The following is a 55,690-nucleotide window of genomic DNA, read 5'->3' on the forward strand; positions in this document are numbered from 1 at the left end:
GGGCCACCGTGCAGCCCGCTCCCCTGGTCGAGTACGCCCGCACCGCCTACCGCAGATAAGAAAAACGAAATCAGAGCGGCAGCGGACGTATCTTCGCGGAGGCTCCGGCATCCCGACGTGCGCAGCCTGCCGTCTGCCTGGTTGCCTCTCTTCCCTGACGCTCCTACCATTCTGGTGGCAGATCGTCCGGCGGAACGGAAGGAGAACCGGTTGGCTGACGAGCTCGAGGCGTCAATCGAGACGGCGAGGGCGGCGGGAGAGGTGCTGCGCGCCGGCTTCGGTAGGGGAGGGAAAGTCCGGTACAAGGGTGAGGTGGATCTGGTCACGGAGACCGACGAGGAGTCGGAGCGTCTGATCAAGGAGGCCCTTCTCGGCGCTTTCCCTGCCTACGGCATGCTGGCCGAGGAGAGCGGCCAGACGGCCGGGGAGGATGAGGCGCGCTGGATCGTCGATCCTCTCGACGGGACGATAAACTTCGCCCACGCCCTGCCCATCTTCGCCGTCTCCATCGCTCTGCAGAGGGAAGACGACCTCGTCCTCGGCGTCGTCTACGATCCGATGAGGGACGAGCTGTTCACCGCCCGGCGTGGCGAAGGAGCCTTCCTCAACGGCGAACCCATCACGCCCACGAAGACCGGCGAGCTCATCCACGCCCTCCTGGCCACCGGTTTTCCCTACGACAGGAGCGAGCTGCCGGAGGCTCTGGAGCTCTTCGGGCGCTTCGCCTCGCGCACGCGCAGCATCAGGAGGCTGGGCTCCGCCGCCATAGACCTCTGCTACGTGGCCTGCGGCCGGCTCGACGGCTACTACGAGCGCGGCGTCTGGCCGTGGGACGTGGCGGCCGGGGCCCTGATCCTGGAAGAGGCCGGCGGGCGGGTGACGGATTACCGCGGTGACCCACCGGACATGGAGGACCGGGAGATACTCGCGAGCAACGGACCACTGCACCAGGGGATGCTCGAGGTCATAGGCAACACCTCCGGATAACCCCGGCCGGCCCCCGGGCCAAAGCTGAAGCGGCCTCTCCTCCGGCGTCCCGTCTCTGGCATACCCGAAAGATATATCTGTAACATCGAACCGGTATTGGACCTTGGGTGCGTCGGTACCGCAGAATACGAACGTCGGGTGATGTGGGAGGCTCCGGTGCATGCTCGGCATCCCGCGGAGGTGATGTGCATACGCCGGGTGAGGAAGGAGGATCTCGTGGAGACCAGAGGACGAACCGCACCCTACCCCGGGTACCGGGGGCTCTGGGTCTGGCTCATGCTCGGGTGGGTGGCGAGTGGGCTCGACCGCACGATCACCGGCCCGGTCGTGAGCTACATGATCGACAACAAGGTTCCGCTCTTCCAGGGGGTGCAAAATCCCTACGCGCTCGGCGGGCTGGTCGGAAGCCTGCTCTTCGCCGGGTACGCCCTGATGCAGTTTCCCGGCGGGTATATCGGCGACAGGTTCGGGCACCGTACGGTGGTCGTCATAAGCATCGTGTGGACCGGCGTGGCGACCGTTCTGAGCGGGCTTGCGACCGCGATACTCGGGCTCGTCGCCCTGCGTGCGATCACCGGGCTCGGTACGGGGATGTTCTACTCCAACGACCGCAGCATCATAACCACCCAGACCCCGTTCGAGAAACGCAGCCTCGGCATGGGCGTGGTGATAACAGGGCTCTCCATAGGCATAACCCTTGCATTCCTCACCGTCTCTCCGCTGCTCGGCTTCGGGTCTTCGGTGTTCGGGACGGGCGGGGCGTGGAGGATGCCGTTCATCGTGCTCGGCGTGATCGCGCTCCTCATCGGGCTCGGGATGCACCGCTTCTTCAGCGGGCAGGGAGAACCTCACCGCTTCTCCCCGGCATACCCCTCTGCTTTCGGGGCTCTGATCGGTTACGCCGTAGCCTTCTTCGTCATCATAATAGCCACCTACTTCTTCGCCATCCGCGCCGGGCTGCCGGACTGGGGGGTGGCCGTGATCATAACGGTCGTGGCCCTGGCCCTCGTGGCTCTGGTCTTCGTCCGGCTGGGCGGGCGGATAGGCCCCGTGCTCTACGACCGCTCGCTGTTCCTGATCTACCTCGCCTTCATACCTATCCTGTGGAACCTCTGGTTCTTCAGCTTCTGGTCGGTATCGATCGTCTCGCAGGCGGCCTCCGGCTCCACTTTCCTGCAGGCCGCGCTGACCGCGCTCTTCTTCGGTCTCGCCGGGATAATCGGCTACCCGGCCGGAGGCTGGCTCGCCGACTACACCAAGCGGCGGGGGTGGGGGCGCAAGGGGATGCTCGTCGCCTTCACCTTCATCCAGGGGGTGCTCACCCTCGCCTTCTCCGTCTACGTGGCGAAGGGCGGCGGCGCACTCGCTGCGCTCGGCGCCCTGATCTTCTTCGCCAGCCTCTTCTTCAACGCCCTCCAGCCGATGGCCCAGGCGCTCGCCGCCGACCTGACGAACCCGGCCTACCTCGGCGCGATGTTCGGGATGATGAACCTGATCGGCGAGATGGGCGCCATACTCTCCCCGTCCATCAGCGGCGCACTCCGCGACGCCACGGGCAACTGGCACGCCGCCCTCTTCCTGGACACCGCGCTCATCTTCTGCGGGTTCATCCTGCTGCTGTTCGTTCGCGAGACCCGCAGGACCCGCAGGGACGACGCTGCAGAAGAGGCCGCCGAGGTCCCGGAATACGACCCCCGGACCTGAGTTCGTTGGTATATCCGAAAAGTATATGCTGCCCATCCAATGGGTATTTGCGCTATGGCCTGACCGGAGGGATACTGATGCCGAAAGGGGCAGAGTAGATCCGCGCGCCCTGTCGGGCTACGGAAGGAGGAGAGAATGTCTCCCAGAATCTGGCTCTCGGTAAGGTTGGTTCGCCCACGGTTTTGAAGTTGTGCGATGGGTGCTGCGGTCGAGGCTGGGTGTGGACCTGCGGATGCCGGGGGCACGCGGATACGGTGAGAAAGAGAGAAAGGTGGGAGAAAGATACGCACTCAGGTAGGCATAGTAGGTGGAGGACCGGCGGGGCTTCTGCTCTCGCACCTCCTGCACCTGCAGGGGATCGAATCGGTGGTTCTCGAGCGCCGCAGCCGCAGGACGCTCGAGACCGAGATCCGGGCCGGCGTGCTCGAGCAGGGGACGGCGGACCTTCTGGAGAGGACCGGCCTCGGAGAACGCATGCGCCGTGAGGGTTCCGTCCACCGCGGGATAAACCTCCAGTTCGGAGGCCGCAGGGAGAGGGTGGACTTCGAGGATCTCGTCGGGAGATCCATCACCATCTACGGCCAGCACGAGGTGGTAAAAGACCTGATAAAAGCCCGGCTCGAGGCGGGTGGGGAGGTTTACTTCGAGGCCCCTGCCGTCTCGATCTCTGACCTCGAGAGCGAGAATCCGAAGGTCCGCTTCGAGAAGGATGGGGAGCAGGAAGAGCTCGTCTGCGACTTCGTGGTCGGGGCGGACGGCTTCCACGGGGTGAGCCGACGTTCGGTTCCGGAGGGGGCTCTGCGCGAATACGAGAGGTTCTATCCCTTCGGGTGGTTCGGGATACTCGTCGAGGCTCCGCCCTCGACGGAGGAGCTCATCTACACCAACCACGAGCGCGGCTTCGCGCTCATAAGCACCCGCTCGCCGCGGATACAGCGGATGTACTTCCAGTGCGACCCTCACGAGGACCCGGATGCGTGGAGCGAGGAGAGGATCTGGGAGGAGATGCAGGCGCGGGTCGCGCTCGACGGCTGGCGGCTGGTGGAGGGCCCGATCATCGAGAAGGGAGTCGTGGCGATGCGCAGCTACGTCGCCGAGCCGATGCGCCACGGCAGGCTCTTTCTCGCCGGAGACGCCGCGCACATCGTACCGCCCACCGGGGCCAAGGGGATGAACCTGGCCGCCTCCGACGTACGCGTGCTCGCGCGGGCCTTGGGCGAGTACTACGCCCGCGGCAGCGAGGAGCTCATCGAGCGCTACTCGGAGGTCTGCCTGCGGCGGGTATGGAAGGCGAGCCGCTTCTCGTGGTGGATGACCTCGATGCTGCACCGCTTCCCCGGGGACGATCCCTTCCAGATCAGACTGCAGCTCGCCGAGCTCGACTACGTCACGGGCTCCCGGGCCGCCTCCGAGAGCCTCGCCGAGAACTACACCGGGTTGCCCTTCGACCCGGAGTTCGAGGAGGTGCTCGGTGGGGAGGAGTACCTTTCGGAGCCGCATGGAAGCGGCAGGTAGTCCCATTCGCCTTCAGGAAAGGAGAGGAGAACGGTGACGGAGGAGCACCGTCAGAGAAGAACGTTCTTCCGCTACGAGAACGCGGTAGTTTTGATGATGTTCTTCGTCTTCGGTTTCGTTTTTATGGAGCGTCTGAGCGTGGTCTACCTTTTCCCGTTCATCGCTCCGGATCTCAAGCTCAACAACGCCGAGATAGGCCTCATCGTCTCAGTCCTCTCGATCTGCTGGGCCATCTCGGGGTTCGTTTTTGGGTCTTTCTCGGATCTCATCGGCTCGAGGAAGAAGGTGCTTTTGCCGATCACGCTGGCGTTTTCGCTGTTCTCGTTCCTCTCGGGTCTCGCCAGGAGCTTCATCATGCTGATCGTGGTGAGAGGGCTCATGGGCGTCTCCGAGGGGCCGGTGCTGCCGATAGCGCAGGCCAGCGTGATGGCGGATTCTTCCGAGGAGAGGCGCGGTTTCAATTTGGGCTTCGTGCAGAGCTCCACGGGGCTCATCGGCGCCACCCTCACGCCGATAATCGTCACGGCCATCGCCGTGCACTACTCCTGGCACTACGCGTTCTACCTGGTCGGGGTGCCGGGGCTGGTTATGTTCTTCGTCCTCTTGAAGTACATGCGCGAGCCCGCGAGGACGGCCGGAGTGGAGGAGCACGGCCGCATCCGAAGGAGCGACTTCGGGATGGTCTTCAGAAACCGCAACGTGTGGTTCTGCGTTCTCATCTCGGCGTTCTTCATGACCTGGCTTTTCGCCTTCACCAGCTTCGCGCCGACGTTTCTCACCGAAGGGGCGCACTACTCCCCGACGGACATGGGGCTCATCATGGGGGCCGTGGGCTTCGGGACTTTCGTCTGGGGTTTCGTGGGACCTGCTATCTCCGACCGGGTGGGCCGGAAGCCCACGCTCATAGCCTTCGCCTTCATAACCACGCTCTCGCCCATATGCCTGGCGCTGATACACGCCTCGGTGGAGAAGATGATGGTGATAGGCTTCCTGACGGCCCTCGGGCAGGGGGCGTTCCCCATCTTCATGGCGATAATCCCCGGTGAGTCGCTGCCCGCGGCCTACGTGGCGACGGCGGTGGGGCTCACCCAGCTGATAGGCGAGCTCGTGGGCGGGACGGTGGCGCCGACGGTGGCCGGTGTGGCGGCGGACCACTTCGGGATAGCCGCTCCTTTGTGGATAGCTGCGGGTGGTTCTTTCGTGTGTGCGCTTCTGGCCTTTGGGATAAAGGAGACCGCGCCGGTGCGGGTCGGGCGCCGGGAGGTCTCCGCCGGGAAGGTTGTGCATTGAGCCGTGGCGTGAAGAGCTCTATCGGGAGCGGGGGGCTAGACTGGACCGTGCGTCCGGGAAGCTCCGCCTTGCTCGTGATCGGGAAGTGCCTGCCGAACATCTGCTGGCTCTTAGAGGCTGCGCGCGGCTCGGGTATCCCGGTCGTCTTCGCGAGCGACGCCAACGGCGGGCTGGACGAGCCCTCGCACGCCGCGACGCTCGAGAGCATCTCGCGCGTGTTCGGCCGGGTGGCCTCGACCCGGGAGATACTGCAGGAGATCGAAGCAGCGGTGGGCTGATAATGGGAGGCTGCCGGCATACGCGTCCCCGCTCGTCGGTGTTTGTACTCTCCTGTGGGCATGACAGAATAGGCTCGAGAGGTTGGATTCCGATTCCCGGAGGTGGAGATTTGACCGGTGCAGAAGTCTGCGGGGAAGGGATGTAGATGGCTGGTGCATCGGAGAAGATCATGGACCTCAAAGAAGCGGTCTCGTCCCTGATCTCGGACGGGGACTCGGTCGCGCTGGAGGGGTTCACGCACCTGATCCCCTTCGCCGCCGCCCACGAGATCATCCGCCAGGGGAAGATAGACCTCACCCTGATCAGGATGACCCCGGACCTCGTTTACGACCAGATGATCGGGATGGGATGTGCGAGGAAGCTCGTCTTCAGCTGGGGCGGCAACCCCGGGGTGGGCTCGCTGCACCGCTTCCGGGACGCGGTGGAGAACGGCTGGCCCCGCCCCCTGGAGATAGAGGAGCACTCCCACGCGGGGATGGCGAACCGCTACGTGGCCGGCGCCTCCCGCCTTCCCTTCGCCGTTCTGCGGGGCTACAAGGGTACGGACCTCTCCCGGGTCACCGAGACGATAGCCCCCATAAAGTGTCCGTTCACCGGGGAAGAGCTCGTGGCGGTGCCGGCCATAAACCCGGACGTCGCGGTGATCCACGCCCAGCAGTCGGATAGAAAGGGCAACGTGGCCCTCTGGGGGATAGTCGGCATCCAGAAGGAGGCCGCGCTCTCGGCGGAGAGTGTGATCGTCACGGTGGAGGAGGTCGTCGATGAGATAGAGCCGCATCACTTCCAGACGGTGATCCCGCACGTTGCCGTAGACGCGGTGTGCGTGGTCCCGAGGGGGGCCTACCCATCCTACGCCCACGGCTACTACGACCGCGACAACACCTTCTACGAGGCGTGGGACGGGATAAGCCGTGACAGGGAGACCTTCATGGAGTGGATGGAACGCCACGTGATGGGGGTCGAAGACTACGCCTCCCACCTGAAGAGCATAGAAAAGGAGGGGATCGTCTCCCGATGAGAAGCCATCAGGAAGAAAAGTCCTCCCGGATGGACTACGCGGCGGACGAGATGATGTCCATCGCCGCCGCGAGGGAGCTCAGAGATGGGGTGCTGTGCTTCGTCGGGATAGGGCTGCCCTCCGAGGCCGCGAACCTGGCCAGGAAGACCCACGCCCCCAACTGCATGCTCATCTACGAGTCCGGGACCATAGGGGCAAAACCCGAGGTGTTGCCGCTCAGCATAGGAGACGGGGAACTCGCCGAGCACGCGGACTCGGTGGTCACGGTGCCGGAGATCTTCAACTACTGGCTGCAGGGCGGTCGCATAGACGTGGGGTTCCTGGGCGCGGCCCAGATAGACCGCTACGCCAACATAAACACCACCGTCATAGGCGACTACCAGAAGCCCAAAGTGAGGCTGCCCGGGGCCGGGGGCGCACCCGAGATAGCCGCCTCGGCGAAAGAGGTGATCATAATCCTGAGGCACAAGAGGCGCGCCTTCGTCGAGAACCTGGACTTCCTCACCTCCGTCGGGCACTACAAGGGCGGGAAGTCCAGAGAAGGGCTCGGCTACACCGGGGCGGGCCCCACCATGGTCATAACCGACCTCGGCATCCTGAGGCCCCGGGAGGAGAGCAGAGAGCTCGAGCTCGTCGCCGTCCACCCCGGGGTGGAGGTCGATCAGGTGAGAGAGCAGACCGGCTGGGATCTCGCCGTCTCCGACGACCTGAAGACCACCTCTCCCCCCACCGAAGAGGAGCTTGGGGTCCTGCGCGAGCTCAGGAGGAAGACCGAGGCGGCGAGGAAAGAAGGAGCGGGATGAGAGAGAGGAGCCTGTAGCGGATGGCATACGGAGGAGCAAACGAAGCCTGGATCGTCGGGGCGGTGAGGACGCCCGTCGGCAGGCACGGCGGGGCCCTCTCCCCGGTACGCCCCGACGACCTCGGGGCCATAGCCCTCTCCGAGCTCATGCGGCGCACCGGCGTCCCACCCTCCGAGGTCGAGGACGTCTACTTCGGGTGCGCCAACCAGGCCGGGGAGGACAACCGCAACGTCGCGAGGATGAGCCTGATCCTGGCGGGCTTTCCCCTGGAGGTGGCGGGGGCCACGGTGAACAGACTGTGCGGCTCCGGGCTCGAGGCCGTGGCGCAGGCCGCCCGCGCCGTCATGCTCGGCGAGGCCGACGTCTACGTCGGCGGCGGGGTCGAGTCGATGAGCCGCGCGCCGTGGGTGATGCCGAAGCCCGAGAGGGCGTACCCCACCGGGCACACCACGCTGTACGACACGACTCTGGGCTGGCGGCTCACCAACCCGAAGATGGAGGAGTGGGGCCACACCGACTCTCTGGGGATGACCGCCGAGAACCTCGTCGAGGACCTCGCCGGGAAGTACGAGATCTCGCGCGAGAGGCAGGACCGCTTCGCCCTCGGCAGCCACAGGAAGGCCATCGCCGCCCAGGACGAAAAGCGGCTGCGCGAGGAGATAGTCCCCGTCACGGTGAAGACCAGAAAAGAGGAGCGTCTCGTCGAGGCCGACGAGGGCCCGAGGCGCGACACCTCCCTGGAGAAGCTCGCCAGACTGAAGCCCGTCTTCAAGCCGGGAGGGACGGTCACCGCCGGGAACTCCTCGCCCCTCAACGACGGGGCGGCGGCGGTGCTCGTCGTCTCGAAGGAGTACGCGAAGGCCCACGGCCTCGAGCCCCTGGCGAGGATAAGGAGCATAGGCGTCGCCGGGGTGCCGCCGCGGGTGATGGGCATAGGGCCCGTTCCCGCGACGCGGAAGGCGCTCGAGCGGGCGGGCATAACGCTGGCCGACATCGACCTCGTCGAGCTGAACGAAGCGTTCGCGGCGCAGGTCCTCGCCGTGCTCTACGAGTGGGGGATGGACCCCGAGGACGAGAGGCTCAACCCCAACGGCGGCGCGATCGCGCTCGGACACCCTTTGGGATGCTCCGGGGCGCGCCTCCTCACCACGCTCGTGCACGAGATGCGGCGCAGGGAGGACGCGACGCTGGGGCTCGCGACGATGTGCATCGGGGTGGGCCAGGGTATCGCCATGGTCCTCGAGAAGGTGGACTAGAGAGGAGGCCGGAAGGAAGGTGCAACACAAACCAGCGGAGAACCGGAGCAAGATCCTCGTCCCGCAGGAGGACGAGATCGAGCAGCCGCCATACCTCTACCCCGACTACGTCGGGACGCGGCTCCGGGCGCCGAAGGAGCCCCTGATCATCCTGCCCAAGACCCTCTCGGACGTCACCGGTCCGGTCTACGGGCACCACAGGCCGGGCGAGCTCGACAACGACCTCACCCGCCAGCACGAGGGCGAGCCGCAGGGGCAGAAGATCATCGTACACGGCCGGGTCCTCGACGGCGACGGGCGCCCGGTCAGGAACACCCTCGTCGAGATCTGGCAGGCCAACGCCGCCGGGCGCTACCGGCACAAAGTCGACCAGCACCCGGCTCCGATAGACCCGAACTTCAGCGGGGCGGGAAGGACCCTGACCGACGATGACGGCTACTACCGCTTCGTCACCATAAAGCCCGGGGCCTACCCCTGGCAGAACCACTACAACGCCTGGCGCCCGGCGCACATCCACTTCTCGCTGTTCGGGCGGGCGTTCAGGAGCCGGCTCGTGACCCAGATGTACTTCCCCGGGGATCCGCTCTTCTACCAGGACCCGATCTTCAACTCCGTGCGCGACGAGAAGGCGCGGGAGCGCATGATCTCGACCTTCGACCTCGACGCGACCATCCCGGAGGAGGCGCTCGGCTTCCGCTTCGACATCGTGCTCGAGGGCCGCTACGCCACCCCGTTCGAGAGGCCGCACGCATGACGGAGGAGAAGGTGCAAGAGCTGCGTCTCACCCCCTCGCAGACGGTCGGCCCCTACCTGAGCCTGGGGCTTCTGCGCGAGGACTGGTCGGAGCTCGTCTCCCCGGATCATCCGCAGGCCATAAGGATCGAGGGCACCCTCTACGACGGCGCGGGCGACCCCGTGACGGACGGGCTCGTCGAGATCTGGCAGGCCGCACCCTCCGGCCGCTACGACCACCCGGCCGATGACCGGGAGGATCTTCCTCTGGAGGAGGGCTTCCACGGCTTCGGCAGGAGTGGTACCGTGGACGGGGGGCGCTTCTCCTTCGTCACCCTCAAGCCCGGACCCGTGCCCGGTCCCGAAGGGACGACCCAGGCGCCGCACATCATGGTCGCCGTCTTCGCCCGGGGGCTCCTGAAGCAGCTCATAACCCGCATCTACTTCGAGGACGAGGCGGAGGCGAACGCCGGAGACCCCGTGCTCCGCTCGATAGCGGACGAGAGGTTGCGAGAGACCCTCATCGCCCGCAAAGAGGGCGAGAACCGCTACCGCTTCGACATCCGCCTGCAGGGCGAGGGGCAGACGGCCTTCTTCAAGCTCTCCGAATGAGCGGGGAGCTCTTCGGGCCCATCTTCGTCCCCGAGCGCTTCCGCGAGGCCGTCTCCGACCGGGCGTGGCTGCAGGCGATGCTCGACGCGGAGGCGGCCCTCGCCCGCGCCGAGGCGGAGGCCGGGCTCATCGGCGAACGGGACGCCGGGGCCATAGCCGCCTGCTGCCGGGCCGAGCTCTACGACCCGCGGGTGATCGGGGAGAGGGCCGCTGCCGCCGGGAACCCCGTGCCGGCTCTGGTGAAGGAGCTCACCGCGAGGGTCTCCGGGGTCTCGGAGGAGGCCGCCCGCCACGTCCACCGGGGTGCGACGAGCCAGGACATCACCGACACGGCGGCGATGCTCCTCCTCCGGCACACCCTCGACATGCTCCTGCCCGAGGTGGACGCCGTCTGCGCAGCGTGCGCCCGGCTCGCCGGGGAGCACCGGGAGACCCTCATGCCCGCGAGGACGCTCCTGCAGCAGGCCCTCCCTACGACCTTCGGGCTCAAGGCCGCCGGCTGGCTCGCCGGGGTGCTCGAGGCGCGCCGGGCTCTGCTGGAGGTGCGCCGCACCGGGCTCGCGGCTCAGCTCGGGGGTGCGGCCGGGACGCTCGCCTCGCTCGGGGAGGCGGGGGTCGTGGTGCTCGAGAACTTCGCCCGGCTGCTCGACCTTGCGGAGCCCGCGCTCCCCTGGCACGCCGAGCGCTCGCGCATCGCCCGCGCCGGCGGGGCGCTCTCCCTGCTCGCGGGCGCGCTGGAGAAGATCTCCCGAGATATCATCCTCATGGCGCAGACCGAGGTGGGGGAGGTCGCCGAGCCCGCCGGAGAGGGGCGCGGGGGCTCCTCTACGCTCCCGCACAAGCGCAACCCCATCCTCTGCGTGACCGCCGCGGCGAGCTGCCGCCGGGTGCGGGTCTTCTGTAGTACCCTGCAGGAGGCGATGGCGACCGAGCACGAGCGGCCGGCCTTCGGTTCCTGGCACGCCGAGTGGGAGGCGCTCGGCGGGGCGCTCGCCCACGCCGGCGGGGCCGTGTGCGCGGTGCGCGAGGTGGTGGAGGGGCTCGAGGTCCATCCGGAGAGGATGCGGCAGAACCTGGGCGCGACCGAGGGTCTCATCCTCGCCGAACGGGTCGTCACGGCGGCCGCGGGGCGCATCGGGCGGCTCGCGGCGCACGAGGCCGTCGAGCGGGCGGCGCGCCGGACCGCCTCTGGGGGCGGGGCCTTCCGGGAGGAGCTTCTCGCCGAGGAGGCCATCGCCGGGACGCTCTCCGGGGAGGAGCTCGATCGGGCTCTCGACCCGGCGGGGTATCTCGGGTCTGCGGGGGCTTTCGTGGACCGGGCTCTGGAGCTATACCGCAAGGAGGTGCAGGGTTGAGCGTGGAGGTGCATTACGAGCTGGAGGGTCCCGAGGACGCGCCGGTACTGGTGCTGTCCAATTCCCTGGGCACGACGCTCGAGATGTGGGACGATCAGGCGGAGGTGCTGCGGGAGCGCTTCCGCCTCGTGCGCTACGACTACCGGGGGCACGACGGCTCCCCGGTCCCGCCGGGACCGTACACGATCGACGATCTGGGCGGGGACGTGCTCGCACTTCTGGACCGGCTCGGGATCGACCGGTTCTCCTTCTGCGGGCTCTCGATCGGGGGTATGGTCGGGATGTGGGTAGCGAGCGAGGTCCCCGGGCGCGTCGAGCGGCTCGTGCTCTGCTGCACCTCGGCGCTCCTCGGGCCGAAGGAGAGCTGGACCGAGCGGGCCAAGACGGCCCGCGAGCACGGGGTCGCCGTGATGGAGGAGATGGTGCTCGAGCGCTGGTTCACCCCCCGCTTCCGCCGGGAGCACCCGGAGAAGGTCGAGAGGGTCGGTCGGATGCTGCGCGAGACCCCGGCCGAGGGGTACGCGGGCTGCTGCGAGGCGATCCGGGAGATGGACCTGCGCGGCCGCCTCGGCTGGATAAAGGCTCCGACGCTCGTCATCGCCGCGGCCGACGACCCCTCGACCCCGCCGGAGCACGGCGAGGCCATCCGGGACGCCATCCCCGACGCGCGGATGATCGTGGTGGAGGATTCCGCGCACCTGGTGAACATCGAGCATCCCGAGGAGGTCACCCGGGCCATAATGGAGCACCTCACCTCGTGAGCGGAAGGGACTACGAGGAGGGGCTCAGGGTACGCCGGGAGGTGCTCGGGGACGAACACGTCGACCGGGCGCTCGCGAGCGCGGACGACCTCACCGCGGACTTCCAGGAGTTCATCACCCGCTACGCGTGGGGCGGGATCTGGACCCGCCCCGGCCTCGACCGCAAGACCCGCCGGTGCATGACCATCACCGCGCTCGTCGCGCTCGGGCACCTCGAGGAGCTGAAGATGCACATCCGGGCCGCGCTCGAGGACGGGATGAGCCTCGCGGAGATAAAGGAGGTCCTGCTGCAGAGCGCCGTCTACTGCGGGGTGCCCGCCGCCAACGCCGCCTTCGCCGCGGCGCGTGAGGTGGTCTCCGGGATGAGGGGTCCTGACGGGAGCGGACACGTAGGTTAAACTCTCCCGCGGAGAGGTGGCAGAGCGGACTAATGCGGCGGTCTCGAAAACCGTAGCGTCGGTTATCCCGGCGCCGGGGGTTCGAATCCCCCCCTCTCCGCTTCGCTGAACGCCGCTTCTCTGGTGGCGTATGATTGCCCCGTATGATCCGGGGCCAGAGGAAACCCGCAATCCTCCTCGATGCGCTGGTGCTCGCCGCCGCTGTGGCGGCGTTCGTGCTCGGCTCGTGGGTCAACGTGCACTCCGGGGGGATGACGCTCTCCCGGATCGCCACGACCTCCATGAAGGTCCACGTGGACTTCCAGACCTTCTGGCTCTCGGCTGAGGCGGTGTGGGGTGGGGGCGACATCTACCACACGGGCGCCACCCTCCCGAACCTGAACCCACCGTTCTGGACCCTGGTGTTCTCCCCGCTCGGCCTGCTCGAGCCGCTCGATGCCTACCGCATCTTCGTCCTGCTGACGCTGCTTCTCTTCGTCTGCTACACGGCCTGGACGGCCCACGAGCTGCGCCTGGGCGGGGGATGGGCCTCCTTCGCCGCGGGGGCGCTCTTCCTCTCCTCGCCGCTGCTCGCCACGCTCGCGCTGGGACAGATATACGCGGTCGTCACCCTCGCGCTCGTCGCTTCCTGGGTCGCCGACAGGCGCGGGCGCCGGGTCCTCTCCGGCGTCGCCCTCGGCCTTGCGGTGGCGGTGAAGCCCTCGCTCGCGCCGGCGTTGTTGTGGTACGTGATGCGCGGCCGGTGGGTCTCCTTCGGGTCGGCGGTGGCGGCCGGAGCGCTGGCGACGCTGGGTGCGGCCCTCGCCCTCGGGCCGTGGAGCACCATGGAGTGGCTGCGGGTGGCGTTCGGGAACTCGGTCGACCCTTACTGGGACAACGCCTCGCTCCCGGGGACCGCGGCGAGGCTCTTCACCAGGAATCCCTACTCCCGCGCGCTCGCCGAAGCGCCGGTGATGATCTACGTGGCGTACGCCGTCGCGATCCTGCTGCTCCTGTACACCTGCTACCGGGTGTGGAAGGGCTCGGAGGCGGGTTTGTGGGCCATGGTCGCAGCCTCGCTGCTCCTCTCCCCGATCTCCTGGAACAACTACCTGATGCTCCTCACCCCGGGCATCCTGGTGCTCCTCGCCCGCCGGCGCTACGCTCCGGCGCTGCTTCTGCTGGCGTTGCAGTACATCCCGCCCGAGTGGCCGCTGCTCTGGGCCGGGAAGGGCACGGTCGCGGCCGCGCTCGCGATGGGCCTCTACCTCTACAGCCTCCTCATCCACTGGGCGGCGTTCACCTTCTCCCCGCGGGCTGCGGTGGAGAAGGGAGCCTGAGCCGTCCGGGCCTACCTCCCTTCCAGGCCCTTCAGGGCGCGTTCGGCGGCGCGGCGCAGGCGGCGGTCCGAGTCGGCGTGGAAGACGGCACGCAGGTCGCTTATAGCGAGGTCTCTCTCGCCGAGCGCAGCGTGCGCCGAGGCCCGGTTGTAGTAGGCGATCCCGAGCTTCGGGTCGAGCTTCACCGCCCGGTCCGCGGCGTCCAGGGCGGCGTGGTGGTTTCCGGCGGCGTCCAGGCAGGCGGCGAGCGCCGAGTAGTAGCGGGGCAGGGGCCTTTCCTTGAGCAGCTGCTCGTAGATCGAGGCCGCCTTCTCGTACTCCTCCCGGCGGAAAGCCCGGGCCGCCCGGCGTTCCGCCGGAGAGACCCCGAGCGCCATCAGTGCGATGATCACGACGGATCCCACCAGGTAGATGGCGAGCACCTGCATGTAGTTGGTGCCGGGGATGGCCTGCTGCATCACGAAGGGCAAGAGGACGAGGAGCACGCCCGTGGTGCAGAATGGGATGAGCCTCCAGACGAAGTCCATGTAGGCCCGGGCGCGCAGCAGGTCCCGGGACTGGCGGGCCGCGACGAGGGCGAGGAAAAACAGGATGACCAGCCCGCCGAGCGCCGGGTAGAGGAAGCTCAAGAGGTCATCTCCTCCAGGGCCGCGTGCACGTTTCCCTTGAAGCGGCGGGGAAGGTCGGCCTCCAGCGAGCGGCGGAGGTCCTTTATCGCGCGGCCCTTGTGCCCGAGCCGGCGCTCGACCATCGCCCGGTTGTAGTAGGCTAGCCCGTACTCGGGGTCGCGCCTTATCGCCTCGGTGGCCGCCTCGGCCGCCTCCTCGTAGCGTTCGGTCGCCGCGAGGGCGGCGGAGAGGAAGGTGTAGTGGCGGGCGAGGGGGGCACTCTGGACCAGGAGCCGGTACTGCTCGGCGGCGTCTTCGTAGTCCTTGCGCCGGAAAGCCCGGTTCGCACGCCTCTCGGCGGCCGGCGAGGAGAATATGTTCGACGCTATGACCGCGACGGCGAAGACGCCGGCCCACGTCATGAGCGCCCACTCCTGCTGCACGGAGCGGATGAAGAAGAGGCTCAGCGCCATGAGGACCAGGATCGCGTAGGGGAGCAGCCTCCTCCCGAAATAACCCCAGGCTTTCGTGCGTACCAAATCTTTGTTCGCCGTGTAGACGAGCTGCCAGCTCACGATCAGGATTACGAGGAGGAGTATCACCGGGAGCGTTGCGCCCGAGCCCATGCTAATCTCCTTCCTCTACGAGGTGCCCACGGACGCGGGCTCGAGATCTTGCAGGACCTCGAGCGCCGGCGCCGCGAGCTCCTCGAAGTCACGCTCGCCGAGGGCGGGTGTGGCTCCTTCGATCAGGACCTGACTCTCCAGCTCCACCCAGCTCTTGCATCCGCCGTAGGATTCGCTGTAGGGGAGCTCCACCGGCTCGGGGAGCAGGTGGGTGCGCAGGACCAGCACGGTGAGCGGCTTCTTCGGGCGCCACCTGAAACGTTTCTCCGCGTACTCCCGGCTCCACATGTGGTGGGGCTCCAGCGCGGCGAGCGCTTCGGGTTCGGAGATCTCGTACGCCCCGACGACCTCGGCGAGGGAGGTGAGGACGATCGGCTTGTCGTCGCGTCGGGAGGGGATGTCCCGCAACAGGTCGCGGTAGGCGGGTTTGAGAAGATCAGGTCGCTGGTGCTCGTAGCTCTTGTAGAGCAAAAAGCGCGCTTCGGGGACGGCGAAGGACTTCTCCCGGATGCCGCCCTTGCGTATCAGGAGCGCCGTGCGGCCCCGTTCGAGCGCTTCTATGGCCACCGCCCACTCTTTGAGCGCGTGCTTGAGGGAATCCAAAGGGCTCACCTCCCTAATATAATGCGATGCGGTTGCCCAGCGCAATTATATGACGTAGAGGTCAACAGGCTCCGCTCTTCAATTAGGAGGGATGTATGTCGGATCAGGAGAGGGGATTCAGGATCGAGCGGGACTCGATGGGCGAGGTGAAGGTCCCGGAGGACGCGCTCTACGGCGCGCAGACCCAGCGGGCGAAGGAGAACTTCCCGATAAGCGACCTGCGGTTCCCGCGACGTTTCATCCAGGCCCTCGGCGCGATAAAACTCGAGGCGGCTAACGTCAACCACGAGCTCGGGCTGCTCGACGGCAGGATCAAAGACGCGATAGTCGCCGCGGCGGAAGAGGTCGTCGAGGGCAAGCTCGACGACCAGTTCGTCCTGGACGTCTTCCAGACCGGCAGCGGCACCTCGACCAACATGAACGCCAACGAGGTCATCTCCAACCGCGCGATAGAGATCCTCGGCGGCGAACGCGGCTCGAAGGACCCGGTGCACCCCAACGACCACGTCAACAAGGGCCAGTCCTCCAACGACGTGATCCCCACCGCGATCCACCTCTCCGCCCTCCTGGCCGTGAACGAGGATCTCATCCCGGCGCTCGAGGGGCTGCAGCGTGCGCTGGAGGAGAAAGCGCGCGAGTTCGACGACGTGGTGAAGACCGGACGTACCCACCTGCAGGATGCCACCCCGATCCGGCTCGGCCAGGAGTTCCAGGGCTACGCCGGGCAGATAGAGCGCGGCATCGAACGAGTGAGGAAGGCCGCCGAAGGTCTCTCGGAGGTCGCCCTCGGCGGGACCGCCGTCGGGACCGGCGTCAACACCCACCCCGAGTTCGCGAGCAGGGTCTGCGAGCGGCTCAGCCGGCGCTTCGGGATCGAGATCCGGGAGACCGGGAACCACTTCCAGGCGCAGAGCGCGATGGACGCGGCGGTGTTCGCGAGCGGGGCGATGAAGACGGTCGCGGCCTCCCTCATGAAGATCTCGAACGACATCCGCTGGATGGGATGCGGTCCGCGGGCGGGCTTCGCCGAGATAGCGCTCCCGGAGCTGCAGCCGGGCTCCTCGATCATGCCGGGCAAGGTCAACCCGGTGATCGCCGAGAGCGTGACGATGGTCTGCGCGCAGGTCTACGGCGACGACGCCACGATAGCCCTCGCCGGACAGAGCGGCAACTTCGAGCTCAACGTCATGCTGCCGGTCATCGCCCACAACCTCCTCGAGGAGATCACGCTGCTCGCCAACGCCTCAGCGAACCTCACCACCCGCTGCGTGACCGGCATAAAGGCGACCGAGCGCGGCCCCGAGCTCGTCGAGAAAGGGCTCATGCTCGCCACCGCCCTCGCCCCCGAGATCGGCTACGACAAGGCCGCCGAGATCGCCAAGGAAGCGTACAGGACCGGAAAGACCATCCGCGAGCTCGCCCGCGAGAAGACCGACCTCTCCGAAGAGAAGCTCGCCGAGCTCCTCGACGCCCGCAGGATGACCGAGGTATAGTCCTCCTTCGACGGAACGCCGGGAGGGCCGTGGACCCCCTCCCGGCTCTGTCTCCTACTCCAACCTCCGAAGAGATCACCCGGTGATGTTGACAGGGTGCTTGCACCACACTATATTAGTGTACTAAGTACAATAATTTGTGGGGAAGAGGAAGGAGGTTGCGTGAGGCGGGTCAGCCGCGGCGAGTTTCTGAGGTATGGTGGGGGCACCGTTGGAGGGGCTTTCCTGGCATCTTTTGGGGTGCCTGGGCTGGCTCTGGCGCGAGGGGCCGGTTCTGGTCGGTGGTCGGAGGCCGGGCGGATACTCGGAAGGGTCGGACCGCCGAGGTTTCCGAACCGGGACTTCGTTATCACCGACTACGGGGCGGTCGGCGATGGGAAGACCGATTGCACGGAAGCTTTCAGGGCGGCCATAGACGATTGCAGCAGTGCTGGGGGAGGGCGGGTCATCGTTCCGGCGGGGTCGTTTCTGACCGGGGCCATCCATCTCAAGAGCAACGTCAATTTGCATGTGACCAGGGATGCGACGGTCAAGTTCAGCCAGGATCCGGGCGACTACCTGCCGGTGGTCTACACGCGCTGGCAGGGAATCGAGTTGATGAACTACTCTCCTTTCATCTATGCCTTCGAGCAGGAGAACGTGGCTGTGACTGGTTCGGGGGTGCTCGACGGGCAGGCGGACGATGAGCACTGGTGGCCGTGGAAGGGGAAGACGGAGTACGGCTGGAAACCTGGGGAGCCGAATCAGGAAGCGGACTGGGATTTACTGCAGCGGATGGCCGATGAGGGGGTGCCGGTTCGCCAGCGGGTCTTCGGGTCCGGGCACTACCTGCGGCCTAACTTCATCCAGCCCTATCGGTGCCGGAACGTTCTGATAGAAGGTGTGAAGATACTACGCTCCCCGATGTGGGAAGTGCACCCCGTACTATCCAGCAACGTCACGGTGCGGAGGATCAGGGTCGACAGCCACGGTCCCAACAACGATGGATGCGACCCGGAGTCGTGTGACTACGTGTTGATCGACGGTTGTGTGTTCGACACCGGGGACGACTGCATCGCCATAAAGGCGGGGAGGAACGCCGATGGACGCCGGGTGAACGTCCCGTGCCAGAACGTGGTGATCCAGCACTGCCACATGAGAGACGGGCACGGTGGGGTGACCATCGGCAGTGAGATGACCGGTGGTGTGCGCAGCGTCTTCGCCAGGAACAACCGTCTGAGCAGTCCCAACCTGCAGATCGCCCTGCGCATGAAGACCAACTCGGTGCGCGGGGGATTTATAGAGAACGTCAACATGAAGAACTGTACCGTTGGGCAGGTCTCCGATTCCGTGTTCAAGATCGACTTCTTCTACGGAGAGGGGGCGGGTGGATCCTACGATCCGACGGTGCATGACATCGACGTGCGCAACGTGACGGCACACGAGAGCGGGGACTACGCGCTCGACCTTGTCGGCTACGGCGACGACCCGATCGAGAACGTAACCCTCGAGAATTGTGTCTTCGAGAACGCCAAGGAACCCTACGACATCGAGAACGCTCAGGTGACACTGCGTAACGTGACCATCGACGGTAAGCGTTACCGGCGGAAGGTATTCTCCGTCTAGGGGGAGTTGGATGCGACCGGTGACGGACGAGGAAGGAGGCTGGACCGGTGGATGGCAGGGGCAGGCTTGCGGGACGGCGCACCGGCGGTCCCATGTACCAGCAGGTACGGCAGGATCTCCTGGCGCGTATCCGCCGGGGAGAGTTCCCGCCGGGGAGCTTGCTGCCTTCCGAAAACCAGCTCTGCGAAGAGTACGGGGTGAGCGTGACGACCGCTCGCAGAGCCTTTCTGGAGCTGGTCAACGAGGGTGTGGTCCAGCGGAAGGCGGGGGTGGGGACCATGGTCGCTCCCCGGGTGCGCAGAGCCCGGGTGGCGTTCGTCAGCATCGACTATGTCGGGGACGCCTGGCGGCAGATCTCGAGCGTGATGGGGGAGCTTATCGCGGGTGTCGGCGAGTACGCCTGGCAACACGACGCTATCTTGAGCATGACCGGCATCGAGGATGATGAGTCACCCGCCTACCTCCGCAGCCTGGTCGAGGACCGGTCCGCCGACGGCGTGTTGTTGCGGGTGGCCAACGACATACGCGAGGAGCACCTGGACATCCTGGAGCGGGCCGGGATGCCCTATGTGGTCATAAAGAGGCACATTCCGGGACGCAAGATGAACTACGTGAACAGCGACGACGTCACCGGTGCCCGACTGGCCACCTCCCACCTGTTGGAGCTCGGGTACCGGCGTATTGGTTTCGTCTGCGCCAAGCCAGAGATCATGGTCGGCCGTGATCGCCTCAGAGGCTACCGGGAGGCGCTCAGGGAGTACGGCGTAGGCTACGACGATGGTCTCGTGAGGCACGAGCCGTACTTTACGCGGGAGATGGGCTACAGAGCTGTAAGGTCTCTACTCGAGCTTGAGGAACCTCCGGAGGCCGTGTTCGTCGCGAGCGACACCATGGCTATCGGCGGGTACGAGGCCGCGCGGGATCTCGGTATGGAGATCCCGGAGGATGTTGCCTTCGTGGGTTACGATGACATCCCTCCGGCTGCTCTGCTCCAGCCGGGGCTGACGACGGTGCGTACCTCCTACTACGACTTCGGTTACCTGGCGACCGAGCTCCTCCTGGACCTCATAGACGGCCGTGAACTCCCACCCCAGCGACGGGTGATCAGACCGAGACTCGTCGTGAGGGGGTCGACCGTGGGCACGAAGCGTGTTGGAGGCAAGGCTCATCGGGATGTGGGGACGAGGGACGGGGAAGGGTGGACATCCTCCAAAGGGGACCCGCTCGCCGGTAAGACCGTCGCTGGTTTCGGTCCTCTGGAGCGGCTCGGGCGGGAAGTCGTCGGAGCTTGCGTGCTGAGGGGGGCCAGGGAAGAAGGTGGGGCCGACGTGCACCGCGGGCCAGGGAGAGACCCCGATATAGTGGTCTACGCCTTCGATGCCGGCTCCGGGATGGGGAGAGCCCTCGGCGAGGCTCTGGATTTCGGACGGAGCCTGGTGAGGAAGGGAGGAGGTGCCGAATGCCTGCTCTTTGCCGCCGGGCTCGATCGAGAGAACTCCTCCTCCGAGAAGGTGGAGCGCGCCGCGGTCCGGGCCGGGATGGAGAAGATCGTCGCAGAGCTCTCCCTGGAGGCCAGGGGGCGCGTCAACGCCGTCTTGTGTTCGCCCTCCGACGGAGCCCGTGCCGGGGACGTCGTGGCCTTCCTTTGCTCGGATGGGGGAGCGTGCATGAACGGCGAGGTGCTCGAAGTGGGTGTGGGACGAGGGAGAGAGAACGAGGGATGAACGCGATGAGGAACTTGAGGAGATTCGCCCGCGGGGTGGACCTGGCCTTCGAGTACGTAGGGCTGGTCTTCCTCGCCGCGATGTCTATCATCGTCTTCTGGCAGGTTTTTTCCAGGTACGTGCTGGACTACACGCCGAACTGGTCGCAGGAAGTCTCGATGATCCTCATGATCTGGGTGGCCTTCATAGGCATAGCCCTGGGTTTTCGCGAGGGGCTGCACGTCGCGGTGCGGATCATAGTCCGCAGGTTCCCGCCCCCCGTCCAGTGGGCGGTGCGGCTGGCCATCCTGGTGCTTGCGTTCCTGTTCGGGCTGTACCTGCTGGTGGAGGGCTGGAACTTCACCATCCTGGCTAACCTCTCGACGCTGCCCGGTACGGGCCTTCCTTCCGGCGTCTTCTACGCCTGCATGCCGCTGGCCGGGGCCGCGATCTGTGTCTACAGCCTGCTCCAGCTGGCGGGGGTGCGGACGGAGCGGGATGAGCGTCTTGCGGACGACGAGCTGGATGTCGATTAGGAGCCTGGTATGAGCCCGGAGACGTTGGCCACGTTGATACTGCTCGGAGGCTTCGTCCTCCTCCTGCTGCTGAGCGTGCCGGTGGCGCTGTGTATGGCGTTCACCTCCATAGTGGCGGGGTACGTGCTCGACATATCCCCTACCACGATCGGACAGAAGATGGTGGACGGGCTGAATTCCTTCCCCCTCATAGCCATCCCGTTCTTCATCCTCGCAGGAGAGATCATGGCGGAGGGAGGCATCTCCAGACGACTCATCGCCCTCTCGAACCTGGTCGTGGGGTGGCTCAGGGGTGGCCTCGCGATGGTGGACGTGGTGGCGAGCATGTTCTTCGGAGGTATCTCCGGGTCTTCCGTGGCCGACGCCTCGGCCATAGGCTCCGTGATGATCCCGATGATGCGCAAGAAAGGTTACGACAATGATTACGCCACCTCGGTGACCATGGCCTCCGCCGCCCAGGGGGTTATCATCCCGCCGAGCCAGAACATGATCATCTACTCGCTGGCCGCAGGAGGGGTCTCCATCGGAGCCCTCTTCGCCGGTGGCATCATCCCAGGCATACTGCTCGGGCTGGCGGTGATGGTGCTGAGCTACGTCATCGCGGTGAGACGCGGCTATCCCAAAGAGGCGCCCGTCCCCCTCAGGGAGGTGCCGAAGATAGTGTGGGAGGGGTTCCTGGGGTTGCTCACCCCGGTGATAATCCTCGGCGGCATCCTCTCCGGCGTGTTCACCGCTACTGAGTCTGCAGCCATCGCTACGGCCTACGCTTTCGTGGTCACCTTCTTCGTCTACCGCGAGATCCCGCTGCGCAGGATGGTGCCCATCCTGCAGAGAACCATACGCACCGTCTCCATCGTCTTCTTCCTCATCTCCGCCGCTTCCGCTTTCGGGTTCCTGCTCACCCTGCTGGGTATCCCATCCGCCATGAGTCATGCCCTGCTGAGTATCTCAACCAACAAGTACGTCGTCTTGTTCATGGTCAACGTCCTGCTCCTGTTCCTCGGTACGTTCATGGACATGGCCCCCCTGATCCTGATAATGACGCCCATACTCCTGCCCGTGGTCACACAGGTCGGTATGAGCCCGGTCCACTTCGGCGTAATGTTGATCTTCAACCTGGCCATCGGGCTCATCACCCCCCCGGTGGGAAGCGTCCTCTTCGTGGGTACCGCCATCGGAAAGATCTCCATGGAGAAGCTCTCCGTCAGCATGCTGCCGTTCTACGTGCCCCTGCTGGTGGTGCTCTTCCTGATCACCTTCGTCCCCGCTTTCGTGATGACCATACCGAGGCTCATGGGACTGTAGAGGAGGTGAGAGGCCCGCTGGAAAAACGTCGAAACAATTAGTGTACTAAGTGTGCGTTATTTGTACGGGTAGAGGAAAGGAGGAGAGTTGAGCGAGAAGGAGCGCAAGGTCACCCAGGATGGTTCTGGCGGTCGGCTGAGCCGGGGTGATTTTCTGAAGCTCGGTGGAGTCGGGGTCGCCGGGATGGCGGTGCTCGGGGCTGCCGGGTGCGGTGGAAGTTCGGCTCAGGGCAGCGGTGGCGAAAGCAAGAGTGGAGGAGGGCAGACCTACAGCTTCCGTCTGGCGGATGATCAGCCGCAGGACTATCCGACCGTGATCGGGGACAAGAAATTCGCCAGTCTGGTGCAGAAGCGCACTGGCGGGAGGATCAAGATAAAGGTCTTCCCCAACGCCCAGCTCGGCGCGGAGACCGACGTAGCCCACCAGGTGCAGGCAGGGTCGATAGAGTTTGCGCGAATAAACGCCTCTCCGCTGGCCGAGTTCGACAAGGACCTCGGTGTGTTCAGCCTTCCCTACATCTTCGACAGCAGCGAGCACATGTGGAGGTTTCTGAACAGCAAGACCGGGGAGGCGTTGCTCGACAGCCTGCAGTCGGCGAGGATGCAGGGGCTAGCCTACTACGACTCAGGGGCCAGGAGTTTCTACACGAGGAAAGGGATCATCGTCAGGAGCCCGAAGGACATGCACGGGCTCAAGATCCGGGTGCAACAGAGCAAGATAAACACCCAGCTCATGAACGCCCTGGGTGCTTCCGCGACGCCCATGGATTACGGAGAGGTCTACACTGCGCTGCAGAACGGGGTCGTGGACGGGGCGGAGAACAACTGGCCGAGCTATTACACTTCGAAGCACTATGAGGTGGCGCCCAACTACACGCTCGACGAGCACACCCGGATTCCCGAGGTGGTGCTGATCAGCAAGGCCACCTGGGACAAGCTGAGCAAGCAGGATCAGAAGATCATCAAGAAAGCGGCCAGGGACTCCGTGGCCGTCCAGCGCAAGTCCTGGGACGCGCTGGTGCAGAAGTCGAAGAGCAAGGTCAGGGCTGCGGGGAACAACATAATCCACGTGAACCGCAAGCCGTGGAAAGACGCCGTGAAGCCGATGATAAGCCGGTACCAGGGCGAGTACGGCAAGTACCTGAAGGTGATCAACTCGCTCGCTTGACCATCCGTTAACGGGGATGGCCCGAGGTAGAGAGAAGTGAGAGGGAGGTAGGTTGCGTCTGTACTTCGAGAACGAAGAACCCGAGGGTGCGGTGCGAGAGGTCGTAAACCCGGACAACTCTCCCTCGGAAGGGTTGGAGCTGGCGCTGGTACGTGCGGACGGCGATGATCGGGTCGAACTGGTGGACGAGGGGCGGGAGTCCGTCCTCGTGATCCTCGGCGGCCGTTGCTCGGTCGAGGTGGAGGGAGGCGGTAGCTGGAAGGAGCTGGGAGAGAGGAAGGACGTCTTCTCTGGGAAGGCGACGGCCGTCTACGTTCCCGCCGGCACACCCTACCGCATCTCTTCGCAGACGGGCTCGGAGGTGGCCATCTGCCGGGCCCCGGCAGATGGTGGCGGCGAGGCGTACGTCGTGAGGCCCGGGGAGGTGAACGCTGCGGTCAGGGGCAGCGGCAACTGGCGGCGTGAGGTGCACGACATAATAGACGAGTCGCGTCCCGCAGCCAGGCTGGTCGTCGGGGAGACCTTCAACGAGCCGGGCTGCTGGTCGAGCTACCCGCCGCACAAACACGACGAGCAGGATCCCCCGCGCGAGGTGCGCATGCAGGAGGTCTACTACTACCGGCTCGACCCGGCGGGCGGGTTCGGGTTGCAGAGGATCTACTCACCGGAGCGCTCCTTCGAGGAGAGCTTCGCCGTCCGCGACGGGGATGCGGTGCTCATACCGTTCGGCTACCACCCGGTGGTGGCCGCGGGCGGCTACCGGCTGTACTACCTGTGGGCGCTCTGCGGCGAGGGAAGGACGCTCCGTCCCAACGAGGACCCCGCCCACCGTTGGATCTCCGAAGGGGTGCAAGGTCGGGAGGATGACGATGAAGGGCGGTAAGGAAGAGGCCGGGCTCCTCGCCCTCGAAGGTCTTGAGATCCGACGGTCTTCTCTGATCCTCTCGGAGGGATGGGAGTTCGCGCTGGCCGGGGAGGACATCGCCGTTCTCGCTCCGAAAGGCAGCCCTGAGCTCGGGAAGTTCGAGGGTGAGACGAGCGCGCGCGGCGAGAGGACGCTGCTGCTCGGCCCGCTGAGCGGCCGCAACGCCTCCGCGCTGCGCTCCCGCCTCCCCTGGCTCCGTCCCCGCCCGCTGGGACTCCGGACCTCTGCGGGGATGGGCGACCGTCTCGGGCTCGCTACACCGGGACACGTGCGCGCCGTGCGCGCCGTCGGGGGGAGTATCGCCCCGATCTTCGCCCAGCAGTCTATCCGCGAGATGGAGCGCACGGGGCGCAGCCCGCAGCGGGTGATGGACGATGCCACCTGGGGTGCCTTCGCCGAAGGATGGGGTGGAGACCTCGGTGCCGACGCGGATCACCTCAAGACCACCGCCAATATCGACGCCTGCCTCGAAGCTGGTTACAGTTTCTTTACCTTCGATCCCGGTGAGCACGTCGACGATGCGGCGGAGGGGATCGATCCCGCCGGGTTGCGGGAGAAGTTTCAGGGGCTGCCCTGGGACGATTTGGAGGACCGCCCGGACGATCTCAAGCGACGCTACCTGACGAAGGACTTCGAGTTCGAAGGGTGCTGCATCTCCTTCGACGAGAGATCCCTGGCGGTGGCTGCGGTGAAGTATGGCCGTGCCGTGGCACACGCCGCGAGGATGTACCGCCACCTGCAGAAAAACGCCTGTCGGGAGTTCGAGGTCGAGGTCTCGGTCGACGAGACCGACTCCCCGACCACCCACGTCCAGCACGTCTACATAGCGACCGAGCTGAAGCGCCTGGGGGTGGAGTGGGTGAGCCTCGCACCACGCTACGTGGGGCGTTTCGAGAAGGGCGTGGACTACATCGGGAACGTGGAAGCCTTCGAGCGGGACTTCGCGGTACACGCGGCCATCGCCCGCGCCCTCGGACCGTACAAGCTCAGCCTGCACTCCGGCTCGGACAAGTTCTCCATCTACCCGGCCGCAGTGCACCAGAGCAGGGGGCTCGTCCACCTGAAGACCGCCGGCACCAGCTACCTGGAGGCTCTGCGCACCGTCGCTGCCCTCGATCCCGCGCTGTTCCGCGAGATCTATGCCTTCGCCAGAGAGCACTACGAGGAAGACCGTAGTAGCTACCACGTCTCCGCCGAGCTTTCCAGGACTCCGGAGCCGGAGGAGGTGGACGATGCAGAATTGACTGCCCTCCTCGAAGGATTCGATCCCCGGGAGGTCCTGCACGTAACCTTCGGTTCGGTATTGCGGAAAGAGGGACTGCGCGGGAGGCTCCTGGGGTTGCTGCGCTCGCACTCCGAAGAGTACGCCTCCAACCTGAAAGAACACTTCGTGCGTCACCTGGAGCCCTTCGCCTCGGGTGGCGAGAGGGGGTGAGAACGTGGCACCTGGGGTAGAGAGGCTCTTCTCGCTGGATGGCAGGGTGGCGGTGGTCACCGGGGCGACCGGCGTCCTCGGCGGGGCGATGGCCCGCGGTCTCGCCCGTGCCGGGGCGAAGGTGGCCATCCTGGGCAGGCGCGAGCAGCGGGCCCGCGAGGTGGCCTTCGGGATAGAGAAAGAAGGGGGCGAGGCGATTCCCCTCCCGGCGGACGTCCTCGACGGCTCGTCTCTCGAGCGGGCGAGGGAAGAGGTGCTGCGAGAGTGGGGGCGGGTGGACATCCTCGTAAACGCCGCCGGCGGTAACGCCCCCGAGGCCATAACCTCCCCACGCAAGAGCTTCTTCGAGGTGGAGAAGGCGGCCATCGAGCAGGTCGTGGACCTCAACCTGATGGGGACGATCCTGCCCTCGAAGGTCTTCGGGGAGGCGATGACCCGCGCGGAGGAGCCCGAGGGCTCGATCGTCAACGTCTCCTCGATGGCCGCGCAGAGGCCGCTCAGCGGGGTCGTGGCCTACGCCGCGGCGAAGGCGGCGGTGGAGAACTTCACCCGCTGGCTCGCGGTGGAACTCGCGCGCGCTTACGGGGAGGGGCTGAGGGTCAACGCGATAGCGCCCGGGTTCTTCGTCGGGGAGCAGAACAGAAGGTTGTTGCTCGACGAAGAGGGCAACCTCACCGCCAGGGGAGAGAAGATCATCGAGCACACCCCGGCAGGGCGCTTCGGGGAGCCGGAGGATCTGGTCGGGGCCGTGGTGTGGCTCTGCGGCCACTCGGCCAGGTTCGTGAGCGGGGCAGTGATCCCGGTCGACGGCGGGTTCGGAGCCTTCGCGGGCGTCTGAGCTCCGGCCCCAGCGGGATAGAATAGGGTGGAGAACGCGTTCTGTGCTCCCGGCGGCGAGGAGGTATCTGCATGTCCGAGAAGGCTACGCTCGCGGGTGGGTGTTTCTGGTGTCTCGAGGCGGTCTTCGAGGAGCTGCGAGGCATCGAGAAGGTCGAATCCGGTTACTCCGGGGGGCACGTACCGAACCCCACCTACGAGCAGGTGTGCACGGGGACCACGGGGCACGCCGAGGTGGTACAGCTCACCTATGACCCGGGCGTGATCTCCTACCGGGAGATACTGGAGGTCTTCTTCACCGTCCACGATCCCACGACGCTCAACCGCCAGGGACCGGACGTGGGGACCCAGTACCGCTCTGCGATCTTCTACCACGACGAGGAGCAGCGGCGCACCGCCGAGGAGGTCATCTCTGAGCTCGAGGAGAAGGGTGTCTGGGAGAACCCCATAGTGACCGAGGTCGTTCCCTTCGAGGCGTTCTACCCGGCTGAGGAGTACCACCACGAATATTTCCGCAACCACCCGGACCAGCCGTATTGCCGGGTCGTGATCGCTCCGAAGGTGGCCAAGTTCCGCAAGCAGTACCTGGAGAGGCTCAAGGCGTAGGGCACGCTGTAGCCGAAAATTTAGCTCCCCTTAACAGTACCTTAAGGTTTCGGAGGGGTGCGGGATGTAAGGTGAGGGGGTCCGCAAAAGAGCCGGAAGGAGGCGAAAGTGGGACTCCTGCGCGCCGTATTCGGCCTCATCGTTCTCGTCATCCTGGCACACCTCGCGCTGCTCTACGTGGGGTATACAGCCCCGCAGAACGTGGTGGTCTCCGCGATCTACCGGCTCGGGCCGCTGTTCGAATCGCCGGCGCACCGCTTCGTGACGGCCGGATTCTACGAGACCGCCCTCGCCGCCGCCGGCGGGTACTTCGTCGTCTACCTCCTGCTCGGCGCGCTGCGCCGCAGGATCTTCTAGGGGAGTATGGCGTCCTCCAGGCGCTTCGGGAAGCGCGTCAGGTTGCGGCATCCGTCGTCGGTGACGACGACGAGGTCCTCGATACGCACCCCGCCGAGCCGCGGGTCGTAGAGCCCCGGCTCGACGCTCACGACGTCGCCGGGCAAGAGCTCCTGGTCTGCGGTACCCATGCTCGGGGACTCGTGGATCTCGAGCCCCACCCCGTGTCCGGTGCCGTGGAAGAACCCCTCGGTCAGGGGCTCGCCCTCCCTGCGGTCGTGCAGCATGGTCCTGTAGCCGGCCTCGTGCAGCACCTCCGAGACCCTCGCGTGCACCTCGCGGCCGTTTATCCCGGCCCGGATCATGCCGAGCGCCTCCTCCTGTGCCGCAAGGACCGTCTCGTACATCCGGCGTAGCTCCTGTGCGGGCTCACCCTTGAAGAGGGTGCGGGTCATGTCCGCGTAGTAGCCGCTCGACTGGTCCTTCGGGAAGATGTCCAGGACCACGGGTTCCCCGGCCTTCAAGGGGCCCGTGCCGCGCTCGTGCGGGTCGGCGGACTGCGAACCTCCGGCGACGATGGTCGTCCCGCCGGAGCTCGAGCCGTGGTGCAGGAGTTCTATCTCCATCTCCGAGCGCAGGGTCTCGCTGGTGAGCGTCTCGCCGCGCCAGAGGAGCGTGCCGTCGTCCGCGACCCCGGCCTCGCGCAGGATCTCGACCGCGCGGGCGCAGGCCGCCTCGGTGTCGCGCTGGGCCTTCTCGATGTGTGAGATCTCCTCCTCCGTCTTCTGCCGGCGGAGGGAGGCGAAGAGCCTGCCGTCGGGTTCCAGCTCCACTCCCCGGCGGCGCAGCTCGTCCGCGTGGACGACGCCCAGGTTCGGAGGGACGGCGACGGAGGAGGCTCCGAGCCTCTCGAGCAGCGCCGCAGCAGCAGCGCCGAGCGCGCTACCCCCCTCGCCGAGTTCTCTGGCGAGCGAGGTCAACCCCAGCTCCTCGAAGGAGACGAGCTCGTCCACCCGGGCCTGTCGTTTGGCCCGGCCGTACTCCAGCGCCGAGACGGCCAGGTACTTCCTGCCGGAGACGCGGGCGAGGATCACGGGATCGGGGGCCAGAAAGCCCGAGAGATGGTAGGCGCTGGCGTCGTGTTCCGGGGCCGAGATGACGAGCAGGTCCCTCTCCTCAGCTGCGGATCGCATCACCCTCCTTCATCGACGACTGCTACGGGCGTGTGGGGCCATTCTACTACCCGGCGTTCCTATATAATCGCTTCGATGGACGATCGGGGAGACATGCGCGAGAGGGTGGAGGCGGCGCTCGCCAAGGTGCGCCCGGCGATGCAGGCCGACGGGGGAGACGCCCGCATCGTGGATTGCGACGAGGAGAGCGGGACCGTGAGCATAGAGATGATCGGCGCGTGCAGCGGGTGTCCGCTCTCCCAGCTCGACTTCGTCTACGCCATAGAGACCTTCATCCGGCGCGAGGTGCCCGAGGTGAGGGAGATACTGGCGGTCTGAGCCCGGCTACTGCTGCTCCTGCCGCATCGCCCTGAGTGCACCCGGTGGGAGCCCGGCGCGGGCCGCGGCGAGCGCGTCGGTCGCGCGCTTGCGGTACAGACGGAGCCTGAGGCGTCTCAGGAGGCCCGCCTCCTGCAGCTCCTGGTTTATGAGGTGGGTCAGCGTGATCATGTCGTTCGCGCAGTTGCGGTAGCCGAGGGTGCACATCTCGACGCGTACCTCCGAAGGGGAGTCCTCGAGCACCCGGCGTATCTCGGTTGCGCGCTCGACTATGGAGCGGGAGAGTTCCTCGGGGGTCGGTCGCTCTTTCTCGGGTTTCGTGGCCCGGGTTATGTCCTGCGGCGAGATGCGGCCCAGCCTGATCGTCCTGCGCCTCCTGCGGTATCCCAGGAGGACGAGCGCCGGGACGAGGAGCGCGAGGGGCACCGCCGGAGCCAGGGGGGAACCCGGCATCAACACCTGCAGGATCGAGATCGCCGCCACCTCGGCGAGGAGAACCACGAGCAAGTACAGTCTGAACATCCCAACCTCTGAGCCACACTTGACCGAAAACTAATTTTACAGAACTACCAGCAGAGATAATCTACCCCATGCGCGGGCTGTATAATCCTCTCCCATATGAAAGGTAGCACATCTTCTGCAGGGTTCGATGCCGGGCACCCCGTGGCCGGCGGGGTGGAGCTCGTGAAAGCGGTCCTCTTCTCCCCGAGGACCTTCTACGAGAGGTTCGAAGCCGATGGTCCTCTCAAGGGAGCCGTCATCTTCGTCTGGCTGGTGAGCCTGCTGGCCGCGATCCTGAGCATGGTGCTCGCGGTGATCCTGGATGCCAGCGGCGGGATAGAGGTGCACCCGCTGCTCGTCCGGACGGGCGAGGCCGCCGCGTTCGTCCTGCTCTCTCCGGTCCTGCTCGGCATCGTGGCGGCGGTGTACATGGTCCCGGTGAGGGCTTTCGTGGGCAAGGAGGTTCGGTTTCGGCACATCTACAGGATGCTCGCGAGCGCTTACTCGGTCATGGTGGTGGGCTGGGTGCCGGTCCTGCAATCTTTCGCGGTCGTCTACGGCATGGTCGTCCTCATGTCGCTCGCCCTGCGCTCCTTCTACCGGGTGTCGGGGCTCATGGCGCTCGTGGTCTCGGTCATAAGCCTCATCCCGGTCAGCGTGGCCATGATGTGGCTCGTCCTCGCCGCGGCGCGCCTGGTCTCGGGTTGAGGATCTCGTACTCTTCTGCCTCCCGGGCCAGCCTCTCCCGGATCTCCTCGGGTACAGAGGCGGCCCCTCCCTTCGAGATCTCCTTCCTGCCGTAGCGCCTCCCGGCGAGCTCGCGCGAGATCGTAAGATACGCTCTGCGGGTGGCTGCCTCCGCAGCGGGGGTCATCTTTCGGGGAAAGACCCCGTACGCGAGATCTTCCCTGAGCCCGAGGGCCGGGGGGATCATCCCGTGCCGCCGCCGCATCTTTAGCCGGCGCTCCCACCTGCGGCGCAGCCCGGCCATCCGCGGTGTTTCGGGGGCCACGTCGAGCGGCCCGCACTCGAAGGGGTCCTCGGGGGTGAACCCGAAGGAGTCGGCGAGCAGCCGGGCGGAGCGCCCGGCGCCGCGGAGGAGCAGAAACTCGTACTCCGAGCGCAGCAGGATGAGCTGTGCGTCGTGGTAGGCTCCGAGGCCCGAGAGGGTGGGACGCCGGCCGTCGAGGCCGAGGCGCCCCAGCTCCCCCGATATGGCCCTGAATCGCCGCGCGGCCCCGGCGTAGGAGAGGGCGAGGTGCCCGAGACCCAGGAGGAGACCAACGGCTACCGGTATGAGCGCGGCGAAGGGCCCGGCCCACGCGGTCCCGAAGACGGGTGCCGAGAGCAGGACCAGAGCCCCCGAGACGAGCGCCGCCGTGAAGCCCGTGACCACGGCCCGGCCTTTCGCTTCCCCGGCCTCCGAGAAAGCTCTGCCGATGGCGTACCAGAGTTCGAGGGCCTCCTCTCCTCCGTGCGGCCCGTCTCTCCGTTCTTGCATGTGCTAGATTCTACCCTCGACGATGCCTCAGCTTCCCGCCAGGACCGACCCCGCTCTGCCCGCGATCCTCACCAACGTCCTGAACCCCTTCGTGGTCTTCAGCGTGCTCTACGCGCTGGTCGCGGTGGAGGCGGGTGCGCCGCGCTTCGTAGCGGCGGAGCTGGCGGCAGCGGGGCTCGTTGCCGGGTTCGTGCTCGCGCTGCGGCGTGGTTCACGAGTGGGGGATTTCTGGCTCTCGAGCCGGGCCGAGCGCCTGCTCCCGGCGGTGGTGCTGCTGGCGGCCTTCGTGGGTTTGCTCGTGGTGCTCCACCTGTTCGGCGCACCCGGGGAACTCTCCAGGACGACGCTCTCGATGGGCGTCGCTGCTACGGTGGCCGCCGGGATCACCCTCTTCTGGAAGATAAGCGCACACTCCGCCGTCGCGGGGCACGCGGCGGCGGCCGGGCTCCTGCTGCTCGGGGCCGGTGGGCTGCCGTTTCTGCTCGTATTGCCCCTGGTGCTCTGGGCCCGCGTGTCGGCCGGAGCGCACACCCCCTCCCAGGCCCTCGCCGGGGCCGGGCTCGGGGCCGTGTGCGCCGGGCTTTTTCTGGCGGGATGAGAGAGGCCCGCAGGAGGTGCGCCTCCTGCGGGCCTCCGCACGTGACCCCACCGGGATTCGAACCCGGGTTTTCGCCGTGAGAGGGCGATGTCCTTGGCCGCTAGACGATGGGGCCAGATCCAGGCAGGGCAAGAGTTTAGCCCATTACGGCCGGTTCGTCAAAGCAGGTCGCGGGTGCGCAGCTTCTGCAGCACGTCGTCCATGCGCAGCAGGCAGCGCTCTCTGCCTATGAGCTCCATCGTCTCGAAGAGCCCGGCGCTCACGGTGCGACCGGTGGTGGCGAAGCGCAGCGGGTGGATCAGGTGCCGCGCCCCCTTCTCCTTCTCCGCCGCGAGCCCCCGGACGCAGCGCTCTATCTCGTCGGCGGTCCACTCCGGGAGCGCGGCGAGACGGTCTCGCAGCTCGGGCAGATTCTCCCGGACGAACTCCTTCCCGAACTGCTTCTCGAACTCGTCCGGGGCGTACTCCAGGGTGCCGCCGTAGAAGTAGCCGGTAGCGTCCGGGATCTCGGTGGTGAGGCTGATGCGCTCTCTGAGCAACTCCATGATCCTGGTGAGGCGCTCCATGTCGCGCTCGAGTTCCTCTTTTGTCGCCACGCCGCGTTCTGCGAGGAGGGGGGCGGCCATCATCGCCAGCTCCTCCGGGCTCTTGCGCCGGAGGTAGACGGCGTTTATCGCGGTGAGCTTCTGCACGTCGAAGATCGCCGGGTTGCCGCTCACCTTCTCCAGCCGGAAGCGCTCGGCGAGCTCCTGGGGTGAGAAGATCTCCTCGTCCGCGGCGTAGCCGGCCCCGAGGAGCGCCATGTAGTTGAAGAGCGCTTCGGGGAGGTAGCCCTGCTCGGCGAAGTCCTCGACGCTCGCCGCCCCGTGGCGCTTGGACAGTTTCTTTCTGTCCGGCCCGAGGACCTGAGGAACGTGGGCGAAGGCCGGCAGCTCGTGCCCGAGCGCCCGGTAGATCAGGATCTGACGCGGCGTGTTGGAGAGGTGGTCGTCGCCTCTTATGACGTGGCTGATCTCCATCGCCGCGTCGTCTACCGCGGCCGCGAAGTTGTAGGTGGGCGTGCCGGTGGACTTCATGAGCACGAAGTCCTCGATGTTCTCGTTCTCGAAGGTGACCGGCCCGCGGATCACGTCCTCGACGACCGTCTGTCCCTCGCGCGGGGTCTTGAACCGGATCGTGTGCGGCTCCCCGGAGCGTACCCTCCTTAGGGCCTCCTCGGGGTCCATCTCCCGGTACTCACCGCCGGTGTAGATGGGGCTCCTGCCTTCGGCCCTGGCCCGCTCGCGGAAGCGGGCCAGCTCCTCGGTGGTCGCGAAGTCGTAGTAGGCCGCGCCCTTCTCGAGCAGTCGCTGCGCGGCCGCCCGGTAGATGTCCAGCCGTTCGGTCTGCCGGTAGGGCCCGTAGGGGCCGCCGACCTCGGGCCCCTCGTCCCAGTCCAGCCCGATCCAGCGCAGCGAACGCTCGAGCTGCTCGACCGACTCCTCGGTCGAGCGCTCGAGGTCGGTGTCCTCGATCCTGAGCACGAACGTACCACCGTGCTTGCGGGCGAAGAGCCAGTTGAAGAGCGCCGTCCTCACCCCGCCGACGTGGAGCTTCCCGGTGGGGCTCGGCGCATAGCGTACCCTTACCTCTTTGTTCTCCATGAACCTAAACTTAGCATACGGTCGGCGGCGCTGCCCCTACCGGCGGCAGACGAGTACCTCGAGCGTCCTGGGGCCGTGGACGCCCTCGACCCGGTCGAGCTCGATGTCCGAGGTGGCCGACGGCCCGGAGACGAAGACGATGGATCTCCCCTCCCGCACGCCCCCTTCGAGCCTCCTTACCGCCTCGGGGACGAGCTCCACTATCTGATCTTCGTAGATCACGCACAGGTGGTAGTCGGGGAGCAGCGTGAGCGCCCGCCTTCCCTGCATCCTGCCGCCGTCGAGGACGATCGTGCCGCTCTGGGCTATCCCCAGGGCGCAGCCGGAGAGGACCCCGTCGCTCGCGTCGAGCTCCTCATTCGTGAGCGGTCTTCCGCCCTCCCCGTCGCGCAGCGCCTCCACACCCTCCGGGATCCACCCATCCGGCACCCCCGGCGCGACGACGAGCCTCCGCGCGCCGCGTCGCGCGAGGGCCTCCCTTATCGCTTCCGGTAGCTCCTCCTCCCCGACCCGCCGCACGCTCGCCCGGTACTCGGAGACGTTCTCGACGAAGCGCCCCACGACCTCCTCGTGCGGAGAGACGCTCTCGACGCGGTAGCTCCTCTCGACGGAAACGTCCTCCGGGCTCTCCTCCTGCGGCACGTCGCGGGTGGCGAGGCGGATGCGGCGCAGGATCTCCTCCCTCGCCTGGCTCATCCGCGCTCCCTCCTCCACCACTCGCGGAAGGTCTCGCGCGGGACGGCCTCGAGGTCGCGCACGGCGGTCCACCCGGAGAGGGGGCCGGGGAGTCGTCGTATCTTCCCGCCCCGCGCGAGCGGCCACTGCCCGGCGCGGGCGAGCTTTTGCGCGGCCTCGTAGAGGCGGCGGTCGGCGAAGGTGCGCGCCAGAGTGCGCATCGCCGCGCCCTCCGGGTCGAGCTTCGTGGCCGGGGAGCCCGAGTCCTGGCGGTTTCTCACGACCCTTCCGCGCAGGTGGATCAGGACCTCAGGGATGTTTATCTTCACCGGGCAGACCTCGTAGCACGCCCCGCACAGCGACGAGGCGTAGGGGAGAGAGTCCGGGCCCTTCCTCCCGAGCCCGGTGAGCTGGGGTGTCAGGATCGCGCCGATCGGACCCGGGTAGACCGAGCCGTAGGAGTGGCCTCCGGCCCGCTCGTAGACCGGGCAGACGTTCAGGCACGCCGAGCAGCGGATGCACCTTAAGGCCTGTCTTCCCTTCGTGTCGGAGAGCGCCTGTGTCCTGCCGTTGTCGAGCAGCACCAGGTGGAACTCCCGCGGCCCCTCCCCGGAGGAGGTCCCGCTCCAGAACGAGGTGTAGGGGTTCATCCGCTCTGCGGTGGAGGAGCGGGGGAGGAGCTGCATGAAGACCTCCAGGTCGCGCCAGGTGGGGACGACCTTCTCTATGCCCATCACCGTGACGAGAACCTCAGGGAGGGTCGTGCACATCCTGCCGTTCCCTTCCGACTCGACCACGCAGACGGTCCCCGTCTCGGCGACGGCGAAGTTGGCCCCGCTAATGCCGACCTTCGCCGCGAGGAACCGCTCGCGCAGGTAGCGCCGGGCGGTCTCGGTGAGGTCGCGCGGGTCGTCCGAGAGGTCCTTCGCGCCGAGCTTTTCGCGGAAGAGCTCCCGGATCTCGGCGCGGTTCTTGTGGATCGCCGGGACCAGGATGTGCGAAGACTCCTCGCCGGCGAGCTGGATGATGAGCTCCGCGAGGTCGGTCTCGACCGCCTCGATTCCCTCCTTCGCGAGGTATTCGTTGAGCCCGATCTCGTCTGTCGCTATCGACTTGACCTTGACGACCTCGCGCGCCCCGTGCCCCTTTGCGATGCCCGCGACGATCCTGTTCGCCTCCCGCGCGTCGCGCGCCCAGTGGACCTCTCCTCCGGCCTTCGTTACGGACTCTTCGAGCCGCACCAGGTACTCGTCCAGGTGCCTCAAGGCGCGCTCTTTGATCGCCGCGCCCGCCTCCCGCAGCTCCTCCCAGTCCGGCAGCTCCGAGACGGCGGCCGCTCGCTTTTTGCGGATCGTCGCGGTCGCGTGCCCCAGGTTCCTCCTGAGCTGGCTGTCGGCGAGCGCCTCGCGCGCGAGCGCCTGAAACGGTCTCTCCGAAACCCTCATCTCTCCTCCTCGCTCGCCAGTATCTCGGCGAGGTGCACGGTCTTCACCCCGGTCCTCTGCCGCGAGAGCGCGCCCCCGATGTGCATCAGGCAGGAGTTGTCCGAGGCGCAGCAGACCTCCGCCCCACTCGAGAGGACGTTCGCGACCTTGTCCGCGAGCATCGCCGCCGAAGTGTCGGCGTTCTTGACGGCGAAGGTCCCCCCGAACCCGCAGCACTCCTCCGCCTCGGGGAGCTCGACGAGGTCGACGCCGCGCACCGCCTCGAGCAGCCTCAACGGGGCGTCCCCGACCTTTATCATCCTCAGGGAGTGACAGGTCGGGTGGTAGGTCACCCGATGCGGGTAGTACGCCCCGACGTCGGTCGTCCCGAGCTTCTTTACGAGAAACTCCGAGAGCTCGAAGACGCGGGGGGCGAGGGCCTCGACCTCGCGGGCGAGGGCGGCGTCCCCGGCGAGCCCGGCCGCCATCGGGTAGAGCTCTCTCACCATCCCGACGCACGAGCCGGAGGGTGCGACGATGACCTCGTAGGGGGAGAAGACCTCGACGAAGCGGCGCACCAGCGGGATCGCCTCGCGCTGGTAGCCGGTGTTGAAGTGCATCTGACCGCAGCAGGTCTGCTCCCGGGGGAAGTCGACCTCAACCCCGAGGCGCTCGAGGACCTTCACGGTCGCGATCCCGGTCTCCGGGAAGAGGGTGTCGTTGAAGCAGGTTATGAAGAGGGCCGCCCGCACCACCGACCTCAGTTCGCCCGGGCGAGCTCGTCCTCGCCGGTCTCTACCACGACGACCTCGACCCCGGCGAGCTCTATCTCGCGCAGCAGTTTCCGGGAGGCTCCTGAGTCTGTGATCAGGACGTCCACCTCCTTGATGGGCGCTATCCGGGCGAGCGCGACGACCCCGAGCTTGGTGTTGTCCGCGACGACGATGACCTTCTGCGCCGCCTCGACGAGACAGCGGTCGGTCTCGGCCTCGGCGATGTTGGGGGTGGTGAGCCCGGCCTCGGGGTGGATGCCGTGCACCCCCAGGAAGAGGATGTCGGCGTTGAGCGTGCGCAGCGTCCGCTCGGCGAAGGGACCTACCAGCGCGTCGGAGGGGGTGCGGAAGATGCCTCCGGAGAGCACTATCTGCTCCCAGCCGTTCTCCTGCAGCGTGAGCGCGATGTTCGTCGAGTTGGTGATGAAGGTCAGCTCCCGGGAGGCCCGCCGCAGGAGGCTCGCGATGTGCCAGGTGGTGGTGCCGGCGCTCAGCGCGACGGTGTCCCCGTCCTCGATCATCGGCAGCGCCGCCCGCGCGATGGCCGCCTTCTCCGCCCGGTTGAGCCTGCGTTTGTACTCGAAGTGCGGCTCCCTGGCCGCCTTGGGCACGGGGACGGCCCCGCCGTGCACCTTCTTGAGGAGCCTCCTCTTCGAGAGCGCCTCGAGGTCTCGCCTTATGGTCATGTCCGAGACCCCGAGCTTCTCCGAGAGGTCCATCACCGAGACGCTGCCCCGCTCCTCGAGTTCCCTGAGTATCGCCTCCCGCCTCTGCTCCGCGAGCATGTGACCTCCCACCTTTCGAGGACCCTCCGACACACCAGCACGCCAATAATATACGCTCGCTTCAAAATGCGGCAACGGACGCGTGGTTTGTGGTTGGATTCTGTGGCCAGAGAGAGCCGGGCGATAGAGGTTTCGTCGTGGACGCGGACTACCGGGCGAACTTCGGGACCGAGGTGTCCACGGCGACGTCGACCAGGTACGGCCCCTCCGCTTCGAGCGCCCGGCCGAGAGCCCCTTCGAGGTCCTCGGGCCTCTCGACCGCCTCGCCGTCCGCGCCGAGCCCGCGGGCCACCTGCACCAGGTCTATCCCCGGCACGTCGAGCCCGGGCACGCTATCGGAGATCCCGAGCGCGTTCCGGTAGCTCTTGAGGATCGTGTATCCGCGGTTGTTTATGACGATCGTGGGGATCGCGAGGCCGTTCCGGGCTGCGGTCCACAGCGACTGGATCGAGTACATCGCAGACCCGTCCCCGATGACGCAGACCACCGGCCTTTCGGGCATCGCGAGCTTGAGCCCCACCGAGGCTGGCATGCAGAAGCCGAGACCCCCGGCCGCCGAGGTGTGGTACCCGACCGGGTCGTTCGTCTTGACGTACCTGTGCAGGACGACCTTGCTCGAGGTGGACTCGTCGGCGACGACCGCGTCCTCCGGCAGCGCGCGGGCTATCTGCCACATCACGTAGTCCACGCTCATCGGTGCCGCGGCTTCGGGCTCCGGCGGCTCCTCCCGCGCCGGGAGGGCCGGACGGTCGGCCTCCGGCAGCAGCTCCGCGAGGTCCGCCGCGGCGAGCGCGACGTCGCCGAAGATGCTCCTCCCGAGCGGGGCGCGGGCGGCCTCCTCGGGGTCGTCGGTGATCTGGACGACCTCCGTCCCCTCGCGCACGACCTCCCCGGGGACGTACGGGTAGTAGGGGAAGACCGCGGAGCCCAAAACCAGCACGGCGTCGTGCGGGGCCAGGGTCTCCGAGACCCCCTTCTGGGCGAGCGGCAAAAAGCCCATGAAAAGAGGGTGCCCCTGCGGGAATCCGGCGAGGGCGACGATCCCCTCCTGCCACACCGGCGCTTTCATCCTCTCGGCGAGCGCCACCACCTCGTCGAAGCTGCGCGAGCGGGCGACCCCGGGCCCGACCACGATCGCCGGGCTGTGCGCCCCGCGCAGGACCTCCGCCGCCCGCTCGATCGCCGCCGGGTCCGGCGCGACCCGGTGCGAGACCTCGTGGGAGGGGGGCATCTCGCACTCCGCGTTCCAGTCGTCCATCGGCACCGAGACGAAGACGGGCCCGCGCGGCGGCTGCATCGCGGTGTGGTAGGCGCGCAGGATCTCGGAGGGCACCTCCTGCGGGCGCCGGGGCTCGTAGCTGCGTTTGACGTAGGGCCTCGCCAGCTCGACGAGCTCGCCGGTAAGGAGCGGCTCGAGGTTTATGTGCCTCCGGTCCTGCTGACCTGCGGTCACGACGAGCGGGGTCCGGTTGTGCCAGGCGGTCACCAGCGCGCCCATCGCGTTCCCCAGACCCGGCGCGGTGTGCAGATTGACGAGCGCGGCGTTCCCGGTGCCCTGCGCGTAGCCGGTCGCCATCCCGAGGGCGCTCGCCTCCTGCAGCGCGAGCACGTAGCGGAAGTCCTCCGGGAAGTCCTCGAGGAAGGTGAGCTCGGTCGAGCCCGGGTTGCCGAAGATGGTCGTCATCCCGAGCCTCCTCAGAAGCTCGTGCGTGACCTCGCGGACCGTCGCCATCGCCTTGTTCGCCCCTTTCAAAGCCCTCGTCCCGTCCCGGCAAATATAGCAGGAGAGGCGGCCGCTCTGCCGTACAATGTCCGATGAAGGTCTCTGGAAGAGGGAGGGCGCACTTGAAAGCTGTGGTCGTAAAGAAACACGGCGGCCCGGAGGTCCTTGGCTACGAGGACGTTCCCGAGCCCGAGCCGAAAGCTGGCGAGGCGCTCGTGCGGGTCGCCGCCGCCGGGGTCAACTACATAGACACCTACCACCGCTCGGGTCTCTACCCGACGGAACCCCCTTTCACCCTCGGGCTCGAGGGCGCGGGCGAGGTCGTCGCCGTCGGAGAGGGCGTGGAGGAGGTGAAGCCCGGCGACTACGTGGCCTGGGCTAGCGTCCCCGGCTCCTACGCCGAGTACGTCGTCGCCCCGGTGGAGGAGCTCGTCCCGGTGAACGTGACGCTCGTCGAGGCGCGGGTCGCCGCCGCGGCGATGCTGCAGGGGATGACCGCCCACTACCTGACCCACAGCACCTTCCCGCTCGAGGAGGGGCAGACCGCGCTCGTGCACGCCGCCGCGGGTGGCGTGGGGCTTCTTTTGGTGCAGATGGCGAAGATGCGCGGGGCGCGCGTCATCGGTACCGCCGGGACGGAGGAGAAGGCGCACCTCGCGAAGGAGGCGGGTGCGGACGAGGTCATCGTCTACACCAGGGAGGACTTCGTCGAGAGGACTAAAGAACTGACCGGCGGCGAGGGGGTCCACGTCGTCTACGACGGGGTCGGGAAGGCCACCTTCGACGGAGACCTCGACGTGCTCAGGCTGCGCGGTTACCTGGTCCTCTTCGGTCAGTCGAGCGGGCCGGTGCCGCCGGTCGACCTGCAGGTCCTGAACCGGAAGGGCGGGCTCTTCGTCACCCGGCCTTCGCTCGCTCACTACACCGCGACCCGCGAGGAGCTGTTGTGGCGGGCCGAGAGCGTCCTCTCCTGGATCGGGCAGAACAACCTCCAGGTGCGTATCGGCGCGACCTACCCGCTCGCCGAGGCGGCGCAGGCCCACCGCGACCTCGAGGGTCGCAGGACGACCGGCAAGCTCATCCTGGTGCCGTGATGAGGATGGACGCGAACCTCGGGGTGGAGGGAACCCCGCTGCGCGAGATGCAGAGGACGGCGGCCGCGGCCGAGGAGCTCGGCTTCTCCGGGCTCTGGAGCACCGAGACCAAGCACGACGGGTTCCTCCCGCTCGCGCTCGCCGCCTCCGGGACCGAAAGGATAGAGCTCGGCAGCGCGGTCGCGATCGCCTTCTCCCGCTCGCCGATGGTCACCGCCCAGCTCGCCTGGGACATCCAGGCGCTCTCCGAAGGCCGCCTCATCCTCGGGCTCGGCACCCAGGTCAAGGCGCACGTCGAGAAGCGCTTTTCGATGCCCTGGGGGCGCCCTGCGGCGAGGATGCGCGAGTACGTCCTGGCGCTGCGTGCGATCTGGCACACCTTCCAGACCGGAGACGAGCTGGACTTCCGCGGCGAGTTCTACCATCACACCCTCATGACGCCCTTCTTCAACCCCGGTCCGATAGAGCACCCCGAGATCCCGGTCTACATCGCAGGGGTGAACACCCGCCTCGCCCGGGTGGCGGGGGAGGTCTGCGACGGGTTCCACGTCCACCCCTTCCACAGCCCCGAGTACGTCAGGAAGGTCGTCCTGCCCGCGATCTCCGAGGGCGCCCGCGCGGCGGGACGCGACCCCCGGGAGATAAAACTCGCCACGAGCGCCTTCGTCATCACCGGACGCGACGAGGAGGAGCGCTCCCGGAGGCGGGAGGAGATGCGCTCCCAGATCGCCTTCTACGCCTCGACCCCGACCTACCGCACCGTCCTCGAGGCCCACGGCTGGCAGGAGGTGGGGGAGGAGCTCTCGAAGCTCGCCCGCCGCAAGCGGTGGGAGGAGATGCCGCGCCTCGTCACCGACGAGATGCTCGCCGCCTTCGCGCTCGAGGCCGCTCCCGACGAGGTCGGACCGGCACTGCGGGAGCGCTACGAAGGCCTCATAGACCGCGTCGCCCTCTACGCGCCCTTCGTACCCGGCGAACGAGACGACTTCTGGCGGAGACTCGCCGGTTCGGCCGGCTAGACCACACCACTTTGGTGCCTCGTGACGGAGCCCCTGACCGGGGCTCCACATCTTTTCCCCGCGTTCGTACGATCCTCTTCTTGACGTTCGAGACATTCAGATATATCTTTTGCATTAAAGATATATCGATGATCGAGAGGAGAAAGAGATGGATGCGAGGAGCATGCACGGTGGCGGGAGGTTCTTTCCGAGGGAATTACGGGCTGCGATGGCGGCGCGGGGGGCGGGGTCGTTCGGGCCTGGAGGGGGTTTCCCGTTCGGTGGTTTCGCCGGGAGGATGTTCGGGGGAGGCCACAGGAGGATGGGGCAGGGGGACGTACGGGCTGCGATCCTGGTGTTGCTGGAGGAGCGGCCGATGCACGGGTACCAGATCATTCGGGAGATCACAGAGCGTAGTGGGGGGGTGTGGCGTCCGAGCCCGGGATCTGTCTATCCGGCGATACAGCAGCTCGAGGACGAGGGGCTCGTCAGGATAGAACGGGAGGAGGGGCGCAAGGTCGTCCACCTCACCGACGAGGGGCGGGCGCACGTGGCCGGGCATCGGGGGGAGCTCGGTACGCCGTGGGAGACGGCGTGTGAGAACCTGGGTGAAGGTCTGCTGGAGATGCGGGGGCTCGTCGGGCAGGTTGCAGTAGCTGCGATGCAGGTGGTGCAGGCTGGATCCGGCGAGCAGGTGGCCGAAGCGCGGCGTATCCTGGCGGAGACCCGTCGGCGGCTGTACCGGGTTTTGGCCGGGGACGAGGAGGAGGGTGGCGGTGAGCGCTGAGGGGGTGAAGCGACCGGCGATCTCGGTGCGCTCTCTCGCCAAGCGCTACGGCGGGGTCGAAGCGGTGCGGGGGATAGACTTCGAGGTCGAGCCGGGGGAGGTCTTCGGGTTTCTGGGGCCCAACGGGGCCGGCAAGACCACGACCATCAACATGCTGTGCACTCTGGTGCGCCCGAGCGCGGGGGAGGCGAAGGTCGCGGGGTACGACGTGGTCTTTGAGCGGGACGAGGTGCGGCGCAACATCGGGCTCGTCTTCCAGGACACGACGCTCGACAACTACCTCACCGCCGAGCAGAACCTACGCTTCCACGCCGAGCTCTACGGCATGCCGAAGTCCGCCGTGGCGGAGAGGATGCGTCGGGTTTTGGAGATGGTCGGGCTGTGGGAGCGCAGGAAGAGCCTGGTCGGGACGTTCTCGGGCGGGATGAAGCGGCGGCTCGAGATCGCGCGCGGGCTTTTGCACTCGCCGCGGGTCCTCTTCCTCGACGAGCCGACGATAGGGCTCGACCCGCAGACCCGCTCCTCGATCTGGGGATACATCGAGGAACTGAGGCGCAGCGAGGACATAACCATCTTCCTGACCACCCACTACATGGACGAGGCGGAGTACTGCGACCGCATCGCGATCATGGACTCCGGGGAGATCATCGTGCTCGACACGCCAGAGGCGCTCAAGGCGAGCGTCGGCAAGGACCGGGTGCGGATCGAGACCGAGGACGACGCCGCGGCCATCGAGGCTTTGCGGGAGCGGTTTGGAGTGGAGGCCGGGGTGCACGAGGGTTTCGTCACCTTCGCCGTGGCGGGAGGAGAGCGGTTCGTGCCGCGGTTGTTCTCCGAGCTCGGAGTCCCCATCCGCTCGGTGAGCGTCTCCCGGCCCTCCCTGGACGACGTGTTCATGTCCTACACGGGTACCACCATCCGCGACGCCGAGGCCTCGGACGCGGATCAGATGCGTATGATCATGCGATCGAGGAGGTAGAGCAGTGTCCGCAGAGAGAGCCGTGCCCTCCCCCGGTGTCGCCCGGGTGCGTGTACCCGAACGCGGGCTTCGCCAGGATGTCAGGGCCGTGAGGATCGTCTGGCAGCGCGAGCTGATCCGGTTCTACCGCGACCGGCTGCGCATGTTCACCTCGCTGTTGCAGCCGGTGCTGTTTCTGTTCGTGCTCGGGACAGGCCTCTCCACGCTGGCCTCCGGCGGGATCGGAGGCCTCAGCCTGCGCACGTTCATGTTCCCCGGCGTGCTCTCGATGGCCACGCTGTTCACCGCGATGTTCTCGGCGGGCTCCATCGTGTGGGACAGGGAGTTCGGGTTCCTGCGCGAGATGCTCGTCGCACCCGTGCGCCGCAGCACCATCGTCATCGGCAAGTGCCTCGGCGGCGCCACCGTGGCGACCTCTCAGGGAGTGATAATCCTCTGCCTGGCAGGGCTCGTGGGCGTTCCCTACTCTCCCGCTCTGATCGCGACGCTCCTCGCCGAGATCCTGCTGCTCTCCTTCACGATCACCGCCTCCGGCGTGATGGCCGCCGCCCGAATACAGAACATGCAGTCGTTCTTCGCCCTGGTGCAGATGTTCATGATGCCCATGTTCTTCCTCTCCGGTGCCCTCTACCCCCTCTCCAACCTCCCGGACTGGCTGCAGGTGCTCACCCGCATCAACCCTCTCACGTACGCCGTCGACCCCATGCGGCGTGCCGTCTTCGACCACCTCGACGTCAACGCCGCCACCCGTCACGCCCTCGTTACCGGCGTGACCTGGTGGGGATGGCAGGTTCCGGTCTGGCTCGAGCTGGCCATCGTCGCCTTCATCGGGGTGGTCATGCTCGCCATCTCCATAGCCGAGTTCAGACGTACCGGATAGAGGCCTCACTCCTCCCGAGACCTGGCCCGGGGTTGAACGAACGGAGTGTTCAGACTAACATCTAGATGTCATGTCCAGTACGGAGTACAGGGTACGGGTGGAGGTCGTCGAGGATCGGGCGGCGATGAGCCGGGCGGCGGCGCGGGTGGTGGCGGCGCGGCTGCGGGAGAATCCCGGGGCGGTGCTGCTCCTTCCCACGGGTTCGACGCCGATTGGGATGTACCGGGAGCTGGTGAGGATGCACCGGGAGGAGGGCTTTTCGTTCGCTAGGGCGACGTTCTTCAACCTGGACGAGTACCTGGGGCTTCCGGCGGGGCATCCGGCGAGCTACCACGAGTACATGTGGAGGAACCTCTACGGGCTGGTGGATGTGGATCCAGGGAGGGTGCGCGTTCCGGACGGGACGGCGGGAGACCCGGAAGATGAGTGCGAGCGGTACGAGGTGGGGATCCGGGAAGCCGGGGGGGTGGATCTGTGTGTGCTCGGGATCGGACGCAACGGGCACATAGGGTTCAACGAGCCGGGTTCCTCTTTCGCCTCGCGCACCCGCGTCGTCGAGCTCTCCCGCTCCACCCGTCGGGCGAACGCGGGGGATTTCGGCGGGGGGGCGGTGCCAAAGCGGGCTATAACCGTCGGGATGCGCACGATCTTCGAGTCGAGGGAGATAGTGCTCCTCGCGTCCGGCAGGAACAAGGCCGGAGCGGTCGCGGAGGCGCTGAAAGGTCCGGTCACCGAGGAGGTTCCGGCCTCGATGCTGCAGGAGCACCCGCGGGCGCTCTTCCTGCTCGACCGCGAGGCCGCCTCTTCGCTGCGGAGAAGGGTCGCTTGAGCGTGCTGGCCCTCCGCGGGCGGGTCGTCGCCGGGAGGGAGGTGCTCGAGGACGCCTGGGTGCTCGTCGAGGGCGGCGTCATCCGGGCGTTGGGAGGAGGTCCGTTCGAGGCCGACGAGACGGTAGAGGTTCCCGATTGTTTCCTCGTGCCCGGCTTCGTGGACCTGCAGGTCAACGGTGCCTTCGGGGTGGACGTCGCGACAGAGCCGGAGAGGCTCGGGGAGCTCTCCGCGAAGCTCCTTTCCACCGGGACGACCTCCTACCTCCCGACGGTGGTCTCGCGGCCGCTCGGGGAGTATGCCGCGCTCCTCTCCCGGCTCACCCTCGGGGGGGATGGGGCGGAGCCGCTCGGGGTGCACCTGGAAGGACCGTTTCTGAACCCGCAGAAGCGGGGGGCGCACCCGGAGGAGAACCTCTCCGCCCCCGATGCGGCGGCCCTCTCGAAGATGCTCGAGGCGGCTCCGGTGCGGCTGATCACGCTCGCACCGGAGCTTCCCGGGGCCGACGCTCTCGTGGAGCTCGCCGTGGAGCGCAGGGTTACGGTCTCTTTGGGGCACTCGGACGCGGACTACGTGACGGCCCGGAGGGCCTTCGACCTCGGGGCGCGCGGTGCGACACACCTGTTCAACACGATGAGCCCGCTGCACCACCGCCGCCCCGGGCTGCCGGGGGCCGCAATCTCCGACGCGCGGGTGGTGTGCACCCTCATCGCCGACGGGCGGCACGTCCACCCGGACGTTCTCGACCTCGTCTGCGCGAAGCTCGGTCCGCGGAGGATGGCGCTCATCACCGACGCCATCTCCGCCGCCGGGATGGGGGAGGGGGAGTACACGCTCGCGGGCCGGCGGGTCTACCTGCGCGACGGGGTGCCGGAGCTCGCGGACGGGACGCTCGCGGGGAGCGTGCTCACGATGGACGAGGCGCTCAGGAACATCATCGCGTTCACCGGATGTACCCTACCCGAGGCGGTCATGATGGCCTCCACCACCCCGGCCCGCCTCGTCGGCGCGCGCGGGAAAGGCGTGCTCTCTCCCGGAGCCGACGCGGACATCGTGGCGCTCTCGCCGGAGCTCGAGGTCGTCGCGGTCTGGAAGGGCGGTGCGCTGCGCTACGGCAGCCCCTGATCCACAGCCTCGAGCAGAGCCCGCGCCACCGCCCGCCGCTGCGGGTTGATGCTCTCCCCCTCACGGGTGGGATGCACCCGGTTGGTGAGCAGGATGACGAACGCGCGGTGCCTCAGGTCGATGACGAGCGAGGTCCCGGTGAAGCCGGTGTGCCCCGCCGTCTGCGGGGAGGCGAGGCCGTCCATGTACCACTCCCGGTCGAGCTCGAACCCGAGCCCCTGGGCGCAGCCGGGGAGGTGCGGTGTCTGGTCGGAGAGCATCTCCCGCACCGAGCTCTCCTTCAGGATGCCTCCGCCGCCGTCGAGCAGAGACTGCGCCAGCGCCGCAAGGTCCCGGGCCGTGGAGAAGAGCCCGGCGTGCCCCGACACGCCCCCGAGGGCGTGGGCGTTCTCGTCGTGCACTACGCCGCGCACCATCCCGCGGTCCGGCTTGTACTCGGTGGCGGCGATGCATGGGCGCATGCTCTCCGGTGGGTTATAGAAGGTGTCGGTCATGCCGAGCTGCGCGGTGATGTTCGCCCTGACGTAGTCATCGAGCGGCATCCCCGAGACGCGCTCGACGAGCCAGCCTGACAGGATCATGTTCGGGTCCCCGTAGAGGTGGCGGGTGCCGGGCTCTGCGAGAAGCGGCACCCTGTAGACCGCGGATACCCGCTCTTCGTGGGTGGAGAGATCTTCCAGATGGACCAGCGCGGGAAGCCCGGAGGTGTGGGTGAGGAGGTGGCGCGGCGTGATCCTCTCCTTCCCCCTCCCGGAGAGGCGCGGGAGGTATCCTGCCACCGGCTCGTCGAGGTCGAGGTGGCCGCGCTCGGCGAGCTGCACCGCGGCCATGGCGGTGAAGAGCTTGGTGAGGGAGGCGAGGTCGAAGATGGTGTCCTCCTGCATCGGGACGCGCTCACCCTCGGGGAGCAGCCTCCGCCGGTCGCGGTAGAGGACGGCGTGTCCGAAAGCGCGATGGATGAATATCAGGCCGTCTTTTGCAGCGAGCACCACCGCGCCGGGGTAGCGCGAGATCTCCACACCGCGCCTCGCCGCCCGGCATATCCCGGCCGCCGCGTCCGGTGCGACCCCGACCTCCTCCGGCGTCGCGTGGCGGAGCCTCAGTGCGGCGGCCTCCAGACCCTGTCTCCCGGGGTGAGGGTGGCGGTGATCCTGTAGCGGTCCCCCCGATAGGTGCTCCTGACGTACTCGAAGGGCCTCTCTCCCGCATCGTAGGTGACCCTCTCGATCAGGAGCGCCGCACTCCCCGGTTCGACCCCGAGGAGGGCCGCCTCCTCCTCGCTCACCGGCACCGCCTCGTAGCTCTGCTCGGCGCGTGAGATCTCAACCCCCGCCGCGCTCAGCTCCTCGTAGAGCGAGCGCCCGGCGAGGTCCCTCCCCAGAACCCCCTTCGCAACCTCGTAGAGGAGGTGGCTCGTCTCGAGCGCCATCGGCTCCCCGTCGGCGAGCCTGAGCCTCCTGAGCCTTATGACCCGCTCCCCCTCCTCCACCCCGAGCCTCCGTGCCACCAGAAGACCGGCCTCCTCCACCTCCACCTCCAACACCTCGCTCGAGGGCTCCATCCCCCTCTCGCGCATGTCCTGGGTGAAGCTCGTCAGCCTCGCCGTCGGCTGCTGCACCTTGCGCGCCGCCACGAACGTCCCGCGCCCCTGCTCCCGGTAGAGTACCCCCTCGTTGACCAGCTCCATCACCGCCTGACGCACGGTCATACGGCTGATCCCGAACCTCTCGCACAGCTCCCGCTCAGAGGGGATCATCTCCCCCTCCTTCAGCTCTTCCTGCTCCACCATCTCCCTTATGATCTCCTTGAGCTGGTGGTACTTCGGAATCGGACTGCTCTTGTCTATCCTCACCTCCACCTCCTCTTCTGGTCCAGACCATTGTACCTGTGCCCGGCCTTGAACTCGTCGCTCCCACCAATTTATAATGTGGTCTATACATCATAATGGGAGATGAATGGGGGAGATAGGAGGGGATGGTGGGAAGGTTCATCCGGCGAGGTGGAGGTTAGGAGGAGATGGACGGCACCATAGTAATGGCGATAGTGCTTGCGGCCTTCGGGTTCTTCAGCATCTGGGAGAACCTGAACCTGCTCTTCTTCCAGTTCGGCAGGCCGCTCATGACCGGGACCGTGACCGGCATCCTGGTCGGGGATCTCAAGACCGGTCTCGCGATAGGGGCGACGCTCGAGCTTGCGGCCCTGGGAGTCTACACCTACGGGGGAGCTTCGATCCCGGACTACGCCTCCGGGGCCATCCTCGGCACATATTTTGCGAGCCAGGCCAGTTTGAGCCCGCAGGCGGCGATCGGGCTCGCCGTCCCGATAGCTCTGCTTCTGACCCAGCTCGACATCCTGGCTCGGATGGCGAACCTGTTCTTCCAGCACCGGGCCGACGCCTACGTAAAGAGCGTCGACCTCCGGCGCGTCGGGCTGATGAACATGCTCGGTACGCTCTCCTGGGGGTTGAGTCGCGCCATCCCGATCTTCTTCGGGGTGTGGCTTGGCTCCGGGCCGGTGAGGAGCGCGGTCCGCGAGAGCCCGCAGTGGCTGCTCGACGGGCTGCAGACGGCGGGCGGGATACTGCCGGCCTTGGGGATCGCCATGCTCCTCAGGCTGCTCCCGCTGCGCCAGTACTGGCCGTTTCTCGTCATAGGGTTCATCGTCGCCGCCTACCTCAAGGTGAACCTGGTCGGCGTGGCGCTGCTCGGGCTCGCGATGGCCGCGCTCGTCTACCGGTACGCCGGCGGCGAGGAGGCGGCCACGTCTGCGGCCGCCGCGGAGGAGGAACCCGCGGCGGAGGGTAGGATCACGCGGCGCGACCTCCGGCGGGTCTTCCTGCGATATCTGCTGTGGTTCCAGTCCGGGTGGAACTACGAGCGGATGCAGGGGCTCGGGTACGCGCACGTCATCTCCCCGGTCATGGAGAAGCTCTACCCCGATGAGGGGGTGCGCCGGCAGGCGCTCACCACCCACCTGCAGTTCTTCAACACCAACCCGCTCATGGCCGCTCCCATACTCGGGGCGAACATCGCGGTAGAGGAGAAGAACGAGGAGCCGGAGTTCCCCGAGCGGAGCGTGACCGGGCTCAAGACCGGCATGATGGGACCTTTCGCCGGGATCGGTGATTCGTTCTTCTTCGCGATCTGCAACACGATCGTCTTCAGCGTCGGGGCGAGCCTGGCGCTCAAAGGCAGCATCGTCGGCCCGGTGATCGTGTTCCTCTACACGATCATCTTCTTCACCGCCTTCCGGTGGTGGAGCTTCGTCGCGGCCTACCGGCGTGGGGTGCGGCTCGTGGGGCAGCTCGCCGGGGGCATGCTCCGCCGGCTCACCGATGCCGCCTCCATCCTGGGGCTCGCGGTCGTCGGCGGTCTGATCCCGACGATCATCAACACCAAAGTCGCCTACGTCTTCCACTCCGGCAGGGTCAAGCTCAACCTGCAGGACCAGCTCGACAACATCCTCCCGGCGTTGGTTCCGGTGCTCATCGTCGCGCTGGTCTACTTCGCGCTCTCGCGCAGGGTCAGGCCGACGTGGGCGATACTCGGGCTCCTGGTGCTGGGGGTGGTGCTCTCGGTCGCCGGAATCCTGGAGTATCCTGGCTGAAGACGGCAGCGAAAGGGAGGCAGTAGGAAGTATGCCCATAAGACACGTGCGCATCGACGAGCGGCTGATCCACGGCCAGGTGACCGTACGCTGGACGCGGGAGGTGGGGGCGGACCTCATCCTCGTCGCAAACGACGAGGTCGCCGCCGACGAGATGCAGAAGATGCTCCTCCCCCTCTCTGCCCCGAGCGGGGTGAAGACCGAGATCGTGACCGTGGAGGAGGCGGCTGAATCCCTGAAGAACGGTGAGGCCTCGCGCAGGCGCACCTTCCTCATCGTCAAGCGCCCTGCGGACGTGATCCGGCTTCTGGACTCCGGGGTGCAGATCGAAGAGATCAACGTCGGCAACATGAGCCACCACGAGGGGGCGAAGCAGGTCAAGCGCTCCGTCTCGGTCACCCCGGAGGACGTGGAGGCTTTCCGCGAGCTGGACCGCCGGGGCGTGCGGATGACGGCCCGGATGATGCCAGAGGAGGGCTTCAAGAGCTTCATGGAGTACCTGCCGGGGGTCGCCGGCTGATGCAGCCCGGAGCCGGCATCGAGGCCTACCTCTCCCGCGTGCGCCGGGCGCACCAGGAGATCGAACGCGAAAGACCCAACCTCTTACAGGCGGCCCGGCTCCTCGCGGACTCCCTGGAGGGGGAGCCGGACCGCGTGATCCACGTCTTCGGCACCGGTCACTCGCACCTTCTGGTCGAGGAGGCCTTCTGGCGGGCCGGGGGCCTCGTCCCGGTAAACCCCATCCTGGACCCCAACCTGACGGCCTTCGGCGGAAGCCGCGCCTCGGCGCTCGAGCGTCTGGAGGGCTACGCGGAGGTCCTGCTCTCGGGCGAGGAGCTGCGCGAGGGGGAGGCGATGGTCGTCTTCTCCAACTCCGGGATAAACGCCGTGCCGGTCGAGATGGCGCTCGGCGCCCGCGAGCGGGGTCTCGGCATCGTCGCGATCACCTCGCTCTCCCACAGCCGGAGCGTGGAGAGCCGCCACCCCTCCGGGCGCAGGCTCTTCGAGCTCGCCGACGTGACGATAGACACCCGCGTCCCACCCGGCGACGCCGCGGTGGAGCTCTCCGGGGTGCTCGGCGAGGGGGCCGATGGCCTGCGGGCCGGGCCTCTCTCCACCGTGGTCGGGGCGGCGCTGCTGAACGCGCTCGCGGTCGAGGTGGCCTGTCTCAGGGCCGCCTCCGGGGCGGAGCCCCCGGTCTTCGCCTCGCAGAACCTCCCCGGCGTCGAGGAGCGCAACGAGGCGCTCCTCTCCCGCTACCGCCCGCGAAGCCGCTTCTACCGCTGATGGTCGGTCTGGTAGTGGTGGCCCACGGTGGTCTCGCCGCCTCGCTGCTCGAGAGCGCCGCCCTGATCGCGGGTGAGCCCGAGCGCGCCGCGGCGGTGGGCTTCGGGATGGAGGAGGGCCCGGACGCGCTGCGCGAGAAGGTGCTTGCCGAGGTGGAGCGGCTCGGCGGGGAGGTGCTCTTTCTCGTCGACCTCCCCGGCGGGACACCCTCGAACGTCTGCGCCCGCATCGCCCTCGAACGCAACCTCCGGGTCGTCTCCGGGGTGAACCTGCCGATGCTCGTCGAGTTGCTCCTCGTCGAGGAAGGAGAGACGCTCGACGGCGCGGCGAAGGTGGCGCTCGAAGCCGGCCGGGATGGGGTGCTCGACGTAACGGACATGATCCGAGACCAGGGAGGAGGCTGAGTGTCGTCCGGGGCCGGATGTGCAAAGAGGGGCGTCCTCCTTTTCGGCCGGAGCCGGAATCCCGGAAGGGGAATGATTTGAGCGATCTCCCCGAGACCGAGCGCCGCAACCCGGAGAGCACCCACCTCGACGCTCTCGACACCTCTGCCGTGCTGCGCCTGATGAACGAAGCCGACCGCACGGTGCCCGGGGCGGTCGAGCGGGCGCTGCCCCAGATAGCACGGGCCGTGAAGCTTTTGGTCGGAAGCTGGCGGCGGGGCGGGCGCTGGGTCTACGTCGGGGCCGGGACGAGCGGACGCCTCGCCGCGCTCGACGCCGCCGAGCTCCCCCCGACCTTCGGGGTGGACCCGGAGCGTGTGGTGGCGCTCCTCGCAGGCGGGGAGCAGGCCCTGCTACACCCCATCGAGGGTGCCGAGGACGATGTGGAGGCCGCCGGGCGGGACCTCAATGAGATCGGGCTTTCGAGGCGCGACGTCGTGGTCGGGGTGGCCGCGAGCGGGAGCACCCCCTACACCGTGGCCGCGGTGCGCCGGGCCGCGGAGGCCGGCTGCGCCACGGTGGGTATAAGCTGCGTCTCCGGCTCGGAGCTCGGCAGGGCCGCGGATGTTGGTATAGAGGTCGTGCCCGGACCCGAGATCCTCACCGGCTCCACCCGCCTCAAGGCGGGTACGGCGCAGAAGATGGTCCTCAACATGCTCTCCACGGCCTCCTTCGTCCGGCTCGGGAGGGTGTATGAGAACCTGATGGTCGACGTGCAGGCGACCAACGAAAAGCTGCGCCGCCGGGCCCGCAGGATCGTCGGAGAGGCCGCGGGCGTCTCAGACGAAGAGGCCGAAAGGCTCCTGCGCGAGGCGGACGGATCGGCCAAGCTTGCCGTCGTGATGGCGCTCTGCGATGTCGGCCGGGAGGAGGCGGCTGCTCTCCTGCGGGAGTCCTGCGGGATGGTGCGGCGCGCCGTCGAGAGACACCGCACCTCCTGACTCACCCCTCGGAAGCGAGAAGCTCCCGCTCGATGCGCTCCCGGATCCTATCCCGCACCTCCCGAAAGACCGCAAGCCTCTCCTCCTCACCACCCCGCGCCGCAGAAGGATCCGGGAAGGACCAGTGCAGCCGCTTCCCGGCCCCCGGAAAGACCGGACACGCCTCGTTCGCCTGATCGCAGACGGTTATCACGTAGTCGAAGGGCTCTCCGAGATAGCGCTCCAGCGTCTTCGACTCCTGGCGCGAGATGTCCACCCCGACCTCCCGCATCACCTCCACCGCCTCCGGCCTCACCTCCGTGGCCTCCGTCCCCGCGCTCATGGCCTCGAACCTCTCCCCCGCCAGATGCCGTAGAAACCCCTCGGCCATCTGGCTGCGCGCCGAGTTGTGGGTGCACACGAACAGAGCCCGCTTCTTCTTCATCGCTACCTCCTTGACACTCCCGGATGACGAGACTATAAATTTCAAAGAAAATTGAATCAACTGAAAGCGAAGTATATGGAAGGATGGGGGAGATGACAACCGAGCCGGCTTCGCGGCGAGAGAGTCCGGAGGCCGTTGCCGCGTGGTTGAAGGTACTGGCCGATCCCAGGCGGTTGAGGATCTTCGACCTGTTGATGCAGGGTGTGCAGTGCAACTGCGAGATCGGGGATGCGCTGGAGATGGCGCCGAACCTCATCAGCCACCACCTCGGTGTCTTGCGCCGGGCTGGTCTGGTGGAGGTGGAGCGGGACCCCACCGATGCCCGCTGGGTCTACTACTCCGTGAACCGGGAGGCGCTCGAAGAGTTGAACGAGCTCTTCGGCGGCTTCTTCGACCCGCAGCGCATCCGACCCAGGCAGCCCAACTGCGGTCCCCACGCCGCCAGCGCCGGCTGAGCGGTCCACGCAAGCAGGGGATGCTGCTCTTCCATACCCGATAGTTCAACGTAGATTGATCTTATTTGCAGGAGCGCCGCGCTCCGGCGTGTGTAGAAGAGAGGGGGTAGGTTTGTTTCTGGCGCTGATCATATTTATCGGGACGCTGGTGCTCGTCATCTGGCAACCGAGGGGGATCGGGATAGGATGGAGTGCCTCTGCGGGGGCGCTTGCGGCGCTGGCCACGGGGGTGGTCTCGCTCTCGGACGTACCCGAGGTGATCGGGATCGTCTGGAACGCCACGCTGGCGTTCGTGGCGGTGATCCTGATAAGCCTCGTTCTGGATGAAGCCGGGTTCTTCGAGTGGGCTGCGCTGCACGTTGCGCGGTGGGGGAGGGGCAGCGGATACCGGCTGTTCGCCCTGATCGTCCTGCTCGGGGCGGCCATCGCCGCGCTCTTCGCCAACGATGGGGCTGCTCTGATCCTCACGCCGATCGTGATAGCGATGCTTCTGGCGTTGGGGTTCGGTGCTGGATCGACCCTGGCCTTCGTGATGGCGACCGGGTTCATCGCCGACACCGCGAGCCTTCCGTTGGTCGTCTCCAACCTGGTCAACATCGTCTCCGCCGACTTCTTCGACATCGGGTTCGGGCGGTATGCGAGCGTGATGGTGGTGGTGGACTTCGCCTCGATCCTGGCGAGCCTCGCGGTGCTCTTCCTCTTTTACCGCAGGGACGTGCCGGGGCGTTACGATGTGGAGCAACTCAGGCGTCCTGCGGAGGCGATAAGAGACCCGCTGACTTTCAGGGCTGGCTGGTGGGTTCTGGTTTTGCTGCTCCTCGGGTACTTCCTCGGGGATCCTCTGGGGGTGCCGGTGAGCGTGACGGCCGGGGCGGGAGCCATCGCTTTGCTCCTCATCGCCGAGCGCAAGAAGATCATCCCTACCCGCAGGGTGGTGCGCGAGGCCCCCTGGCAGATAGTCGTGTTCTCGCTGGGGATGTATATAGTGGTCTTCGGTCTCAACGACGCCGGGCTCACCGGCTACCTCAAGAATCTCTTCTGGTTCTTCTCCGGAGGAGGGGTTTGGGCGACGGCTCTGGGGACCGGATTTACGACGGCTTTCCTCTCCTCGATCATGAACAACATGCCCACGGTGATGATAGGGGCTCTCTCGATAAACTCCGTCCCGGTGGCGGGCCTCGCGAAGGAGGCCATGGTCTACGCCAACGTCATCGGCTGCGACCTGGGACCCAAGATCACACCCATAGGCAGCCTCGCCACGCTCCTCTGGCTGCACGTTCTGCAGCGCAAAGGTGTGAAAGTGGGCTGGGGATACTACTTCAAGGTGGGGATCAGGATCACCCTGCCGGTCCTCTTCGTGACGCTCTCCGCCCTGGCGCTCTGGCTGAAACTCTTCACATGAGAGGAGGTATGGGAAAGGGATGAAGCAACGCAGAGATCTCGTTACGCCCGTGTGCGAGCGTACGGACGGCAACGGCGGCTGCGCGGAGGCGGGGCCCTGTGCGATCGTCGTCGAGGCGGGCACCATCGAAGAGCTGGGACGTGCGGTCGCCCGGTGGGCCGGAGAGCATCCGGACCACTTCCTCGTGTCCTTCAGCCACACCGCCGAGAGCAGGCTCGAGGCCACCCCGGGCCTCGCGGGACCGCGTGAGGGCAGAGTCTACACGGGATTGCTCCTGACCCACCGCGTGCGCTACGGGTCCGTTGGCGGCGCGGGTCTTCCCGGGCGTTTGGCTGGGGAGCAGACCGGGTCCCGTCCGTAGAACCGCAGCCTTCCCCGAGATTGAACGGAGGCGGCCGGCTACGGTATGATCCTTTGGCCTTACTTCCGGTAGAACTTGGAAGGAGTCGTGTCAGATTGGCCGTCGCAAGAGATCCCCTGCCCTTCGACCTGGTGGCCTTCGATCTGGACGGGACCGTGCTCAGGCGGGACCTCGAGATCACGGACCGTACCGTCAGCGTCGTGGGCAGGTTGCGGGAGGCGGGGGTGAGGGTTCTCGTCGCCACCGGGCGCCACTTCGAGGGGGCCCGCGAGCATGCGGCCAGGCTCGGTCTGGACGAGCACGAGCCGATCATCTGCTACGGTGGCTCGATGGTGCGGCGGATGGACGCCTCGGAGACCCTGCTTCTGCGCGCTGTGCCCACCGGGTCTGCACTCGATGCCCTGAGGTGGGCAGCCGAAAGAGGTCTTCACGCCCGCGTCTTCCTCGACGGCAGGATCGTGACCGGCCCCGAGACCCCGGCCGTGGTGCGCTACATGCGCCGCCGCGACGAGCCGAACGTGGAGGTCGTCGAGGACCTCTCATCTTGGCTCGTACAGAGCGGCGAGAGGCCGCTCAAGCTCGTCTTCGTCGACGGCCCGGACGAGGTGGAGCGCTGGCTCGGAGAGGCGCGGGATGCGCTCTCCGGAGAGCTCTTCGTCACCCGCAGCCTGCCACACTACGTGGAGCTCGGCAACCCAGAGGGGACGAAGGCCGCGGCCCTCGGTTACCTCTGCCGGCGTTTCGGGGTCGAGCCCTCGCGCGTCGCGGCCTTCGGGGACGCGGACAACGACGTGGACATGCTGCGCTTCGCCGGGCTCGGGGTCGCGGTCGGGGGGATGACCGGGGAGGTCCGGGCGGCGGCCGACGTGGTGGTGCCCCCGGTCGGCGAGGACGGGGTCGCGCGTTTCCTGGAGGAGCTCATCTAGTGCCCGAGCTGCCCGAGGTCACGGTCATCTCGGAGGACATCTGCACCCTCGCCGCCGGGAAGAGGGTCGCACGGGCGGCGGCCTTCAGGGACGACGTCACCAACGTCGGGGTGGAGAGGTTCGGAAAGGTGCTCGCCGGCAGGACGCTGCGTACGACCGGGCGGCGGGGGAAGATGATCCTTCTGGACTTCGGAGATCTCGTCGGG

60 protein-coding genes and 2 tRNA genes (1 of these 62 cut by a window edge) are annotated in these 55,690 nt (G+C 67.0%); 46 read left to right on the forward strand and 16 right to left on the reverse strand.

The genetic code is table 11. The features are described 5' to 3' along the window. Window positions 1–210: 210 nt before the first annotated feature. The 15 genes from AC6EKW_RS12905 to AC6EKW_RS12975 all read left to right on the forward strand — a co-directional run bounded on the left by AC6EKW_RS12905 (window position 211) and on the right by AC6EKW_RS12975 (window position 14,029). Window positions 211–987, forward strand: a complete 777-nt coding sequence (locus AC6EKW_RS12905; RefSeq protein ID WP_498514599.1) for an inositol monophosphatase family protein — start codon at window positions 211–213, stop codon at window positions 985–987. Window positions 988–1,143: 156 nt separating this feature from the next. Further along, window positions 1,144–2,691, forward strand: coding sequence for an MFS transporter (locus tag AC6EKW_RS12910; protein WP_498514600.1), 1,548 nt, complete (start codon window positions 1,144–1,146; stop codon window positions 2,689–2,691). Between the two features lie 282 nt (window positions 2,692–2,973). Continuing rightward, complete coding sequence (gene pobA / locus AC6EKW_RS12915) at window positions 2,974–4,206, forward strand: 4-hydroxybenzoate 3-monooxygenase (RefSeq protein WP_498514627.1); 1,233 nt, start codon at window positions 2,974–2,976, stop codon at window positions 4,204–4,206. Between the two features lie 33 nt (window positions 4,207–4,239). Next, window positions 4,240–5,496, forward strand: a complete 1,257-nt coding sequence (locus AC6EKW_RS12920) for an MFS transporter (protein WP_498514601.1) — start codon at window positions 4,240–4,242, stop codon at window positions 5,494–5,496. Continuing rightward, window positions 5,493–5,774: a hypothetical protein gene (locus AC6EKW_RS12925; protein ID WP_498514602.1), complete on the forward strand. Its 282-nt coding sequence runs from the start codon at window positions 5,493–5,495 to the stop codon at window positions 5,772–5,774. Before AC6EKW_RS12920 ends, AC6EKW_RS12925 begins: the two co-directional genes overlap by 4 nt. A 146-nt stretch (window positions 5,775–5,920) precedes the next feature. Then, window positions 5,921–6,793, forward strand: coding sequence for a CoA transferase subunit A (locus AC6EKW_RS12930; protein ID WP_498514603.1), 873 nt, complete (start codon window positions 5,921–5,923; stop codon window positions 6,791–6,793). Continuing rightward, entirely contained in the window at window positions 6,790–7,596 is an 807-nt protein-coding gene (locus tag AC6EKW_RS12935) for a CoA-transferase subunit beta (RefSeq protein WP_498514604.1), read from the forward strand. The genes AC6EKW_RS12930 and AC6EKW_RS12935 overlap by 4 nt, the downstream gene beginning before the upstream one ends. 20 nt (window positions 7,597–7,616) lie before the next feature. Next, window positions 7,617–8,852 (forward strand): thiolase family protein, encoded by a 1,236-nt coding sequence (locus AC6EKW_RS12940; RefSeq protein ID WP_498514605.1) that lies wholly within the window; start codon window positions 7,617–7,619, stop codon window positions 8,850–8,852. A gap of 52 nt (window positions 8,853–8,904) precedes the next feature. Next, a complete protein-coding gene (pcaH, locus tag AC6EKW_RS12945; protein ID WP_420541868.1) occupies window positions 8,905–9,606 on the forward strand; it encodes a protocatechuate 3,4-dioxygenase subunit beta in 702 nt (233 codons plus the stop codon). After that, complete coding sequence (gene pcaG, locus AC6EKW_RS12950) at window positions 9,603–10,196, forward strand: protocatechuate 3,4-dioxygenase subunit alpha (RefSeq protein ID WP_498514606.1); 594 nt, start codon at window positions 9,603–9,605, stop codon at window positions 10,194–10,196. The genes pcaH and pcaG overlap by 4 nt, the downstream gene beginning before the upstream one ends. After that, window positions 10,193–11,551, forward strand: a complete 1,359-nt coding sequence (pcaB, locus tag AC6EKW_RS12955; RefSeq protein WP_273888937.1) for a 3-carboxy-cis,cis-muconate cycloisomerase — start codon at window positions 10,193–10,195, stop codon at window positions 11,549–11,551. Before pcaG ends, pcaB begins: the two co-directional genes overlap by 4 nt. Window positions 11,552–11,553: 2 nt before the next feature. Next, on the forward strand, window positions 11,554–12,312 hold the full coding sequence (gene pcaD / locus AC6EKW_RS12960) for a 3-oxoadipate enol-lactonase (RefSeq protein WP_273888949.1): 759 nt from the start codon (window positions 11,554–11,556) through the stop codon (window positions 12,310–12,312). Beyond that, window positions 12,309–12,710, forward strand: a complete 402-nt coding sequence (gene pcaC / locus AC6EKW_RS12965) for a 4-carboxymuconolactone decarboxylase (RefSeq protein ID WP_273842076.1) — start codon at window positions 12,309–12,311, stop codon at window positions 12,708–12,710. Before pcaD ends, pcaC begins: the two co-directional genes overlap by 4 nt. A gap of 10 nt (window positions 12,711–12,720) precedes the next feature. Further along, window positions 12,721–12,810, forward strand: a tRNA-Ser gene (locus AC6EKW_RS12970). A gap of 43 nt (window positions 12,811–12,853) precedes the next feature. Next, entirely contained in the window at window positions 12,854–14,029 is a 1,176-nt protein-coding gene (locus AC6EKW_RS12975; RefSeq protein ID WP_273888936.1) for a glycosyltransferase family 87 protein, read from the forward strand. Window positions 14,030–14,040: 11 nt separating this feature from the next. Here AC6EKW_RS12975 and AC6EKW_RS12980 read toward each other — a convergent pair whose 3' ends face one another. Genes AC6EKW_RS12980 through AC6EKW_RS12990 form a run of 3 tightly spaced genes read right to left on the reverse strand, consistent with a single transcriptional unit; the run spans window position 14,041 to window position 15,866 of the window. After that, the gene (locus AC6EKW_RS12980; protein ID WP_498514607.1) at window positions 14,041–14,658 is read right to left on the reverse strand and encodes a tetratricopeptide repeat protein; all 618 of its coding nucleotides are present in this window, start codon (window positions 14,656–14,658) and stop codon (window positions 14,041–14,043) included. Further along, window positions 14,655–15,263: a hypothetical protein gene (locus tag AC6EKW_RS12985; protein WP_498514608.1), complete on the reverse strand. Its 609-nt coding sequence runs from the start codon at window positions 15,261–15,263 to the stop codon at window positions 14,655–14,657. The genes AC6EKW_RS12980 and AC6EKW_RS12985 overlap by 4 nt, the downstream gene beginning before the upstream one ends. 15 nt (window positions 15,264–15,278) lie before the next feature. Continuing rightward, window positions 15,279–15,866 (reverse strand): DUF1802 family protein, encoded by a 588-nt coding sequence (locus AC6EKW_RS12990; protein WP_498514609.1) that lies wholly within the window; start codon window positions 15,864–15,866, stop codon window positions 15,279–15,281. Between the two features lie 95 nt (window positions 15,867–15,961). Between AC6EKW_RS12990 and AC6EKW_RS12995 the strand changes: the two genes are divergently transcribed. The 11 genes from AC6EKW_RS12995 (at window position 15,962) to AC6EKW_RS13045 (ending at window position 27,835) form a co-directional block, all read left to right on the forward strand. After that, window positions 15,962–17,359, forward strand: coding sequence for a class II fumarate hydratase (locus tag AC6EKW_RS12995; protein WP_273888932.1), 1,398 nt, complete (start codon window positions 15,962–15,964; stop codon window positions 17,357–17,359). 225 nt (window positions 17,360–17,584) lie between these two features. Further along, window positions 17,585–18,964 (forward strand): glycoside hydrolase family 28 protein, encoded by a 1,380-nt coding sequence (locus AC6EKW_RS13000; RefSeq protein ID WP_475852800.1) that lies wholly within the window; start codon window positions 17,585–17,587, stop codon window positions 18,962–18,964. Window positions 18,965–19,011: 47 nt separating this feature from the next. Beyond that, entirely contained in the window at window positions 19,012–20,688 is a 1,677-nt protein-coding gene (locus AC6EKW_RS13005) for a GntR family transcriptional regulator (RefSeq protein ID WP_498514610.1), read from the forward strand. Further along, window positions 20,685–21,203, forward strand: coding sequence for a TRAP transporter small permease (locus tag AC6EKW_RS13010; RefSeq protein ID WP_273888929.1), 519 nt, complete (start codon window positions 20,685–20,687; stop codon window positions 21,201–21,203). Before AC6EKW_RS13005 ends, AC6EKW_RS13010 begins: the two co-directional genes overlap by 4 nt. A 9-nt stretch (window positions 21,204–21,212) precedes the next feature. Continuing rightward, window positions 21,213–22,508: a TRAP transporter large permease gene (locus tag AC6EKW_RS13015; protein WP_273888928.1), complete on the forward strand. Its 1,296-nt coding sequence runs from the start codon at window positions 21,213–21,215 to the stop codon at window positions 22,506–22,508. An 87-nt stretch (window positions 22,509–22,595) separates the two neighbouring features. After that, entirely contained in the window at window positions 22,596–23,675 is a 1,080-nt protein-coding gene (locus AC6EKW_RS13020; protein WP_498514611.1) for a TRAP transporter substrate-binding protein, read from the forward strand. 52 nt (window positions 23,676–23,727) lie between these two features. Next, window positions 23,728–24,558, forward strand: coding sequence for a 5-deoxy-glucuronate isomerase (gene iolB, locus AC6EKW_RS13025; RefSeq protein WP_273888926.1), 831 nt, complete (start codon window positions 23,728–23,730; stop codon window positions 24,556–24,558). Further along, window positions 24,545–26,035, forward strand: a complete 1,491-nt coding sequence (locus tag AC6EKW_RS13030; protein ID WP_273888925.1) for a tagaturonate epimerase family protein — start codon at window positions 24,545–24,547, stop codon at window positions 26,033–26,035. Before iolB ends, AC6EKW_RS13030 begins: the two co-directional genes overlap by 14 nt. Before the next feature lie 4 nt (window positions 26,036–26,039). Then, entirely contained in the window at window positions 26,040–26,873 is an 834-nt protein-coding gene (locus AC6EKW_RS13035; protein ID WP_273888924.1) for an SDR family oxidoreductase, read from the forward strand. Between the two features lie 71 nt (window positions 26,874–26,944). Further along, window positions 26,945–27,478 (forward strand): peptide-methionine (S)-S-oxide reductase MsrA, encoded by a 534-nt coding sequence (gene msrA, locus AC6EKW_RS13040; protein ID WP_273888923.1) that lies wholly within the window; start codon window positions 26,945–26,947, stop codon window positions 27,476–27,478. A 108-nt stretch (window positions 27,479–27,586) separates the two neighbouring features. Beyond that, on the forward strand, window positions 27,587–27,835 hold the full coding sequence (locus AC6EKW_RS13045) for a hypothetical protein (RefSeq protein WP_273842095.1): 249 nt from the start codon (window positions 27,587–27,589) through the stop codon (window positions 27,833–27,835). Here AC6EKW_RS13045 and AC6EKW_RS13050 read toward each other — a convergent pair. Next, on the reverse strand, window positions 27,832–29,007 hold the full coding sequence (locus AC6EKW_RS13050; protein ID WP_273888922.1) for a M24 family metallopeptidase: 1,176 nt from the start codon (window positions 29,005–29,007) through the stop codon (window positions 27,832–27,834). The genes AC6EKW_RS13045 and AC6EKW_RS13050 overlap by 4 nt on opposite strands. A gap of 75 nt (window positions 29,008–29,082) precedes the next feature. Between AC6EKW_RS13050 and AC6EKW_RS13055 the strand changes: the two genes are divergently transcribed. After that, window positions 29,083–29,325 carry a NifU family protein gene (locus AC6EKW_RS13055; RefSeq protein ID WP_498514612.1) on the forward strand — a complete coding sequence of 81 codons (243 nt, stop codon included), beginning with the start codon at window positions 29,083–29,085 and terminating at the stop codon, window positions 29,323–29,325. A gap of 6 nt (window positions 29,326–29,331) precedes the next feature. On the opposite strand, the gene AC6EKW_RS13060 is transcribed toward AC6EKW_RS13055, so the two are convergent. Continuing rightward, a complete protein-coding gene (locus AC6EKW_RS13060; protein ID WP_273888920.1) occupies window positions 29,332–29,847 on the reverse strand; it encodes a hypothetical protein in 516 nt (171 codons plus the stop codon). 96 nt (window positions 29,848–29,943) lie between these two features. Between AC6EKW_RS13060 and AC6EKW_RS13065 the strand changes: the two genes are divergently transcribed. After that, entirely contained in the window at window positions 29,944–30,534 is a 591-nt protein-coding gene (locus tag AC6EKW_RS13065; RefSeq protein ID WP_273888919.1) for a hypothetical protein, read from the forward strand. On the opposite strand, the gene AC6EKW_RS13070 is transcribed toward AC6EKW_RS13065, so the two are convergent. After that, window positions 30,479–31,327, reverse strand: a complete 849-nt coding sequence (locus tag AC6EKW_RS13070; protein ID WP_273888918.1) for a hypothetical protein — start codon at window positions 31,325–31,327, stop codon at window positions 30,479–30,481. The two genes, AC6EKW_RS13065 and AC6EKW_RS13070, sit on opposite strands and share 56 nt — an antisense overlap. 22 nt (window positions 31,328–31,349) lie before the next feature. Here AC6EKW_RS13070 and AC6EKW_RS13075 point away from each other — a divergent pair, with 22 nt between their 5' ends. Beyond that, a complete protein-coding gene (locus AC6EKW_RS13075) occupies window positions 31,350–31,925 on the forward strand; it encodes a hypothetical protein (RefSeq protein WP_273888917.1) in 576 nt (191 codons plus the stop codon). Window positions 31,926–31,967: 42 nt separating this feature from the next. Here the strand turns inward: AC6EKW_RS13075 and AC6EKW_RS13080 are convergent. The 7 genes from AC6EKW_RS13080 to mdlC form a co-directional block, all read right to left on the reverse strand. Further along, window positions 31,968–32,040 (reverse strand) — tRNA-Glu (locus AC6EKW_RS13080). Between the two features lie 43 nt (window positions 32,041–32,083). Beyond that, entirely contained in the window at window positions 32,084–33,568 is a 1,485-nt protein-coding gene (gltX, locus tag AC6EKW_RS13085; protein WP_273888916.1) for a glutamate--tRNA ligase, read from the reverse strand. Window positions 33,569–33,604: 36 nt separating this feature from the next. Then, complete coding sequence (locus AC6EKW_RS13090; RefSeq protein WP_273888915.1) at window positions 33,605–34,264, reverse strand: LutC/YkgG family protein; 660 nt, start codon at window positions 34,262–34,264, stop codon at window positions 33,605–33,607. After that, on the reverse strand, window positions 34,261–35,688 hold the full coding sequence (locus tag AC6EKW_RS13095) for a LutB/LldF family L-lactate oxidation iron-sulfur protein (RefSeq protein ID WP_498514613.1): 1,428 nt from the start codon (window positions 35,686–35,688) through the stop codon (window positions 34,261–34,263). The genes AC6EKW_RS13090 and AC6EKW_RS13095 overlap by 4 nt, the downstream gene beginning before the upstream one ends. Next, window positions 35,685–36,419 (reverse strand): (Fe-S)-binding protein, encoded by a 735-nt coding sequence (locus AC6EKW_RS13100; RefSeq protein ID WP_273888913.1) that lies wholly within the window; start codon window positions 36,417–36,419, stop codon window positions 35,685–35,687. The genes AC6EKW_RS13095 and AC6EKW_RS13100 overlap by 4 nt, the downstream gene beginning before the upstream one ends. Window positions 36,420–36,427: 8 nt before the next feature. Beyond that, window positions 36,428–37,225, reverse strand: coding sequence for a DeoR/GlpR family DNA-binding transcription regulator (locus tag AC6EKW_RS13105; protein WP_273888912.1), 798 nt, complete (start codon window positions 37,223–37,225; stop codon window positions 36,428–36,430). A gap of 148 nt (window positions 37,226–37,373) precedes the next feature. Next, window positions 37,374–38,978, reverse strand: coding sequence for a benzoylformate decarboxylase (gene mdlC / locus AC6EKW_RS13110; protein WP_498514614.1), 1,605 nt, complete (start codon window positions 38,976–38,978; stop codon window positions 37,374–37,376). Window positions 38,979–39,070: 92 nt separating this feature from the next. On the opposite strand from mdlC, the gene AC6EKW_RS13115 reads away from it, so the two are divergent. The 7 genes from AC6EKW_RS13115 to nagA all read left to right on the forward strand — a co-directional run bounded on the left by AC6EKW_RS13115 (window position 39,071) and on the right by nagA (window position 45,639). Next, window positions 39,071–40,042 (forward strand): quinone oxidoreductase family protein, encoded by a 972-nt coding sequence (locus AC6EKW_RS13115; protein WP_420542089.1) that lies wholly within the window; start codon window positions 39,071–39,073, stop codon window positions 40,040–40,042. A gap of 5 nt (window positions 40,043–40,047) precedes the next feature. Then, window positions 40,048–41,061: an LLM class F420-dependent oxidoreductase gene (locus AC6EKW_RS13120; protein ID WP_273888910.1), complete on the forward strand. Its 1,014-nt coding sequence runs from the start codon at window positions 40,048–40,050 to the stop codon at window positions 41,059–41,061. A gap of 148 nt (window positions 41,062–41,209) precedes the next feature. After that, window positions 41,210–41,827, forward strand: coding sequence for a PadR family transcriptional regulator (locus AC6EKW_RS13125; protein ID WP_273888909.1), 618 nt, complete (start codon window positions 41,210–41,212; stop codon window positions 41,825–41,827). Next, the gene (locus AC6EKW_RS13130; RefSeq protein ID WP_273888908.1) at window positions 41,817–42,806 is read left to right on the forward strand and encodes an ATP-binding cassette domain-containing protein; all 990 of its coding nucleotides are present in this window, start codon (window positions 41,817–41,819) and stop codon (window positions 42,804–42,806) included. The genes AC6EKW_RS13125 and AC6EKW_RS13130 overlap by 11 nt, the downstream gene beginning before the upstream one ends. A 4-nt stretch (window positions 42,807–42,810) precedes the next feature. Next, window positions 42,811–43,686 carry an ABC transporter permease gene (locus AC6EKW_RS13135; protein ID WP_498514615.1) on the forward strand — a complete coding sequence of 292 codons (876 nt, stop codon included), beginning with the start codon at window positions 42,811–42,813 and terminating at the stop codon, window positions 43,684–43,686. Window positions 43,687–43,756: 70 nt separating this feature from the next. Next, on the forward strand, window positions 43,757–44,515 hold the full coding sequence (nagB, locus tag AC6EKW_RS13140) for a glucosamine-6-phosphate deaminase (protein WP_498514616.1): 759 nt from the start codon (window positions 43,757–43,759) through the stop codon (window positions 44,513–44,515). Between the two features lie 2 nt (window positions 44,516–44,517). Then, a complete protein-coding gene (nagA, locus tag AC6EKW_RS13145) occupies window positions 44,518–45,639 on the forward strand; it encodes an N-acetylglucosamine-6-phosphate deacetylase (RefSeq protein ID WP_498514628.1) in 1,122 nt (373 codons plus the stop codon). On the opposite strand, the gene AC6EKW_RS13150 is transcribed toward nagA, so the two are convergent. Continuing rightward, on the reverse strand, window positions 45,624–46,658 hold the full coding sequence (locus AC6EKW_RS13150) for a serine hydrolase domain-containing protein (protein WP_498514617.1): 1,035 nt from the start codon (window positions 46,656–46,658) through the stop codon (window positions 45,624–45,626). The genes nagA and AC6EKW_RS13150 overlap by 16 nt on opposite strands. An 80-nt stretch (window positions 46,659–46,738) precedes the next feature. After that, entirely contained in the window at window positions 46,739–47,491 is a 753-nt protein-coding gene (locus AC6EKW_RS13155) for a GntR family transcriptional regulator (RefSeq protein WP_273888904.1), read from the reverse strand. 164 nt (window positions 47,492–47,655) lie between these two features. Between AC6EKW_RS13155 and AC6EKW_RS13160 the strand changes: the two genes are divergently transcribed. The 5 genes from AC6EKW_RS13160 (at window position 47,656) to murQ (ending at window position 51,916) form a co-directional block, all read left to right on the forward strand. Beyond that, window positions 47,656–49,245 carry a PTS system mannose/fructose/sorbose family transporter subunit IID gene (locus AC6EKW_RS13160; RefSeq protein WP_498514618.1) on the forward strand — a complete coding sequence of 530 codons (1,590 nt, stop codon included), beginning with the start codon at window positions 47,656–47,658 and terminating at the stop codon, window positions 49,243–49,245. A gap of 31 nt (window positions 49,246–49,276) precedes the next feature. Then, the gene (locus tag AC6EKW_RS13165) at window positions 49,277–49,765 is read left to right on the forward strand and encodes a PTS sugar transporter subunit IIB (RefSeq protein ID WP_498514619.1); all 489 of its coding nucleotides are present in this window, start codon (window positions 49,277–49,279) and stop codon (window positions 49,763–49,765) included. Continuing rightward, window positions 49,765–50,532 (forward strand): sugar isomerase domain-containing protein, encoded by a 768-nt coding sequence (locus AC6EKW_RS13170; protein WP_498514620.1) that lies wholly within the window; start codon window positions 49,765–49,767, stop codon window positions 50,530–50,532. The genes AC6EKW_RS13165 and AC6EKW_RS13170 overlap by 1 nt, the downstream gene beginning before the upstream one ends. Next, the gene (locus tag AC6EKW_RS13175) at window positions 50,532–50,936 is read left to right on the forward strand and encodes a PTS sugar transporter subunit IIA (protein ID WP_498514621.1); all 405 of its coding nucleotides are present in this window, start codon (window positions 50,532–50,534) and stop codon (window positions 50,934–50,936) included. Before AC6EKW_RS13170 ends, AC6EKW_RS13175 begins: the two co-directional genes overlap by 1 nt. A 77-nt stretch (window positions 50,937–51,013) precedes the next feature. Beyond that, a complete protein-coding gene (gene murQ, locus AC6EKW_RS13180) occupies window positions 51,014–51,916 on the forward strand; it encodes an N-acetylmuramic acid 6-phosphate etherase (RefSeq protein ID WP_273888899.1) in 903 nt (300 codons plus the stop codon). 1 nt (window position 51,917) lies between these two features. On the opposite strand, the gene AC6EKW_RS13185 is transcribed toward murQ, so the two are convergent. Then, window positions 51,918–52,340: an arsenate reductase ArsC gene (locus AC6EKW_RS13185; protein ID WP_273888898.1), complete on the reverse strand. Its 423-nt coding sequence runs from the start codon at window positions 52,338–52,340 to the stop codon at window positions 51,918–51,920. A gap of 146 nt (window positions 52,341–52,486) precedes the next feature. Between AC6EKW_RS13185 and AC6EKW_RS13190 the strand changes: the two genes are divergently transcribed. The 5 genes from AC6EKW_RS13190 to mutM form a co-directional block, all read left to right on the forward strand. Next, window positions 52,487–52,795 (forward strand): ArsR/SmtB family transcription factor, encoded by a 309-nt coding sequence (locus AC6EKW_RS13190; RefSeq protein WP_273888897.1) that lies wholly within the window; start codon window positions 52,487–52,489, stop codon window positions 52,793–52,795. A gap of 112 nt (window positions 52,796–52,907) precedes the next feature. Next, window positions 52,908–54,197: an arsenic transporter gene (locus AC6EKW_RS13195; protein ID WP_420541869.1), complete on the forward strand. Its 1,290-nt coding sequence runs from the start codon at window positions 52,908–52,910 to the stop codon at window positions 54,195–54,197. Between the two features lie 19 nt (window positions 54,198–54,216). Continuing rightward, window positions 54,217–54,558 carry a hypothetical protein gene (locus AC6EKW_RS13200; RefSeq protein ID WP_273888896.1) on the forward strand — a complete coding sequence of 114 codons (342 nt, stop codon included), beginning with the start codon at window positions 54,217–54,219 and terminating at the stop codon, window positions 54,556–54,558. A gap of 95 nt (window positions 54,559–54,653) precedes the next feature. Next, window positions 54,654–55,484: a Cof-type HAD-IIB family hydrolase gene (locus AC6EKW_RS13205; protein WP_273888895.1), complete on the forward strand. Its 831-nt coding sequence runs from the start codon at window positions 54,654–54,656 to the stop codon at window positions 55,482–55,484. After that, on the forward strand, window positions 55,484–55,690 hold the start of the coding sequence (gene mutM, locus AC6EKW_RS13210; protein WP_273888894.1) for a bifunctional DNA-formamidopyrimidine glycosylase/DNA-(apurinic or apyrimidinic site) lyase. The gene runs 609 nt beyond the window's last position; the window shows 207 of its 816 coding nt (coding positions 1–207); its start codon is at window positions 55,484–55,486; its stop codon lies off the right edge, out of view. The genes AC6EKW_RS13205 and mutM overlap by 1 nt, the downstream gene beginning before the upstream one ends.

Source organism: Rubrobacter sp. M3-4 (assembly GCF_059772285.1).

Bases quoted from the DNA above. Each gene is read 5' to 3' on its own strand.
- AC6EKW_RS12930 (WP_498514603.1), top strand. From the start codon at position 5,921: ATGGCTGGTGCATCGGAGAAGATCATGGACCTCAAAGAAGCGGTCTCG.
- AC6EKW_RS12935 (WP_498514604.1), top strand. From the start codon at position 6,790: ATGAGAAGCCATCAGGAAGAAAAGTCCTCCCGGATGGACTACGCGGCG.
- AC6EKW_RS12940 (WP_498514605.1), top strand. From the start codon at position 7,617: ATGGCATACGGAGGAGCAAACGAAGCCTGGATCGTCGGGGCGGTGAGG.
- pcaG (WP_498514606.1), top strand. From the start codon at position 9,603: ATGACGGAGGAGAAGGTGCAAGAGCTGCGTCTCACCCCCTCGCAGACG.
- pcaB (WP_273888937.1), top strand. From the start codon at position 10,193: ATGAGCGGGGAGCTCTTCGGGCCCATCTTCGTCCCCGAGCGCTTCCGC.
- AC6EKW_RS12975 (WP_273888936.1), top strand. From the start codon at position 12,854: ATGATCCGGGGCCAGAGGAAACCCGCAATCCTCCTCGATGCGCTGGTG.
- AC6EKW_RS12985 (WP_498514608.1), bottom strand. From the start codon at position 15,263: ATGGGCTCGGGCGCAACGCTCCCGGTGATACTCCTCCTCGTAATCCTG.
- AC6EKW_RS12995 (WP_273888932.1), top strand. From the start codon at position 15,962: ATGTCGGATCAGGAGAGGGGATTCAGGATCGAGCGGGACTCGATGGGC.
- AC6EKW_RS13010 (WP_273888929.1), top strand. From the start codon at position 20,685: ATGAACGCGATGAGGAACTTGAGGAGATTCGCCCGCGGGGTGGACCTG.
- AC6EKW_RS13015 (WP_273888928.1), top strand. From the start codon at position 21,213: ATGAGCCCGGAGACGTTGGCCACGTTGATACTGCTCGGAGGCTTCGTC.
- AC6EKW_RS13030 (WP_273888925.1), top strand. From the start codon at position 24,545: ATGAAGGGCGGTAAGGAAGAGGCCGGGCTCCTCGCCCTCGAAGGTCTT.
- msrA (WP_273888923.1), top strand. From the start codon at position 26,945: ATGTCCGAGAAGGCTACGCTCGCGGGTGGGTGTTTCTGGTGTCTCGAG.
- AC6EKW_RS13050 (WP_273888922.1), bottom strand. From the start codon at position 29,007: ATGCGATCCGCAGCTGAGGAGAGGGACCTGCTCGTCATCTCGGCCCCG.
- AC6EKW_RS13055 (WP_498514612.1), top strand. From the start codon at position 29,083: ATGGACGATCGGGGAGACATGCGCGAGAGGGTGGAGGCGGCGCTCGCC.
- AC6EKW_RS13060 (WP_273888920.1), bottom strand. From the start codon at position 29,847: ATGTTCAGACTGTACTTGCTCGTGGTTCTCCTCGCCGAGGTGGCGGCG.
- AC6EKW_RS13065 (WP_273888919.1), top strand. From the start codon at position 29,944: ATGAAAGGTAGCACATCTTCTGCAGGGTTCGATGCCGGGCACCCCGTG.
- AC6EKW_RS13070 (WP_273888918.1), bottom strand. From the start codon at position 31,327: ATGCAAGAACGGAGAGACGGGCCGCACGGAGGAGAGGAGGCCCTCGAA.
- AC6EKW_RS13075 (WP_273888917.1), top strand. From the start codon at position 31,350: ATGCCTCAGCTTCCCGCCAGGACCGACCCCGCTCTGCCCGCGATCCTC.
- gltX (WP_273888916.1), bottom strand. From the start codon at position 33,568: ATGGAGAACAAAGAGGTAAGGGTACGCTATGCGCCGAGCCCCACCGGG.
- AC6EKW_RS13090 (WP_273888915.1), bottom strand. From the start codon at position 34,264: ATGAGCCAGGCGAGGGAGGAGATCCTGCGCCGCATCCGCCTCGCCACC.
- AC6EKW_RS13095 (WP_498514613.1), bottom strand. From the start codon at position 35,688: ATGAGGGTTTCGGAGAGACCGTTTCAGGCGCTCGCGCGCGAGGCGCTC.
- AC6EKW_RS13105 (WP_273888912.1), bottom strand. From the start codon at position 37,225: ATGCTCGCGGAGCAGAGGCGGGAGGCGATACTCAGGGAACTCGAGGAG.
- AC6EKW_RS13120 (WP_273888910.1), top strand. From the start codon at position 40,048: ATGGACGCGAACCTCGGGGTGGAGGGAACCCCGCTGCGCGAGATGCAG.
- AC6EKW_RS13125 (WP_273888909.1), top strand. From the start codon at position 41,210: ATGGATGCGAGGAGCATGCACGGTGGCGGGAGGTTCTTTCCGAGGGAA.
- nagB (WP_498514616.1), top strand. From the start codon at position 43,757: ATGTCCAGTACGGAGTACAGGGTACGGGTGGAGGTCGTCGAGGATCGG.
- AC6EKW_RS13160 (WP_498514618.1), top strand. From the start codon at position 47,656: ATGGACGGCACCATAGTAATGGCGATAGTGCTTGCGGCCTTCGGGTTC.
- AC6EKW_RS13165 (WP_498514619.1), top strand. From the start codon at position 49,277: ATGCCCATAAGACACGTGCGCATCGACGAGCGGCTGATCCACGGCCAG.
- AC6EKW_RS13170 (WP_498514620.1), top strand. From the start codon at position 49,765: ATGCAGCCCGGAGCCGGCATCGAGGCCTACCTCTCCCGCGTGCGCCGG.
- AC6EKW_RS13175 (WP_498514621.1), top strand. From the start codon at position 50,532: ATGGTCGGTCTGGTAGTGGTGGCCCACGGTGGTCTCGCCGCCTCGCTG.
- AC6EKW_RS13185 (WP_273888898.1), bottom strand. From the start codon at position 52,340: ATGAAGAAGAAGCGGGCTCTGTTCGTGTGCACCCACAACTCGGCGCGC.
- AC6EKW_RS13200 (WP_273888896.1), top strand. From the start codon at position 54,217: ATGAAGCAACGCAGAGATCTCGTTACGCCCGTGTGCGAGCGTACGGAC.